The sequence below is a fragment of the Martinezella calliandrae genome, from assembly GCF_030272695.1.
GTDB lineage: Bacteria > Pseudomonadota > Alphaproteobacteria > Rhizobiales > Rhizobiaceae > Rhizobium > Rhizobium calliandrae.
Map to the genome: position 1 here is coordinate 1 of NZ_JARFYN010000059.1, position 40,556 is coordinate 40,556.

Genomic DNA, 40,556 nt, shown 5'->3' on the forward strand with positions numbered 1-40,556 from the left:
CACTGATCCAGACCAACCCGCAACCGACATTGAATTCCCTCCTGTCAAATGCAGGAAGTGAATCATGATTTCAAACGAAACGCAACTGTAGTACTAGGAAAACTCCCGATAGCGAAGCATCTGGTTTAGATAATCAACGTCGGAGAACCGCGGTCAGTTGCGTGCCTTTCCCAAACGGCCTATTCGGAAAGGCCATATCCCACGGATCTCACAGTACGTATAAAATCCGCTCCCCCTGCCTTCTTAAGTGCCGCGCGCAGGCGGCCTATGTGGACATCAACGGTACGAGGTCCGAGATGAACGGCTCGTGGCCACGCGGCCCTCTGCATTTCATCCCTAGAGTACACCCTTTGCGGAGCCTTCATCAGCAGGTGCAGGAGGCGGAACTCTGTTGGAGCGAGATGGACTATTCTGCCGTTTCGCCGTACACGATGTTCGGCTAAATTAAGTTCGAGGTCGAGAAAGGTCAGCAATTCATCATGGCTGAGGGCGCGATCCTGATTTGAGTCGGGCCAGATCGAGCCAATACTTGCGAGTAGAGTCTCAGGCGAGAAGGGTCTGCTGATATAGTGGTTCGCTCCAGATTCAAGAATTTCATTCCCACTTGTTTCGTCACCGTCAGCCGCAAGCGCGATAATCGACATTGACTGCATCCGGAGGTTCCGGCGCAGACTTGTGCAGAGAACTTTCGCCTCCACACCGGGTAGCCGTGTTTCGAGAATCAATAGGTATGGCGTCTGAATTAGCAGCCGTTTCGTCAGCGCTTCTCCAGTACTTACTCCGGCCACGGCAAGGCCCCTGTTCTTGATGGCGAACTCCAAGAACCACCGAAAGCTCACGTCTGCCGCAGCAATTAATATCGTAGGACTTGGTAGCCGAGCATATCCTTTCTGCATAGTTTCGAACCTCTCGAAGGCGGTTTCGGCGCGCACCGTCGCTACCTTAGGTGGCATATTCTGGGCTTCCTCAATTCAGTGCTGAGCGTCGATCGGAGCTTCCTGACCGTGACATCCATCTTGATAAAGACTCTGCTCAATTTCGGATCATAGAATCTGTGCACGCACCGTGCCAGATGGGGGATAGTCTCTGACCTGATGTCGTTGAATTCGTGAACAAGCTCCTCGACGACGACCACATCTATTGCGAGACCGCCGAACTCTTCAACCAGCGAAAATACCTACTAAGCGAGACCGGAAGCGACGACGCGCCCCTGCGGTTGCCTATCTGGTGCAGCAATGCAACTGAGCTCACACTATGACCGGCGGGAGTGTGGAATGCTGACAAAACAGAAAGTGGATGCGCAAGCAAATCGTCGCCAGTTGGCTCAAACATGGCCTATCGCCCGCTAGGTCTACAACAGACACTATCACTGCCCGAACTCCTCAAGTCCGACTTGCCGCAAGAGCAGTGCAGCCGATGAAACCGACCATAGATTGGGCAGCCGAACGTCGAAGGGACGCGACTCAATATCGTGGTTCAGGCGGTTTATAGATACACTTATGAAGGGGCGCCGCAAAGACAGTGTTACAATACATACAGGTTTGGCGGTTGAATTGCCTCTGGATTTGGTACGGTTGCGGCCGGGGTTAGAGCGGGAACACACGATGCAAACCGCCCAGATCTGACCTCGCCACAGCGATCGGCTAGCGGCACGTGTTTGACCTGAGGCCCAAGTTTCCTCCTAGATTTCGGAGCGTCTTGAGGTTTGATCTGGCCTCATGCGGCCTCTTTTTCGATAGCCATTTTCGTGGCGAATTCAGTGGTGTGATATTGCCCCAGCGATGAGTGCGGGCGGTGTCTGTTGTAATCCTCTTTCCATGTGGTGATCTCGGCCCTGGCGTGTGCCAACGACGAGACTCATCGCGGAAACTCCCGTTGAAGCTTTCCACGAAGCCGTTCTGCATCGGCTGCCAAGTGCAATGTAGTGCATTCGACTCGTGTCTGGTGGCACCAACCGAGGTCGCTATCGAGATCAGCTCCGTGCCTTTGCCGGAGACAATCGTTCGGGGGCGTCCTCGCTGTGCCATGACGTCTTGAGTGTCGGCGACCAGTGCTAGGGAATCCCGCGGGAAGTCGTCGACAGTGGCCGTCCTTTGGCCGTTCTCCTGTTCCTTCAGCATCCCGATGATCTGTTCGTCCGTGAAGTTCAGGGGCTCAGGTCGGTGTCAAGGTTAGCAAACGAGGCGATCGCCTCCGCTCAGTTCCGATCGAAGAGAGGCTTGGGCAGGACATCGTCCTATGCGCGAAAAGTGTTCCGTTCTATCTTGTGGTGGGTTTTTGGCGGGCAATCGCCTCCATGCAGTGCTTCGAGGCGCGACACAATCTCAGCGTCGGCATACGTTTGCCTTTGATTGTGGCGCACGAAATCCAGCCATGTCGCGACGTAATAGCTCTCGGTCCATATTTGGGGCTCTTCCAAGTCGCGGAAAAGCACCCATTGGTTAGCACCATCTCGAAGTCGAGCTCTTCGCCGCAACGCCATCACGCCGAGGAACTCAGCAATATCTTCTTGACTAATGCAATAATCTACCGTCACCGAGATTGGTCCGCTTCGCGGTCGTAGGTCAAGTCGCAGCAGCGGCTCAGTGAAGTTATTGGTCGGGTCAAGATTGAGCGTCTCAAAGTCCGGTTGACGAAGGAAGACGCCGGTCAGCCCAGCGACAGCTAGCATCAGACTTCCAACTAGCAGGGCATAGGTAACACCCTCCCTGTCGGCTAGCTCGCCCCAGAACCAGCTGCCCGCCGCCATCCCACCAGATGTGACCGTTTGGTAGACTGAAATGGTTCTTCCGACGACCCACCGCGGCGTCGAAAGCTGAACCGCTACATTGAACAGAGATAATGCTTGTATCCAGGCTACACCAGCAAATATGAGAAGCGCACAACTCAGCCAAACGTATTCGCTCCATGCCAGAAAAAAGCAGATGATGGCCAGCATAAAAAAGGCGCCGCGAACAACCCACTCATTGCTGAGAAATTCGCGAACGTGTCCTATGAGAAGCGCCCCGCAAATTGCTCCAAGACCGAAGAAACCAAGCATGATGCCGTAGGTTGTCGCAGTACTCCCAATCTGACCTTGGGCAATGAGAGGCAGCAGAGCAAGAATTACAATGGCGGTAAGACCAAATACGAGGCTGCGATACATCACCTTGAGAAGGTTCGGCGACAAGAGCACGTAGCGAAAGCCCGCTGATATAGCCGTGATAAGATGTTCCCGCGGGAGCGATATTTGCGTTGCTTCCGTCTTCCATCGCCAGAGCGCGATGATCAGGGCGCAATAGCAGAACACATTGAAGAGAAAAGCAAAGGCCGCACCGGCTGTTGCAACGATGATTCCGCCAATGGCCGGTCCGATGCTACGCATGAGATTGTAGCTCATGCCGTTGAGTGCGACCGCGCTCTGCAGATGCTCACGGGGGACAATGTCTCCCATCGATGAGTGCCATGACGCGTCGTGCAGCGCCCAACCGCTGCCGATCAGGAAGGTAAGGCTCAATAGCATCCAAGGCGTCACTGCCTCCGCATAGGCGAGAAATGCCAAGCCGCCGGACACGCAGAGCATCAGCAACTGTGCTGCCAACATGGTGTGCCGACGATCAAAATTGTCCGCAAGTGATCCTGCTATGATTGAAAATATCATGACCGGTAAAGTGGTCGATGCTTGGACGAGCGCCACCATTTTATCTGACTCGGTAATGCTCGTCATCAACCACGCAGCACCTACCCCCTCAACGAGGCTGCCAAGGTTCGAAACAAGGGAACCGATCCATAGGGAACGGAACTCCCTACTCATTAGTAGAGCCGCGATGCTCTCTTCGGCATTTTTGGGAGAATTTGTCACGTGTTTCATAACAATAGCAATTTGGTGCTTTTTCTTGACGTGGTGCGAATTGTGAATGCGAGCCCCGGTGGAATGCAACAATCCGGATTGTCGAGCTTGCTCTTTACGATCGCGGGCGCCTCTTCCGCATATTACCGTGCACAAGCGACCTCTCGGCGCGGGCCGCATGCGATAATTCGCGCAGACCCAATCTTTCGCCAGGATTATATCAGTGGTGTCAGTCTTCACCGGCTTCGAACTTCGAGTGCTCGCTAGGATGCAGGGGCCGGCGCAGCTTTAATCTGTCAAGCATCAGCCGTTGCGAAACGTGTCGCTGTAGCCATTGATTGCCGGCACGCCGCCAAGATGCGCGAAGAGAACCCGCGATCCGTCTGGAAAGAAGCCTTTGCTGACGAGATCTATCATCCCTTGCATTGATTTGCCCTCGTAGACGGGATCAGTCATTATGCCTTCCAGCCGCGCGCAAAGACGGATGGCCTCCTTCGTCTGCTCGGATGGAATCCCATAACGAGGATGCGCGTAGTCCGCGAGCAATACCACATCATCGTGAGCAATTTCCTTGCCGAGTTCGACGAGCTTTGCAGTATGCTGGGCAATGTTGAGCACCTGCGACTTGGCTTGGAGGGGAGTGGCGGAAGCATCAATACCGATCACATTGCGCTGACGCCCATCCTTGGCGAACCCGACGACCATGCCGGCTTGCGTCGAGCCCGTCACCGTGCAAACCACGATATAGTCAAAGGCAAATCCAAGCTGCTTCTCTTGTGCGCGTACTTCCTCGGCAAAGCCCACATAGCCGAGGCCGCCATATTTATGGACGGATGCCCCGGCTGGGATCGCATACGGTCTGCCGCCCCTTTGCTTGACGTCGTCGAGCGCCTGTTCCCAACTGCGGCGGATACCGATATCAAAGCCCTCATCGACCAGTCGCACCTCCGCTCCCAGGATCCGGCTCAAGAGAATATTTCCGACCCGGTCGTATACAGCGTCCTCATATGGTACCCAGCTCTCCTGCACCAGAAGGCATTTCATGCCGATCTTAGCGGCGACCGCGGCGACCATGCGTGTATGGTTGGACTGCACGCCACCAATGGAGACAAGCGTATCGGCATCGGAGGCGATCGCGTCCGGGATGATGTACTCGAGTTTGCGGAGCTTGTTGCCGCCGAACGCCAGACCCGAGTTGCAGTCCTCGCGCTTGGCATAGATCACCACCTTTCCCCCTAGATACTCGCTGAGGCGGTCAAGCTTTTCGATAGGCGTAGGGCCGAAGGTAAGGGGATATCGTTCGAATTTTTTCAGCATTTTTTCTCCAAATGTGGCCTTAAATCCCAAGTCAGCTATGCATGACCCTTACGCTACTGAGGGCACTCTCCCGCGTTCCAAAGATCCCATTGTCCCCTCGCCTTCGTTGGTCATCGAGACGACGCAATCCGCAGGCCAGTGCTCTCCGCTTCAGCGTCAATGCGACCGAACAGCAATGAACTCTTCAGGTTGCGACACGGTGGAAGCGATCGCCGACGGCCATGTCGCGTAGTTGCTCCAATAACGTCATGCTCGATGATCAATGTCTCTTCCAAGGCGCCCGAGGCTCACAACTAATCTATTCCCCGCGCTCAAGGGCAGCAAACCGCACCATCAAGCCAAGCTGGAGGACATCGGAGTAGTTCAGTCTTTCTTTTCGCAATGCCCTGGCCGATAGCGCATTTCCTCGAGATCATCAAAACGCAAGATCCGCTGGCTCCTCTTTGAAGCGCAACTGGCGCGCCAGATCAAAAAAAGCACGCTTGCGAAATAGGCCACCTGAAGAAGGAGCCAAATATCCACCGTCGTGACCAATGCGCTGCGGATGGAATGTGAAACGAAATAAGTGCCCAGAAGGCTGGCGCACATGGCCATGTGCAGGAGGCGACAGAAGGTTGCAAAAGGCACGGCCGTTCTCCGGGTTTATACGCCAGCACATGCAGCGAGCTTGTCAGCCGCAATATGAATCTGACAGTTCTTCGGGCAGACGCGGGCGCAGGCGCCGCAGCCGATACAGCGGCCTGCGTGGTCCACGACCATGATCATACGATTGAGTTCATCGTCGAAGTCGTCGTCCTCGCCGTCGCAGACGCCGAAGATTTCACCCGATTCATCGACGCCATAGAGGTTCATGACCTCGCGCGAGCAGACTTTGAAGCAGCGACCGCAGCCAATGCAAGTTTTGCCATCGATGGCAGTTAGATACTCCGGCACCCAGCTGGAGCCATCGCGCGTGACGAAAGACCCCGTCATCGTGCCTCCTCCAATGCGACAAGCTCTTTCTTTGCGGCGTCCAGCTCGGCGAAGGCGTCGAACGTTTTCTGTGCGATCGTCTTTATCTTAGGCCAGTTGACCGGGAGGTCCTCGGCAAGGTCGTGCAATTCCATTTTCGCAGTTGCTGCACGTGACTGCAGTTGGCGGACCTTCTTAAGCTGCTCCACAATGTCTGACATGATCTCTTTCCTCGAAAACCGATTTCATGACGCCCGCGCCACGTCGGGATGAGCTTCGATGGTGGCGATCGCATCATCGACCAGTTTCGCACCGGCATCAGCCAGTTTACGAAGTGTCTCGAAGCCGAAGCGGTGCACGTCTCGAAGGGTCTTAGCCAAAAGGACCAAACGCCCTGTTGTGAGAACGAGGCGCCCGAAGCCCTCAGGGCTCATCGTCACGATCGACGATGCGAGAAGGCCTGAGCGCTCCTCGATTCCAAGTCCGACGCATGTGTAAAAGATTTGGAGCCTCCATATCACGTCCGGATCCGGATCACCGATGATCGGCATCTCGTGGCGCTGCTCCTTCGTCACGATGAAATCGGCAAGCAGGTCAGTGTTCGATTTTCCTTCCCACGCCCCATGGGTATCCTGCGCCCTCACCAGGCGAATAAGGCATTTCATGAACGGGGTTGCCATAACGTTGCTATCACCATCGGCGACTATGTTTTCGAAAGTGGTGGGCGAGGTCATCGCCGATCTCCTCTAATCTTCGTCGTCGAAGAAAGGTTTGGGGACGCCCATGCCGGCATCCGCCAGCACCTTGCGCAGCCATGGCGGCGGAGCGGTTTTCAACATGGTTTGGGTACGGGTCAGTACCTCCTCGATGGAGGATGGCTGCGGCACCTTGATCGGATGAATTTTTGCCGAGACGACCTTCGCGGCAGACGGGCCGCCGATCGCCAGGCAGAACAGCAGATGACATCCCTTCAAAGCCTCGACCCTCATCGTGATGCGATCGCCGCCGTTGTTCGTGTGCCGACCGCTTTCGTCGGTTACTTCACCAAAATCGACAGCTTCGACGATTTCCCAACCAGCCGGCGTGACATCGTAGACTGCAAAAAGCTTGGCAGACCCGAAATGGGCATTCAGCCTCTTCAGGTCTTGTGTCGCGATCGCGACGCGCAACACTCCCTTCGGGCACTTTGGGACAGGTGCCGGTCCCTCGTCAGTGACGAGTGAAAGACGTCGCACAGCGGTCATTCTTTGCCTCCATGTCTTGCAAGGGATTGAGCGCTTCAGGGCTCGGCTGGCGGCAGTTCGACTGGAAAATGTTGGCGGCCTCGAACAGGAAGTTCCGGGCCCCCTCATAGAGAATGGTTTTCTTATGCTGGCTGCCCAGGCGGTCGAAGATCGGAAAGCCAACCCTCATCAGCGGCATGCCTAGCCGCTCGGCTGCCTGACGGCCATGGGAATGGGTTACAATCAAGTCACCGCCTGCGTGACGCGTCATGGACTCGAGATCGGAAAGATCGCCGACTTGCACCGCGTCTGCCGGCACCTTCTGCAGGATACAGCTGGTGCCGGTGGTCGTCACCGCGGCGACTATTTCAGCGCCCATACCCTTGAAGAATGTCGCAAGTTGAAAGAGATGATCTGGCTCTGCGGCTATCGCGATCCGCTTGCCGCCGAAATGAAAATGGCCGTCGAGTAGCGCGTCCTGCAACTGCGCGCGGCGCCGGCGCACAGCGGCCGGTATAGGATTGCCGGCGATCATCGCCAACATGGTCATGAAACGATCGATCGCCTTCATGCCGACAAGCTGCTCGAAGAGAACATAAGGCACGCCGGTCTTGGCCTGCAGCGCAGCGGCGGGCCCGCGCATATGCTCGCCGATCGCGACCGCCTGGAAGCAGGTGCCGAGTTCCCGGATTTCCTCGACCTTCGTGCCGCCATAGGTGGTCGGCACCCAACGGTCGTCGGGAACCGTGCCGTCGAGCGAGCGAGAGATGTCCGGCAGGATCACCGGTTTGAGACCGAAGCTTTCGACCGTTTCGCGCAGATGCTCAATATCGGCGACCGTCAAGTGCCAACCGGGAAGGATCGCAATCTTCTTCAAATCGCGGGACCGCCCGCCTGGGGTCGTGATGCCTTCGATCATGGAGGTGACGGCCTTGGCCCAGCCTTCCTCAATTGCACCATCGAAATCCGGTGTGCTCGCTAGCACGACCTCGGTACCTGCTAGCTCTTCGGCACGCTCCGACTTGATATTGGCAAGATCGCCCTCGAAATTCTCGCCGCGGGTTTCCACCAGCGCCGTCGTGCAGATCCCGATCAGCTTCGGCTTTGCCCGTGTTTTAAGATTAAGGAGCGCCTCCTCAAGATTGCCGGCGCCGCCGAGGATCGTCGCCACTGCGTCCATCGCCGTTGTCTGCAGCGGAATGGCCTCCTTGAAATGGCGCACGAAGAGCACGAGCGCGAAGCTGGTGCAGCCTTGGCTGCCGTGGAACAACGGTATGGCGCCTTCGACGCCAAGATAGGCCAAAGCGGCACCCAGCGGCTGCGACGACTTCAGCGGGTTGACCGCCGCCGACTTGGTCTGCGGGAGAGTGCATGCCATCAGCTTTCCTCACCAGTTGCGGAAGCCACTGGCGAGAGTGGCGACGGCGTTCTTGAAGGGCAGAAAGTTTCGGTCTCGCCCTGCCCGCTTGGCACTCGAGCCTCCGGTACAGGTGGGCATTCCCAGGGTGCCGGCTCTCGCACCTCACTCCAGATCGGATTGTGAATGGCAAGATCGATCTGGCGAACGAGCTCGACCATACCGTCATAGCCGGCATAGGGGTGGTGGCGTTCCTGGTTGATATCGAGCCAAGGCGTTTTGGCCTTCAGCGCGATGAATTGCGTGCGCCCGCCCGACAACATGATGTCGGCCTTGCCTTCTGCGAGAAAGTCGTAGAGCTCGCTCGGTCGCATCGATTCGAAGATATGGTTGTCGTCCTTCAGAATCTGTTTGATGCGTTCCTTGTCTTCGGCCGTCGACTTCTTGGTCGAGGTGCCGACAATTTCGACGCCGATCTCCATCAGCGCATGGGCGACCGACCAGGCCTTCACACCCCCGGTATTGAGGAGCACGCGCTTGCCTTGAAGCCGCGGACGGTATGCCGCGAGCTTTTTCCATGCAATCGCCTCCTGCTCTGCGATGAGTGCCTCGGTGCGCGCAAGAATTTCCGGATCGGCACCCTTCCTGACGATCAGCTCAGCGATCTGCCGCAGCGATTGCGACGTGTCGGTGATGCCGTAGAAGGAACCTTCGAAGAACGGAATATCCCAGAGTTCCTCCATCTTGCGGGCAAGATTTATGAGGGCGGTCGAGCACACCATCATCGCTGCCCGGGCACGATGCGCCGAGGCAATGTCACGATAACGCGCGTCACCGGGGATGCAGGCGCGCACGCGAATGCCGAGCCGGTCGAGAAGCGGCTTTACCAGCCAGAACTCGCCGGAGAGGTTGAATTCGCCGAGAATATTGATGTCGTAGGGACCGGCATCGTCGGGCTCCACGGTGCCGATGACATGATCGAGCAGCGTCTCGCCGGCGAGTTTGTTTCCAAGGTTCTTGGAGCCGGAAAAGCCGGGCGCGTTGACCGGCACTACCGGCAGCCCGAATTTTTCCGCAGCACGCTTGCAGACGGCTTCGATGTCGTCACCGATCAGCGCCGTAACGCACGTCGAATAGACGAAGATCGCCGGGGGCGCGTATGTTTCCTTGATCTCGCGTATCGCTTTAAAGAGCTTCCGCTCGCCGTGACCCATCACCACGTCGAGTTCCGTCAAATCGGTGGTGAAGCTCGTGCGCCAAAGCGTCGGGCCGGACGAAGCAGTACCGCGGTTGTCCCAGGAATTGCCTTCGCAGGCGAGCGTACCATGAATGAGATGCGCGACGTCGGTGATCGGCTGCAGCACGATCTTGGCCCCATCGAAAGCGCAGCCGCCAGCCGCCGCCCCGGGAGTGAGCGGCTTCGAGCAGCCCTTCTTGCGCACGCTGTCATCTTTGCCGCGGTTCATCTCGCAGGCGGGCTCGTCGAAGACTTCCTGGATCCTGGCATCGAGCGAGCGGCTTGCGCCGGTTTGAGACGCCGAACGCAAGACGTCGGGGGTGCCAAGCGGGTCTTTGCTGTTAGCGTGTGAGGTCATAGGAATAATCCGTGACACCTATTTTGCTCGTCTCGCGGTCAAGCTTGTCGAAGATCGTGTCGAGGATCGTCGTCAAGACACGCAGCCCCCCCTGGTAGCCCATCAGCGGGAAACGATGGTGATGGTGCCGGTCGAAAATCGGAAACGTCAGGCGGATCAGCGGCGTGCCGGTGTCACGCTCCAGATATTTGCCGTAGGAGTTGCCGATCAGCAGGTCTACCGGTTCGGTGAAGAGCAGCGAGCGCAGCGCCCAGAGGTCCTTGCCCGCCCAGACCTTGGCATCCTTTCCGAAAGGCGAGGATGCAAGCAATGCCTTCATCTCGCCTTCCCAGGCCGATGTGCCGTTAGTGGCGAGGCAGTGAATCGGCTCGCCGCCGGTCTCCATGACGAACCGAGCTACCGCATAGACGAAATCGGGATCGCCATAGATCGCGTATTTCTTACCATGCAGCCAGGCTTGGCTGTCCGCCATGGCGTCGACAAGCCGACCGCGCTCCAGGCCGATTGTTGTAGGGATTTCCTTGCCGGAAATCTCCGAGATTTTCATCAGCAACTCGTCGGTCGCTTTGACGCCCAGCGGATAATGGAAGGAGGCCGTCGTCTGCCCGAGCTCATTGCAATATTCCAGCGTCTTGCGGGTATTGTAGTGCTGCAGCGACAGCGTTGCTTCGGCATCGAGCGCGTCCTTGACGTCTTCGATGGTCGTGCCGCCGTCATACATGCGGTACATGCCGTCCGACGGGGTATCGAACTGATCGGAGGCGTCCTGAATGAGCGCATATGACACGTCCATGAGGTCGAGCAGGCGCTTAAGCTCGCGGTTGTTGCCGACACAGAAGCCGTCGAATCCTGGAACGATGTTGATGGTTCCATTGAATTCCTTTCGCTCCCTGCCCTTCCAGAAATGCTCCAGAATGCCCTTGACCATCCCGTCATAACCATCGACGTGGCTGCCGACGAAGGCGGGGGTGTGGGCGAACGGAACATCTAGGTCCGCGGGGACCGAGCCTTCGCTCTTGGCATTTTCGATGAAGCCGTGCAAATCGTCGCCGATGACCTCCGCCATGCAGGTGGTCGAGACGGCAATCATCGTCGGATCGTAGAGCGCGTAGGTATTGGCAAGACCGTCGACCATGTTCTTCAGTCCGCCGAATACCGCCGCGTCTTCGGTCATCGAGGACGACACGGCCGACGCAGGCTCCTTGAAATGTCGCGATAGGTGCGACCGGTAATAGGCAACGCAGCCCTGGCTGCCATGGACGAAGGACATGGTCCGCTCGAAGCCCGCGGCCGCGAATACGGCGCCGAGCGGCTGGCAGGCTTTGGCGGGGTTTACCACTAGCGCTTCGCGGGCCAGATTTTTTTCCCTGTATTCCCAGGTCTTGGTGAACTCGCTTTGATCGGCAACGATCTCGTCCGGGTGCGGGCATTCGAAATTTAGCTTCTTTTCGGCGAGCATCTGCCTGTATTCCGGCTCGCGGAACAGGGGCGCGTGGTCGAGAATTTTTTCGGCCGACTGCGGCATGGTAATCACCTTTCTTTTCATTGCGCCGCACCGGTGGCGGCAAAGGGACGTCATATTTCAGGTGTGCGGATCAAGTCCGACAGGAGAGCCTGGCCCGCCCCTGCTCCAAGACAGGCCAGGCCCTCATTCGGCCGCAACCGCCTCAGCCGGCGCGGCCTTTTTTTTCCAGGGGGCATCGTAGAGATCCCAGACTGGATTATTGATGGCGAGATCCATGTCCTTGGCGAAGATCGCAAAACCGTCGTAGCCATGATACGGGCCGGAATAATCCCACGAATGCATCTGCCGGAACGGGATGCCCATCTTCTGCACCGGGTACTTTTCTTTGATACCGGAGCCAACGAGATCGGGACGAATTCCCTCGATGAACTTTTCCAGTTCGTAACCGCTCACGTCGTCATAGATGAGCGTGCCTTTTTTTACGTAGTGGCCGGTGCGCTGATAGTCGTCGTTGTGGCCGAACTCGTAGCCTGTGCCGACGATCTTCATGCCGAGATCCTCGTAGGCCGTGACCACGTGACGAGGGCGCAAACCGCCGATGTAGAGCATCACCGTCTTGCCTTCGAGGCGGGGTCGGTATTTGGCGATGACGGCATCGACCAATGGCTGGTACTTGGCGATGACTCTTTCGGTTTTTTCCTCGATTTCCGCCCCGAAATGCTTGGCAATCTTGCGCAGGGAGGCGTCGATCTGCGAGGGACCAAAGAAATTATATTCCATCCACGGGATGCTGTATTTTTCCTCCATGTGCCGGCAGATGTAGTTCATCGACCGATAGCAGTGGATGAGGTTGAGCTTGGCCTTGGGCGCACGCTCCACTTCGGTAAGCGTGGCATCTCCCGACCAGTTGCCGACCACGCGCAACCCCATCTCCTCCAGGAGGATGCGCGTGGCCCAGGCGTCGCCGCCGATATTGTAATCGCCGACAACATTGATGTCGTAGGGACCCGCCTCGAACTCGACATCCGTCTTCTCAAAAACCCAGTCGCGGATGGAATCATTGGCGATATGATGGCCAAGGGATTGCGATACGCCGCGGAAGCCCTCGCAGCGCACCGGCACGATCGTCTTTTCGTATTCGCTCGCCTTCTTGCGCGACACCGCCTCGATGTCGTCGCCAATCAGACCGATCGGGCATTCGGACTGGACGGTGACGCCTTTGTTCAGCGGAAATAATTCCTGGATCTCATCAATGATCTTTTCCAGCCGCTTGTCGCCGCCAAAAACGATGTCTTTTTCCTGAAAGTCGGAGGTGAACTGCATCGTTACGAAGGTGTCGATCCCCGTCGTGCCGACATAATAATTGCGACGCTGCGACCAGGAATATTGGCCGCAACCAACCGGCCCATGTGAGATATGGACCATATCCTTGATCGGACCCCACACCACACCTTTGGATCCGGCATAGGCGCAGCCGCGGATCGTCATGACGCCCGGAATGGATTTGATGTTCGATTTGACGCTGCATTCGGAAAGGACGTTGTCCTCCTCGTCGGCCCCGTCTCTCCCCGTTGCAACACTGAGGTGCTTGTTGCGGCGCTTGGCCGCTTTGTCCGGATACTGCGACAGCACGTCCGCGATGAGCTTTTCGTGTAAAGCGCCGTCATTCTCGTAGTCGAGGCTCATTGGGCCTGCCCTCTTTTAAGGTTCGGTTGATGCCGCGCGCAAAGGCGCGTTCTCGGGGAAGGACGCGCCGGGTCGGGGCGCCGGCGCGTCCTGTCGAAAGCGGCAGTTAGTGGGCGACCGCCACCTTCGATTCCTTGGCCTGAAGTTCGGCAAGCATCTGCTCGTCGGTCTTCATGATGCCGAAGTCGAGCAGCATGTCCTCGAGCTCTTCCATGGTGATCGGGGTCGGGACGGTCCCTTGACCCGAATTGGCATGTATCTTCTCAGCCAGCGTGCGATATTCTCCGGCCTGTTTGGACTCCGGCGCATACTGGATGACTGTCATTTTCCTGAGTTCGGCGTGCTGGACGATGTTGTCGCGCGGCACGAAGTGAATGAGCTTGGAATTGAGCCTGGAAGCCAGCGCCTCGGCGAGGTCGATTTCGCGGTCTGTCTGGCGCTCGTTGCAGATCAGACCGCCGAGCCGCACGCCGCCTGCATGGGCATATTTCAAGATGCCCTTGGCGATGTTGTTTGCCGCATAGAGCGCCATCATCTCGCCGGACATGACGATGTAGATTTCCTGGGCCTTGTTCTCGCGGATCGGCATGGCGAAGCCGCCGCACACCACGTCGCCGAGCACGTCATAGGAGACATAGTCGACATTGTCGTAGGCGCCGTTTTCTTCGAGGAAGTTGATGGAGGTGATGACGCCGCGACCGGCGCAACCAACGCCCGGCTCCGGGCCGCCGGACTCCACGCACTTGATGCCTTTATATCCGATTTTGAGCACGTCCTCGAGTTCGAGGTCTTCCACCGAACCTTCCTCTGCCGCCAGATGCAGGACGGTGTCCTGCGCCTTCGAGTTCAGGATCAGGCGGGTGGAGTCGGCTTTGGGATCGCAGCCGACGATGAGGATCTGCTGCCCGAGATCGACGAGGGCTGCGAGCGTATTTTGGGAGGTCGTGGATTTACCGATGCCCCCCTTGCCGTAGAATGCGATTTGACGCAAAGCTGACATGTTGCCTTCCTTCTTTCGTTCCATCCATCGCGGAATTCGGTTGGCAGCTCGGGCCGCCCGCAGGCAAGCGTTTCAAAACTCGTGCCAATGTGGCGGTCGACTGGAAGGAAAACCCTCTTGATTGTTTTTCAGCTATTTAGGCTGAAGCAAACAAAAGGCCGGAGTGGACAAGCCTGTGTCGCGGGTCCGACAAATCGGACGCAGGGTGTCGGAGGCCTTACCTGAAGCCGAGAAAGGCTGACGATCGGGGGCCGCAGATTTGCAGCGACCAGCAGCAGGATCAGCGAGCTTCGCGTTCCTCAGTAAAGACGAGGCGTAGCGTGCGAGCTCCATTCGTATCAGGTGGACCGGCAAAACGCGGACATCTGCATGAGCACGGCAATCGTCTTGCCGGCCGTCGAGTGTAGGCTGAGACACCGGAACTATTCGCCGGCTTTGCGCACGTCGCAGCCGCGTGAAACGAGCAGTGTTTTCACCCGGCGGAGACTTTGAAACGACCGGGCTTAGTTCTCGGAGCGCTTTGATGTTCCGTGGCGCGCGGCGAAACCATGCGAGCTCCCTCCTGCATTAACGTCTCCCGCATCCAGAGGCTTGCCGGATCGGTATTGTGAAGTGCCGGCCATTGGACGGCCTCTGTCAATGCGGGGATCGGCAGCGGGAGCTCGACGATCCGCAGGGGCGTCGTTTTTGCACAATATTGCGCGAGCCGCAGGGGCATGGTTCCTATGCGGTTGGTACCCGACAAAATGGGTGGGATCATGCTGAAGGACTGTACGACGACCTCAACACGTCTCTTGAAACCGTGCTCGTGCAAATATCACTCGTCGATGGCCGGCTTGCGCGTATTTCCAAACTTGACCGCAACATGGCCCATCGACATGTATTGCTCGAATGTAAATGGCTCGGACAGCTGTTTGTTCGTCCCGCAGGTTACGACGAATATGTCGTCGAACAGTGCGGCATGCGGATGTTTCGACATGAACACTTCCGGCTTAATCAGAAAGTCGACATCGCCGCGCCGGAGGAGCTCCTCGAATTCGTCGGAAACTGACAGAAATTCGAAGCTGACGCTGGGAGCCTCCCGCGCCAGGCGCTCAACGACCATTTCAAAAAACACAAGCGTGACGTAGTCGGAGAGGATGATCTTGAAGCAACGATCAGATTGAGTGGGATCAAACGGCTCCCAGGAAATAATGGAAGCTGGATATAGAGCAAAGCCTCGCGCACTGGCGAGGCGAGCCTTTCCGCACGCGGCGTTGGGACAAGTTCACGGCCAGCCATCGTAAAGAGCTCGTCGCGGAAATATGTCCGCAGCCGGGCGACGGCCGCGCTCATTGCCGGCTGGCTGAGATTGATGCTGCGTGCGGCTGCCGTGAGGTTACGCTCGGTCATGAGGGCGTCAAGCACGACGAGGAGATTTAGATCAAGGCCTTTAAAACGCATGTTTTCCTTCATCCATAGCGTGGACGCATGCCATCCATGCCATCGATCATCATGCCCATTGAAAGAATATAAATCGGCCGAAATCAAGTAGATCGAGTGCACATTTGCGTGGGGGTTCGGCCGAAACGATCGGATGCCGGTCTGAGGGATTGCATCAGGTCTGCCTCGTTGGGCGTTTCAAGAGGTCGCTTGTCAAGGCACGGCTCCGGGCATTGCGAGGTGCGGCTAAAATTTCGAACCAAGCCAGAACCTTGACATTAAAGGTCTCCGGCCCCTCGCGATTGCCGGAAAACATTCGCTTCATTACTCCAAGAATGCCGGCGCGATCGTGGCAAACCGGCGCGGGAGAACATACCAACTGCCGCTTCAGCAAAACGGTTCGCCAAAGGGGTTGATCACCGAGAGCGCGTTTAGGGAAAATCCAGGACCCGCTCAATCCACCAGTCCTAAACGCCTTAGCCATCTGATATCCGGCCGGAGTCTTCAACAAGAAAATGCCATGCAAAAATGCCGGTGTGCGCCGGCATCAAGCGTAGGTCGCAGTCCGCGGTAACCTTCCAATCGTGGAACTATGTCTTGGTTTATCCACGTCGTGAATGCGCCCCATCTAAACAATCCATTTGCCAAGCCTGTGGGGCATTGGAGTAACAAAAGCAAGCCGCCAACCGATAGGCGACTCAAAACAACTCAGTCACAAGGTCGGTCCAAATGCCTGCCACTTTGATCGCATTCTCGCATTTGGCACGAGTAACACGAGGAGAAATATTGTTGAGACATGGAATCAAAGTCGGTACCGCGGACTTTCGTTCATTGGTCTAGGTATCAAATCTAGTTTCGATGAGAGGAGCAACGACACATTCCCTTGAACGAATCCTACCCTGGAAGAGAACAACAAAGGCGGCGTGCGAGAGCGTGCCGCGTTTGAATATTCCGTCGCCCGGTCGACCGCAAAAATGTTCCGCTGATCTCGCGGGTTTTTCGAAGCATCGAACAGGAACACTTAAGCTTTGCCGAGAATAACGCATCGCGTGGAGGTTCTTACCGGCACGGGGGAAATTCTATCATCCATGAAAGGCCATCGAATGCTCAGTTCCGCAAACTCCAATCCGAAGGACCTCGAAACGATCGCGCGCAACGGCGGCGTTTTTCGCCGCATCGCGTCCCGAATTCCAACCTATCTGACGGATATGCGAGAGAATCCGGCCTGGCTCCCAATGTTCCTGCTGGCACGCACGATGCCGGTGCGCAAGGCGCATTGGCTGACCGCACGACCAGTGCCGCGGCCGGAAAGTCGCAAGCCCTCGATGTTTGGCGATCTCAAGGCAAAAACGATCGCAGCCGAACTGAGACAAACGGGCATATTTGCCGGCTTGACCCTACCAACCGCAATTCACGAGGAAATTGCACGTTTTGGACATGAGACGCCCTGCTTCGGCAATTTCGACCGCAGGCTTGATTTTCTGGCCGGTGACCATACCGAAACCGAGCAATGGCTCGGTCGCACGATACTGAGCGGCCACCATTACGAACGGGTTTTACGATGTGACGCCGTCGTTGCCGTTCAGCAAGATCCGCTGCTTCTGGACGTCGCAAGGCATTATCTCGGCGGCAATGCAAGATTGATCACCACGCGGACGTGGTGGAGCTTTCCAACAAAAAAAGCCTCGGACGCGGATCTGAGCCGCGCTTCCTTCAAGTTTCACTTCGATCTTGATGATTGGCGAATGCTGAAGTTTTTCTTTTATCTTTCCGACGTCGATGCCGATTCCGGCCCGCATGTCTACGTGCGCGGCAGCCACAACCGTCGGCGTTTGAAGCATCAATTGACGCTGCTCGTCGGCCATCCTGCGCATGAGGTGCTGGATTTCTATGGCGAAGAAAATGCCATCACTTTGACCGGCAAGGCGGGTTCTGGCTTCGTCGAGGATCCTTTCGGCTTTCATATGGGCACCTTGGCAAAACAGAGGCCGCGGCTGATGATGGAGGTCGGATTTGGCGTCTCAAAACCATCAAAGCGCCGCTTCCATGGAGAACCGGTGCTTCGCTAGACAGGCAGCCGTTCAGGCGCCGATCCAGTTCTGACCGATCGCAATGTCGGACAGCTTAACTGGAATGCACTGCGACCGTCATATCTGGCGGTCGAGGCCTTGCAATCCCCGTTCCTGCGACCGTCCATGCGTTACGCAACTTCACCGCCAGCCAATCACCGAAGACGTCCCAGCTAGCATCTCGAGGAAGATCGATCTGCGTCTTCGGACCGCTCCTGTCGCCGATCCAGCCGATTGCATCGAAAAAGGCGCGTCGCTCGGTGAACCAAACGCGTTCGCTCGCCGCGGTGCGATCCAGATGGCCGAATACGAGCATGGAATCGAAACTCGTCTCGAAGATAACCGGCGCGGTGAGCGGATCTGCACCACGCCTCCATAATCGCACGGTGCGCGCATAGCCGGAGCGCGTGGCCATGCCGTCGCCAAGAGCACTGGAAAGCAAAAGAGTGTCGTGATCGAGCCAGGCGATGTGGCCTTTGGCCTCCGGCAGATTGAAGCCGTCTGGGATGAGGCTTCGTGCGGTTAGATCGTACTCGCGATGCACGACCGCATCGCCGCCACCGAGCGACAGGCGAAGGACGGCTCTTTCACGTCTCCGGGTTCGACCGAGGCGCCGCCCCAAATCCAGTCCTTTCCTTCGGTCTTGGCGAGGGCATCCACGTCGAGAACGATCTCCCACTCCGGCTTTGCCGTTAAGTAGGCGGCAAGCGTTGTTCTGCGCCACAAACCTCTCGGATTTTCGGCATCTCGCCAGAAATTGTAGAGGTATTTGTCGCGGCGCATGACCCAGGCAATCTTGTCAGGGCGATCGAAAATCCCCGTGAGCGTATCGCGGTCTCCTTCGAACCCCGGCCCGCCAAAGCGTGCCAGCGTTCGCGCCGATTGCTCGGTGACCCAATTCAAGGCCCTCTCGCCATCGATGTCTTCCAGCCAGAGATAAGGGTCGTCATCGGGGGCATTCAGCGTCGGGCGAGGATCGATAACAGTCATGTGCGAACAACTCCTAATCGAGAAGAATTTCGTGGTGCGAGGAAGCGGTAAACTTGTGATGGCGGGCACCCGTCAGACGATCTGTCCGGGGATGGTCTTGTCTCCGTTTGCTTTTGCGTTGCTGAGCCTCCCGCGTTGAGAACGTGGTGGCAAACAAGCGGCTGTTTTTGGCCCACCGAATGAATTTCGCCCTGCCAGAAATCGGTATCACTCGATGGCCGCCAGGCGATGATCCCGGTGATCCATGCATTCGCCCGATCGCCCTTAGCCTGGGGTCGCGGAAAGCCCGCACGGAACTTGCGCCTCTCCCCTCCTCCAAGGAGAAGGCTTGGCTGACGGCAGCGGAGAAAGGCGCGGCCTGCAAATTGACCTGTGAAGGGCTGATTGCCGCCGTCGAATCTTGTCCAGCGAACGCGAAACTGCGGCAAGCACATGTTCATCGAAATCCAACCAGAGGCCCATTAGCGGCCGTCGACCGGCGCCAAGCGATTGTAGAACGGTCGCCTGCTTGAGCAATCGAGCGTTCCGATGCCAGGCGCTATCTGCCTTCCCGGCCGAATGCGTATCCGCGCCAGACTTGGCATGATGGCTTTCCTCTGCGTCCTGTTGCATCGATGTCGTCACAGATCGGCCATTCCTACCACCTCCCGACAGAGGAACTTCAAAAGCCGTGCCAGCTCGGCAAAGAGCGTGGATGACCTGATAATCAAAGGCTTAGGCGTGGCTGCGCCAGCTCGCCGAACAAGTCCGTGTCGCGGACGGAACAAACCCGACGTCCGCGTCCCTCGATCAAACAACAACCATCACGAAGTCTTGCGGCTTCAGGCGAGAGCGCACCGGCATCATCAGGGTCTGGTAATCCCATCGACCAACCAGGAAGTGGTAAGACCGTGGAGCAGCTATCACGGCCGCGGGAGGCCCCGTGTGCTGGTTGGCATGCTGTTTGCTGGTTGAGCCTGAGGCAGCGAATGCGGCAAATCCTGGTCGGCTGCTGATGGCGCATTGGATTTTATAAAAAGAGCCGACGTGAGGAGCAGCCGCGGATGACATGTATTGTCGGTTTAGTCAGCGACGCATCTGTTCATATCGGAGGCGATAGCGCTGGCGTGGCCGGCTATTCGCTTACCGTCCGAGCCGATCGCAAGGTGTTCCGCAAGCAGGACTTTCTCTTCGGATTCACCTCTTCGTTTAGAATGGGCCAGCTATTGGCACATTCCTTCAAGCCACCCAAAAGACACCCCGAAACGGATGTGTACGCCTTTATGGTGACGGAGTTCGTCAATGCGCTCCGCCAATGCCTGAAAGATGGTGGCTACGCACGGCGGCAGAACGATGCCGAGCTCGGCGGCACCTTCCTCGTCGGCTATGCCGGAAGGCTTTTCAGGATCGATGACGATTATCAGGTTGGCGAGGCGATCGATGGCTTTGACGCCTGCGGATGCGGTCAGCAAATTGCACTGGGCGCGCTCTTTGCATCGTCAAGCTCTCCGCCCCGCGATAGGTTGGAAATGGCTCTCAACGCGGCTGAGCGTTTTTCCGCCGGGGTGCGCGGCCCGTTTCACTTCGAGACTCTGGGTCTGGCTGACTGAAGGAGGTCGACACCGCGGTCTAAGTTGCGACAATTTATCGTGGCGAATTCGCCAAAGTCTAGCTTGCGGTCTCCCGAGGCCAGAACCGGGCATCGTCAACGAGGCCCGCTCGCGGTGGTGCGGGGTCGATTTCAGTCATGGTCCGAACAACTCATCATCAGAAATTACAGCCTAATCTCAGGAAGTGCCTATTCCGTCATCCCGGGCGCGTGACCGAGCGATTTGTTGACAGCCGGAATGATCGTGTCTCCCCAGAGCTCAATTTGCCGCAGCATCGTCTGATGATCGAAATCGCCCAATTGGCAGTGCATTGCGATCTGGGACGGCTTCAGCACACTGATCTCTTCCAGCAGGCGATCGATCACCCGATTTACACTGCCGACCGGCAGATTGTCGCGCATAGTCTGAAACGACAGGTCCTGTTGCGTTGGGGTTTCCTGCAGCAGATAGCCGTCCTGGCTCTGCTGGCGGCGCTGATGAAGCGCTTCGGATAGCCGACGCTGGAAACGGGCGTTATCGAGATAGCTGTTGATCTCCGTCTCGTTGTCGCTGGCATAGCAACAACGCAACAGCGATATCTTGGCGTCCGCAACGTCCTTATTTTTTGATAGTGCTGCTTTCTCGATGTTGTCACGCAGCGTGCTCAAAGCGTCCAAGCCGTCGTGGAATGCCGTCACGAAGAGATTGTGTCCCTCGCGATAAGCCCGGCCCATGCTGTATCCGGAGGCGGTAGCGATCCAGATCGGAGGGGTCGGCTTCTGGACGGTCCGCACCGAAATCGCCGTCGAAGGTATTTTTATATATTGACCGTCGTGCTCGAAGATTTTTTGCTTAAGGCCCTTAAGAAGGACGTCCAGGTATTCCGAACAAACAGCGGGCGCCGCATCGATATCGACACCGAAGCGCTCGAACTCGAATTGCTGATATCCGGAGCCGACGCCAAGCTCCAGGCGACCACTCGAAACGATATCGGCGAAGCCGATCTCGGAAAGCAGACGCTGCGGTTGATAGAGCGGCAACACGCAGACACCGGTGCCGAGGCGGATGGAGTTCGTCCGGCCGGCGCAATGCGCCACCATCATCAAGGGCGATGGAACCAGGCTATAGTTGTTGAAGTGGTGCTCGGCAAACCACGCGGTGTTGAAGCCAGCCTGCTCCGAAAGGACTGCCTGTTCGATTGAGTTGCGGATGACACTCTCGGACGATTGATGATAGCCACGCTGGGAGGCAAGGATGAATGTCGCAAATTCCATAACGTTTCCTCATTGAGGTTGGGCCCGTCAGGGGATGGCCGGCGGGCGCGCGAATTGTCCTTGGCCTTGATGCCGATTCCCTTTTTTCGGTATTCGGGGTTTCGAGGGAAATTTGCTTGCCATTCGCCAGTCGCGGGCGCTCCTTAAAACTGTCGTCTTCGATGACCCTCCGCACAATCTCTGGCGCACGGTGGATCTTCATTTTTCGATCTCCTCGAATGTTCCTGATCGTGAGAGAATCCCATATCGTCAAAACGAGGTTCAACTGCTGCCCACGTAGAGCGTCGAACCGTTGACATATGAAGCATCTGGCGAAGCCAGGAAGAATGCTGCGTTAGCCACGCCTTCGGACTGTGCCACCATCTCGCCGATCGGGTCGCGGCGGCTGATCGCGTCCTGTGCAACATCAGGTGTGTGAATAAAGCCAAGTGCGATCGTGGCTGTCCGAATGCCAACCGGTCCGAGTTCGGCAGCCATGCAGCGGGTCAGCATTTCTAACCCCGCTTTTGATGCACCATACGCATGGCGTTGGGCAATCGTCAGGGAGCGGTCGATTGACCCGATATTCAGGATCACCCCGCCGGGCCGCATCATCTTGATTGCCTCACGCGCGCAGGCGAAGGCACCGGTGAGATTGACATCAATGATGCGTGCGATCTCGGCAGGCGTTTGCTCAACTCCCGAAGAGCAACTATCGGGCCAAGCTGCGCCGTTGACGAGGACCTCCAGCCGCCCGAACCGCTCGCGCAAATCGTCGAAGAGCGCAACCACCTCCGCTTCGATGGTGACGTCCACGGATTTGCCCATGTGCTCGCCACCGAGAGCTGTTGCGAACTGCGCCGCGGCGGCCCCGTTTTTGTCGACAATGACGATGGTATCGCCGTTTGCTCTAAAGCGGCGAATGATGGCTGCACCTATGCTGGTTGCTCCCCCTGTGACGAGGACGATCCGCCTGTCGCTCCGTTCTGGCGGACGCAAGAGTTCGGCTCGTGGTGTGCCGCTTACGCGTGGGTGCGCGCGGCCGGGCTGGTTGAAGGACATCCAACCCCCATCAATTGTCAGCACCGTGCCGTTAATAGAATGCGCGTCCGCACTGGCGAGAAACAGCACGACTCGTGCAATTTCCTCCGGACGCGCCATGCGCCCCATCGGCACGCGGCTGCGAACCGCCGCTAAGTTCGTCTGGCCCGCGCATTCCAATTGTGCGACCATCGGCGTGCGTACATATCCCGGCGCCACTGCCGTCACGCGGATGCCAAGAGAGGCCAACTCGCAGGCGAGCGATTTCGTAATCGAGATAAGGCCCGCTTTCGAAGCTGCGTAGGCGTTGCGTTTCGGATTGCCAAGCATGCCCGCCATGGAGGCAACATTGATGATAGATGCACCTGGCCGCATCCGCCGCGCGGCTTCGCGACCCATGACGAAAGGCCCGATGAGATTTACCGCCAATGCACGTCGGAAGGCGTCGATGCCGGTGTCGGCAGTCGCAGCCATACTGGGTCCTATCCCCGCATTGTTGACGAGAACGTCGATCTGGTCGAACTGCGCGTCGATCCTCTCATAAAGGGCAAGGATGTCTTCTTCTTGCGAGACATCGAATTCAAGTCCAATATGCACTGGGTCAAGAGCTCGAACCAGTTCAAGCACGCCGCTGCCCGGGAGATCCGCGGCAACGACAATGTCTCCTGCAGCGACATGGGCATCGACCAAGGCGCGGCCGATCCCGCCTGCGGCGCCTGTAATGATGACGACGCGTCCTTGCCGTTTCATGAGAATTCTCCTGAGCTTTTACCGGTCCATGTGTGCCGGGCAATCACCCACGACATGGCAATAGACAGAATGGTCATGTGATTTCCGCTCCGTCGCCGATCAAGATCTGAAACCCCTCATCACGAGGCATTTGCGCCATATGGATCACACCTTCACGTCTCTGAACGACGTTTCCCGAGCGCATAGATCGGATCGGTCGGATAGGATGCTCCGATAGGCTGCCGGAGACCGAAGCGCTCCACCTCGGAGGTCGCCGGCGCGGTCTGCTCCTCGACCCAATCGTAGACAACGGTCCGCTCGGCAATGCGCCACTCCCCGTCCCTTTTCTGAAACAGGTCGCAATAGCGGCCGCACAAGAGGACCTGACGTACCGTCCTCGCGCCGTCCGGTCCGCGTTGCAGCGCAGTGAAGTAGCTCTCGACGGCAGCCCTAGCCGGATCGATGAACTCGATCAGAACGTTGGTGATCTGGTGGAAATTGCGCGGTTCGGTCTTGAAGACACCCAGCGCGAACTCTATGAAACCCTCAGCGGAGCCGGAATAGGCCCCGTGATTATCATGCGCATCGGGCCAGTAGGCGCTGCGCAGCGCCGGCTCATCTGCCCGATCTATCCCGCGGCAGTATCGGTAAAGACAGTCTCGGATCGCCTCGCGATCGAGTAATTCGGTAATTTGTTCGTGGCGCATCGCTTTGTCGCAAATTCTAAGATTGGTAGAGGCGTTTTCGTGCGTTGAGTGACGCGGCAACGATTGCAGGATGTTCGCGGCCGATGGACGATCGAAGACGCGCCGCGTCTTGAACCTCAATCGACGCGAGGTGGTCCGATAACACGTTTCCCGACTATCAGGCTCTCGTCCGGCTGGAAGTCCGGTGGCGGCGATCGGCCGACGTTGAACATTATTCGGGTGGCGGCCCGACAGACCGATCGGTCTTCTGGTTTCCATTGATTTCCTTCTTCGACAAAATGCAAATCTGACGATTTGATACGGCGCCTACTTCCTCCCGTCCGACGGTCATCCAATAAACGATCGCCGGCCGGCAGCTTTCGCCGCCACAACGCTGAACAGCATCAAAAACCGTGCCAACTCGACCAGCGTAGCCGAAGAGACGGTTTCCGCGTGTGATTTCAAGCCATTAAGGGAATGCAAACGAGATTGACTTAACAAAGCCTCTGTCGCCTACCCGACAAATTGGACAATGCTTGCGCGTTTAATCTGCGTGACGCGCTTTTATCGGCTTCTGCGACCTTTCGCTGTCGGCGGCTTTACTCATGGAGAAACACGGAGAAAATCCTTGCGAACTCGTCCTGCACGGTTGGCACGGTTTTTGAAGCCGTTCAATCGCGACGCAAAGTATGCTGCCGACACATATTCCTGTGTTAACGAAGCGCAGGGATGTTGGAGGTCTACAACTAAATGGAAAGGCATGGTCGCTTGAGCTTCCTAGCAAATATGAAAGGTCGTCGCCAGGTCGAGATTTCTCCAGCAGCGTTCAGTGGAGATCTGCGTGGAACATGATGGAAGAGCGACTTTTTGAGCGTGACGAAGCTTCTCGGCATAATGATCAACGTGACCGAGCTTGTTCCGCAAAGTGACGTGGAAATGAAGCAATCGAACGCTGCCTCTTTCCAGAAAATCTCAGATGCACGTCAGAAACTGACTTCGGAAATCCCCGCGGATGTCGATATGGCTTAAGCAGCGGGAGGGGAGCTTCAGAACATGTTCGCCGAAAGTTTTCCCTCACGCGGCTTTTCGATGGTTGTCGAGTTCGGCGGAAGCCTCATGCATGATCTGTCGGTGTGTAGGGCGGCTGTTGCGGAGCTCGAGCGCTTGGTCCAGCGTGGCGATCGAATTTTGGTGGTCCCTGGCAGAGGCTCTCAGGACAAAGCCATTGAGGCTGCTGACACAGCATATGCTCCGGCGCCGTTTACGGCCCCTCGCGCGCGCGCTCTCGCCCGAGATCAGACGGGATATTTGCTGGCGCATCGAGCCTTCTCCGCTAATCTTGTTCCGTCCGCGACGTTGGGCGAATGCCGGCGCCTGGCAAAGGTTGGCAAAATTCCAGTTCTGCTTCCGTCACGCATGCTCTTCACGACGGATCCGGTTGATTGGAGTTGGGACATTACGTCCGATGCTGTTGCCGCATGGATTGCTTGGGTAACGAACGCTCCTCTATTGGCAATGCTGACCGATGTGGACGGTATCTATCGCGACGCGGCAACTCATGATCCCGAAGCGCTCATAAAAGAGATTGATGCCCATGATCTAGCTGAGCTTGGTCATACGTCAATCGATGCTTGTGCGGCCCATTTCATGTCGTTGCGAGGCGCCTCGGGGATCATTATCAACGCTGCGCATCCAAACCGGCTCCGTGATTGGACCGACGGAAAGCATGTGAGAGCGACCCACATCACCACATTTCGCTACTAAGACAGGCCGCATCACGGTCGGCTTTAGTTAACGACATTGCCGACTTCAAATAGCATTACCCTAATCATGGCACCTTCCCGTTGCGGAGCGTTCTTTCATAATATGGTCGTCAATCACAACAACGGCGGCTCCGGTATATAAGTTGGATTTGGCTTGGCAACGAGCCGCGTCGCGCAATCGGGCTCAGACCGTGGATGCCGCAATAACCGCCGGAGAAAAAAATGTCACCCTGACGACAGTTCCGTATTGACCCTCCTCACACAAGCAAAAGTCATACGTCGCCTCTTAGTATCAAACTAGCCTCGGTCGCCATCCGGCCGCTCCCAAGCCGATCCTTCAACATCGCCATCGTCATCCAGCACCTGCACCGGGAGGTAGACGTTTGTCTCCAAACATTCCTTGATGATATAGCGGATCACGTCGTTGCGGGTTTTGCCGAGTTCGTCGGCAATGCTGTCGATCGCCTCCTCAACTTGTTCATCAATGGGAACCGAGCCGGCATTTCGGAGCATCAGCGCAGCTCGTCGCAATATGATCGGCAGATCGGCGAGGGACATGTCGCCAATGCAATCAGCGGCGTCTTCAAGTACGGCGCCGTGGTCGCGTGTCGTCATTCGAATTCTCCTCTCCGATGTGCTATCACGCCTCGAACGAAGTCGGAACATATCCGCTGCGGAGATTGTTCCCGGGCGTTACCTTCGAAGGAAGCTTTTGCGGCCGTCGGTGACAGAATTGGCCGCCGCGTGGTTCCACGCCATGTGATCCTGTGCGGCACGAGCACTGGCGAGGAATCGGTGCTCTATATCCGCTGGCCCCAATCCGAGTAAGGCGACCTCAACCAATTATGCCTTGCATGATTTCTTGCGAGCGCTGACAGATCCATTATTGCAGATTGCCCTTCTGCTGCGAGCAAACTTCCTGGCTGGCTTATGATATCGGAGCTGGCAGCGAGAAACGTCGGAAACGGCAAAACAACGGTCATCACTAAAGCCGGAGCCATGCGCCCCATTCTTTCCTCCCAGAACTCGCTGCACCATTTGAACCTTCTGCGCTCGCCCGCGATCTGACCTGCTCCAGCTGCCTCCAAGTTGCGGATTTCACCAATTCTTCGCGCCTAATTTGCCAACAGGGCCGACAAACGTAACGCCAACAAACATCATTGTACGGCGCCGAAGTGCGCACCGGACCCTGAATTTGCATCGTGCCGCGCCTTTTGTACCGGCTGAAGCTTGCGCAGATCGAGCGTTGATCAAATCGAGATCGCGGTACATTCTCACCATAGATAAGCGAATTGCTAGGAGCTTCTTGCGGCAAGGGTAGTGCTCGTTAGCCATCGTGCATTGATGTCTTGCACAACATCCGAAAGAAAACCTTGCTCTAAGTCGAGGTGGCTCATTAGCGCCGATTTCACCACGCTGGTTGCGTTGCCGAGTTGCGCCATTGCGTCGGCCAGCCCATCAAGACTTCTCCTGAAAGAAATTGAACGTTGTGATGTAGTTATTGCTACACGCAAAGGGTGGGTGCAAAAAGAGAACTTCTCTATGATGTGACAAATCTCGCAATTGGACGACTTCTGCGCGATCTCGGTGAAGATGGCCTCCGCTCGAAACGCGAGTTTTGCTGGGGACTCTTCATCACAGCGTGCGGTTTGGTAGCGAGCTTGCGGTCGTCCGCGTAACAGTGCAAACGCTAGGATTTCGCGCGCCACGACATATGAGTCCATTAGAGCGTGCTCGATGAGCGGCCTCGTGAAGTAGCCTCTTTTTGGAAGGGCTATGATTTTTTCTTCAGCAGCAAGTCGAATAAGTGCTTCGCGAATGGGAGTTCGGCCGATGTTAAGTTTGAACGCCAGATCCTGGTCACTGAGATGCTGCCCTGGGGCGAGGGCGTAGCTGTATAGCGATTGAAGTACAGCATCGTAGGCTGTTTCGGCCTTTGCGCGCGTCACTGGGTCAGAAAGATTTTTTTTTGGTATGTCTACCCCGCGACATTCGGCGGCCTTTTCACAAAACCACATGTCAGTCCTCTCCTTTGTCGAGGCTCCATTGGATCAGCTCCTTCAGGAGCCAGACTGTTCGTTGGCTAGCCCACATATCAGGCGATGACGATCAGTACCTATCGCATGGCTCGATCGGCATACGTTGCATAAGTTGCGCCGTGCGGCCCAAAGCAATCCCCTCGATTGAGAGTCACCATGATATATTTGTCGACATACGATCTAGTATATCTTTTTATTTCCTACTGTTGTGCGTTGTTATTTCATGGAACGTTGGCTCATTACTCTATATATATCAAATATAAATTCATCTATCCATTGCTTTTCTCCAGCGAAGCATTCAACCTTAGTTTTGGCTTTATGAAGGAGGAGTGACAATGAACCAGACAGTTTTCATAGGCAGACCGTTGGGTCCGCTCGATAACCCGACGAAGATGCTCCGTGATCTCGTTTGCTCCGGGAAACTGTCTTTCCTCATGGAAGCTCATGACGGACTTTCTGCGGCCATCGTCAAGCAGGCTGGCTTTAAGGGACTATGGGCATCCGGACTTTCGATCTCTTCGGCACTGGGCTATCGCGATGCAAACGAGGCAAGTTGGACCGAAGTTGTCGACGCGGTAGAGCGGATGGTCGATGCGAGCGGACTACCGATCCTGGTTGACGGCGAGTCTGGGTTCGGCAATTTCAACAACGCCCGTCTATTGGCGACAAAGCTTTTGCAGCACGGCGCCGCCGGCGTCTGCCTTGAAGACAAGGCTTTCCCGAAGAGGAACAGTTTCGTGGGAAACCGTCACCCGCTCGTAGATATCGATGAGTTTTCCGGCCGCTTGAGGGCAGTCAAAGACACCACCGGGAACGACCTTGTGCTCGTCGCTCGCATCGAAGCGCTAATCGCCGGCTACGGTCTGGACGAAGCCTTACGCCGTGCAGACGCCTATGCCGATGCCGGCGCCGACGCGATCCTGATCCATTCACGTAAGACAGATGCGGACGAGATTATGGCTTTCGCGAAAGAGTGGCAGAAGCTTCCGATCGTGATTGTGCCGACGAAATACTACCGCACGCCGGTCTCGGCTTATCGAGATGCCGGCATCTCGACGGTGATCTGGGCCAATCATGCGATGCGGGCTGCAGTCGCCGGGATGCGAGCGGTGTGCGCTCGCATCGCAGCCGAAGAAAGCGTTGCCGGAGTCGAGCCGGAAGTCGCCACGCTTGAGGACGTCTTTGGTCTCTTGCGATATGACGAATTGGCATCGGCTGAAGATCGCTATTTGCCGAAGCATCTGTAGCCGCGCGCGCCTCATCGGGGCCGGCGCAATTTTAGATCGTCAAAATCTTGGGGGCGCGCGTATGCTTGCGCAACGGACAAGCTTGTTCAAATCGTCGGGAACGGCAGTGGCTCGCGCAGCGGCCAAGGCGGCCGCGGACGCGGGAAAAGAGATCATCAATCTGACTGGCGGCGAGATGATGTGGTGAACGCTCTGCTGATGGAAATGGGCGTGGCTGCGGGGACGGACTTTGGTGACTCGGCTGGGCTTCGCGTCTCCTACGGGGCACCTGCCGATAAGCTGAAAACCGGCCGCGCCCGGCTCGTTAAGGGTCTGAACGCCTGGCAATGACAAGGTCATGGTGACGACGCCAACAAAAAGGAACTACGACGATGAAAAATGCTCCCAAGAAGGCAGTCATACTTGCCGCAGGTTGTGGATCTCGTCTGCGACCTTTGACCGACCTGAGGCCGAAACCGCTCATTGAGGTAAATGGAACGCCCATCATTCACAATGCGCTGCGCAACCTCGAAGCCGTGGGCGTAGAGGAAGTCACCATCGTGGTTGGCTACCGCAAGGATGCAATCCAGTGCTCCTGCGGCAATCGCTTCGGCAATCTCGAAATTAATTATGTGGAGTCTGGGGTCTTCGACAAGACGGGCACTGCGTATTCCCTCTGGTTGGCACGAGATACGCTGCTGACCGGGGACATCTACCTCCTGGAGGGGGATGTCTTTTTCGAGTTGAATGCCCTGCGCTACCTCGAAACGGGAGATGCGGAAAATGTTGCGGCAGTCGCACCTTTCGACTGGTCGATGGAAGGCTCCGCTGTTGTCCTGACAGAAAACGGCTACATCGCCGACGTGCGGATGAAGCAGACGGCCGCCAACCTGGCCGACGCCTCGCCACGGCTGTTCAAGACGATGAACCTGATCCGTTTTTCTGCCAACGATCTGCGCGACACGATCGTGCCACATCTCGACGATCTCATCGGCGGTGGCGCCGTAAAATCCTATACTGAAGAGCTGCTGTCCGATCTGATAAAGAAGAAGGACCTGCAGATCGCCGCGGCGAGATGTGATGACGTCAGGTGGTATGAGATCGACACTGAGGACGATCTGCGCGTTACGGAGGCAATGTTCCTGACCCTCCGAGAAATCGCGTGATAACGGCTAGGTCGAGGAGAAGGGCAATGCTTCGCTACCCCGTTTCGCCCTGCGTGTCAGCAAGCCGTCACGACGAATCGAGCTTACTCGAGTTGAGCCGATGGCGCGGCCGTAAAGGATGTCGCGCGTTCGCGCAATGCGGTGGCGCCGATGCCTGAGTTTGCGCCGCAGTTACCTAGATAAGGAGGCAAAATATGTGCGGCATCTGTGGTTGGATTGATTTCGAGCGTGACCTAGGAAGTCCGAAAGCGCGAAGGGAGCTTGTCGATATGACGGCCACCATGGCCAATCGTGGTCCGGACGACGAGGGGACCTGGATCGATGGGCCCGCGGCACTGGGACATCGCCGCTTGGCAATCATCGATATTCAGGGCGGTCACCAGCCGATGGCGATCGAGGAAGACGGCCGACCCACCTTGGTGCTCGTCTACAGTGGCGAGATTTACAACTACCGCGAGCTGCGCGAACGGCTCACTGCCCTCAGCCATCGGTTCGACACGAGCAGCGACACAGAAGTGCTGTTGCACGCCCACCGCGAGTGGGGTCGAGACGACCCCTGCACCGCGGTAAGCGAACTAAACGGAATGTTCGCCTACGCACTCTGGGACACCGCGAATCGCGAGCTGCTTCTCGTACGCGATCGGCTCGGCATTAAGCCACTTTACTACTATCCCACCCAGAATGGGGTTTTGTTCGGCTCGGAGCCAAAGGCGATCCTCGCCAATGGTCTCGCGGAACGCGTCATGGACATCGACGGGCTTCGGAGCACACTGTCTTTCGTCGCCGACCCGCATAACACCGTGTACCGCGGTATGCATCAGGTGCGGCCAGGCCAGATTGTCCGCGTGAACCGCGACGGCATCCAACAGATGACCTATTGGCAGCTCACGGACAGTGGTCACATCGACGACGTGCCTACCACCGTCCGGCGCGTCCGGGAGTTGCTTGAGGACACGATTCAGCGGCAACTGATCGCCGACGTGCCGCTAGGCACATTGTTGTCGGGCGGGCTTGACTCCTCGGCTTTGACCGCATTAGCCGCGCGCTTTAACGGCGAACGGATTCGATCCTTCGCCCTCGACTTCGTCGGCTACACCGAGAACTTTACCGCCTACCCGAGGCACGCCACACCTGACGGTCCGTACGTGCAGGAAGTGGCAAGTTTCCTTACCACGGACCACATGAACATCACTTTGTCAGCGCACGAGCTCATGGAGCCTGACGTGCGGGCAAGCACTCTCCACGCGCGCGATCTGCCGTTCACTTTGGGCGATAAAGACAGCTCGCTCTATCTGCTGTTCCGGGCGATCCGGCAACATGCGACGTTGGTCCTCTCAGGAGAGTCGGCCGACGAGGTTTTCGGCGGCTACTCGTACTTCCACGATCCCGCGCACGTTCAGGCCGATACGTTTCCTTGGTTGGACGTCGATACTGGCTGGCAGTACCTAGATCCCCGCCTGCTCAAAAAACTGGACCTTCCCGGTTACCTCGACGATCAGTACCGCAGGGCACTTGCCGAAGTACCCGCCCTGACCGGGCCGGCGGCGGCCGATCCCCACGAGCGTCGCATGAGAGAGGTCTGCTTCCTCTTTCTCACCCGCTTCCTGCCGAGACTGCTCGACCGCAAGGACCGGATGAGCATGGCGTTGGGTGTGGAGGTCCGGGTCCCCTACTGCGACCACCGCCTCGTTGAATACGTGTTCGGTTGCCCATGGTCGCACAAGACTTTCGACAATCGAGAGAAGAGCCTACTACGGGCCGCGACCTTGGACCTGCTACCACAGTCGGTGGTCAAGCGCGTCAAGAGCGGGTATCCGGCAATCCAGGATCCGATCTACGACGGAATGCTGCGCGACCGGTTCAGCGAGCTCCTGAATAACCGGGATGCGGCAGTGGCACCGCTGCTCTCCGCCGATGGTTCCCGCAAGTTGCTCAACGCGACCGACAACATTAGGTGGGTCGAGCATATCCTTACCCTTGACGATTTCCTGACCGACTATAAGGTAAGCCTCACATTATGAGGCGGCGGAAAATGCATTTGCCATGGCTGCGAAGGCGACAGCTACCCTAGACCAGGAAGTTTGCGACTTCTCGCCCATTGCCACAATCCGACAGGGTTTGTCGCGCAAATTTGCAATTTTGGGGAACCGCCTTGTAAAGTGACGACAAACAAGTATTTCCCGTCACACATAAAATCCGTAGAAAGTGGAGGTTGTTGCAGATGCCCGCGGGACAAGATTTCACGATCCGTTCGACCTTAGCATGTCGAGAGAGCAATCCTTGCCATCTTATTTCTAAGTCAGCGGCTTCACGTTCGGGTAAGGGTACTTTGAGGTGAAGCCCAGCATTTCTTCCATGTCGGCTGCCATGCGCAAAAGTTTACGCTCGTCGTGTTTGCGACCGATAAGCTGAACGCCGACGGGCAAACCATCGCTTGATAATCCGGTCGGTATGGCCACGCCCGGATGTCCCGTAACGTTGGCGGGTATGCGCGTTGCCGCAGCAGCCAACCGCTGCATTGCGTTCGGATCGTCTATCCGGCAAGGTGGGAGTGTACTCACGGTTGTCAATAGGGCGTCATGTTGTTCAAGTGCCTCGTCAACCTGTTGCCTCAATCGGCGGCGAACATTTTGAGCACGCAGGTATTCTTCCGCTGAAATGAACGCGCCGCTCATTAGAAACTCTGCCGCATTCACACCGTAAAGGTCGAGCTTTTCTGAAAGCCAAGGCTTATGGATGGTGAACGCTTCAGAGATCATCGTCACTCTCCCCGCGGAGTCAAAACTGCGTAACGGCGGCAGGTTGACATCATTGATGTTCCAACCCGCTGAGTTTGCAGCATCGACGCATTTTTCTATCGCATTAGAAACCGATACGTCGCACGTTAGGTCCGTTTCGTGGAAATGGCGCACTACACCAAGGCTGAACTTTTCAAGAAAGCGAAGCTTTTCATTTGTCGCTTCTGTATTGGTCATGGCGGCAAACGCTTCGAAGACATCCGCAACAGATCTCGCCATCGGCCCGACAGTGTCCATCGATGGCGCAAGCGGGAATACGCCACTCATGTCGATACTTCCATGTGTGGGCTTTAGACCGACAACTCCGTTCATCATCGAAGGACTGCGAATTGAGCCGCCCGTGTCGGTTCCGATGGTGAGTGGAACGAGGCCAGCAGAAAGAGCCGCGCCGGAACCGCTCGATGATGAGCCAGCCATATAATTCAGATTCCACGGGTTTCTGGCGGCGGGCCAGGGAAGATCGAACTCCGGACTGCCTCCTACCGCAAATTCGTACAAGGTGAGTTTGCCGAGACAAACGCCGCCGGAGGCGTCCAGCCTTTCGATCACGGCAGCGTTGGTAGAAGCTGGTACCGCGGGCATAATCCGTGACTGTGCCGTGGTCGGGTATCCCCTTACATCGATGATATCCTTGACGGCATAGGGAATGCCAAACAGTCGGCCGATTGACGAATGCCCGTTAGAACGCTTACGTTGGTCTCGAAGATGCCTTGCTCGTTCTCGAGCACGGTCGGCGTCACAGGCTACGAACGAATGGATCGACTGGTCCAGCCCCCCGATCCGAGCAAGAAGATAATCCACATAGTTCAAGGGGCATAAGTCGCCGATTGCGATCGCATCTCGGGCAACAATCAGCGGCATGAATGCCAACTCGTCTTGGCGCGCGCTCATTACTTTCCCCAAATGAGTTCGTGGATAGTAGAGGGCCGCGAGTCCAGCCGCTCTGCATGCATGCGACCGACCCGGTACGCCTCCCGCCAACGATCGGGGCTTGTCTCCCACGCGGCATGCAAACCGAGACGAGCTAGACAAGCCGCTATCTCTGCGTCGTTGTTCACCAGGTCCGTTTCTGACTGTCGCGGTCTATCCATTTCTTTGTCCCTGCTTTTCGTTGGAGTTGGAGCTTATTACGGCTTTTCGCGAACTGAGATGATCAACGGTCCAGAGTGGCCTGTTGCCCTTCCCTCAACTTCACGTGCAGTTAGACGCATGTTCACCCTTCGGCCATACCGCTCTCGACGTAAGTAGTGCTTCCCACCTGCACTCGCCTTAGGACCTGTCGGAAACGGCCGAAACCGGCTTCGACCGTTTCGCGCCGAATCTCCGCGTCGGCTTTCGCCGGATCCTGAAACAGCTCATGGAGCGCACGGCCGTTCATCTCACTCGGCCGGTCGATCTCAAGAAGGTGCAGGATGGTGGGCGCGAAATCGCAGATGCCCGAGGGAACCGTCGACGCAGCACCCGAAGCAGGGAATGCTGACCCAGCCACGATGCCGACAGCCGCTAGTTCCTTTGGGTGCAAACCGCCATGGACGCCAAGGCCCGAGCGGCGATCATTATCATAGAAGGTGCCGCCAGCAAGACCGAACGGATCGATGCTATCATCGGCCCGGAAGGAGAAAGACACGTCCGGTGCGCGCACGTGATCGGCAAAAACCAAATGCTGAGCAAAACTACCGGGCGCAATACCTTGCACTTCGTCTTTCGCGCGCGTGAAGATCGGTCCGCACCATGGTTGGCTGGTGATCGCTCTCACGAGTCTGGATATCTGCTCATCCGAGGGGTCGGCTAGATAGAGCGCGCCGACCTGCCCTGGCACGACGACGACATCGACACCTGGCGCTGGCACAGTGCCAGGGTGAAAACCGGCATCTTGTAGACAGTCAATTACCGAAACACGTGTGTGGCCGGTAATGTGCCCGTGATCAGAGGCCGCGACGAGCTGCACACCACCAGCGCGACCCTCCGCTTCCCACCAGTCGAGCACCCGGCCGAATTGACGGTCGCAATGAGCAATGATGCGCAGCGTCTCCTCCGCTCCGGTGCCGTGGAAATGTGAAGTTACGTCGGGCTCGCCATAGGAGAGGATCGTTACATCTGGACGGTGGTTCGGCCAGACAACGTCAAGGAATGTCGAGGTGATCCAGTCTTGACCGGCCTTATCAGGCTCGAGCTTTGGTAGCTCGGGGGGCAAAAGACCGACACGCGTCTCGACCTCTGCCAACACTTCCTCCGGCGTGCAGGCTTCACGGAAATGGCCGGACAGCCGGACGTGCCCGAAGTCCTCGGCCTTGTGATGGAAGAAGCGGGTGGTGCCCGGCGTGTTGGTTGCCAGCACGGCGAGGCTCTTGCCTGACACCGCGAGGATCTCCCCGAGGGTCGGCGCGGACATCAGTCGCCCACCGCTTTCAAGGTCGAGCTCGCGCAGCAGAACAGCGTCCGCCGTGTCGATGTAGCGCGGTGGCGAAACCGAGCGGTCGATATACTTGTTGCCGACCATGCCATGGCGGCTCGTGGTCGCGCCAGTTACGAGGCTTGGAAAGGCCGAGCGGGTTTCGCTAGGGTAGATCGTCCGATGCTTTGACAACGTGACGCCGAGGGACTGCAAACGGAAGAGGTTCGGTGTCAACTCCTGAGAAACGAGGTCGGGGCGGAGGCCGTCAAAGCTGACGATAATGAAACGTGGCGAAAGCATCTGGGTTTCTCAATTTTGATAATGGTTTCTGGAGGTTTGGCGCCTCGCAGCCGATGACGCTTCTGTAGTGAAGCAAGACAAACAGCTGCAGGAGATAGTGCCACCGGATCGTGAGAGGCCCCGGTCAGCAAGGTATTCCGGGACGTTGCTCGAGAGCCTAGCGACGAAATACTGACACAACCGCGCTCGGCGAAAGCCAGACGCCGTTTCCGGAGCTTGCAGCACGCTCTCCGCCCTGCACGGCGGGGTCGATGGTCGTCACATCCAGACCGCAGCGGGTGAAATCGAACGCCGTTGCAGGACGGTGGAAAATGCAGTCCGAAGCAGTGCCCCGGCATCATCGGCGACCACCGATTTCGAGTTCAATTGGATCAAAGTCAGGGCTGGCTTTCACAAGGGATTTCCGAATTTGTGAATGTCCCGAAAAAAGCATCAAGGCGCTGCACCTCGTCACGAAGCTCGACCAAATGAGCCATCGTGGCTCTCGCACCCTCGGCTCCGACAAAGAAGTAGTGCCCGCCTGGCAAATGTCTGGTCAGCCGCCGCGGCGAAGCAACAACGCGGTCCCGCAGCCGCACCCAGTCATGGGCGGAGAGACGCAACGGCGCCAACTTGGGCAGTACGTTGTTCAAAAGGCCCTTGACCGTGATGCTTCCCCATACCACCTCATCCGAGAACGTGTGTATGTAGTCTCGTGCGTCCACCGGAATGATCGACGCGCATATTGGATAATCATCGCCCGAAAAGACGCGTGCCACACGAAGCAAATCGGAAGGATCTTGCAGCTGCTCGCCATCAAAGAAGGGGTCGAGCTCTGGCCCCCACAGTCTCGGTGGGGCGTTCGTGCGATAAAGATCCCGGAAAAGTTCCGGCTCGATGATGGTTCGCCCTTCTGCTTGCGCGATCGCGCCAAGCTCTTCCAGCCAGCGCTCGTCTCTTGTGGACCCGTCCCGGGTTCCAAGCGAAAGATTCCAGAGCCCATTCGCCAGAAGGCTTTCGGGTGGCTTCTCCCCGCCGTCGAGGCGCGGAAAAGGTGGAGTTGCGCTGAGCGAGACGAAACTCTCGAGCGCGAGGTTGCGACGACGCAACGCATGGGACAGCGCAAAAACCAGCTTGCCGCCCATGCTCCAGCCACAGGCGATAACTGGACGCCAGCGAGCTTCGCCGATTGCCTCCGCAACAAGCTCCGCGAGCGCGGATGCCCAATCCTGTAGCTTGAGATCTGGTTTCGGTGCTAGAAACACTGGGTGATCCCCAGGGTAGCTCGCGGTAACGAGACCCCACCCCTGCTCCTCGAGCCAATAGTCAAGAAAGTCGCTTCTACGGCCTTGTGGATGACCATAGATAATTCGAGCGAGAACCCCACCGCCAGGCACGAACACCACGAGTGGCTTCATTGGATCGCCGTGGCGAGTATAAGAGAGGACTGGTATACCCAGGCAATCGTGTCGACGCTCCTTGGGAAACGGTTGTTGCAGTTCAGATTGGGAAACCATCGCGTCGTCCATTGCTGTTTTCAATTTCCATTGAAGCGGTCGTGGGGTAGATCGAACCGTCAGCTGCGATGCGGAGCCACTCGCCAGGCTCGAGGAGCAGAATCTCGGGTACGGTCTCCCCATTGGTCCTGGCGTCGTCCACGCAACGCATGAACGCTCGCACCAGGTCATCGTCCAGGCTTGTGTAATGACAAGGCAATACGGTGTTCAGCCCTAACCATTGAGCCGCGATAACTCCTTCGCGAGGAGAAAGGTCTGTCGTGAGTTTTTTGCCCGGAGCGTTGGAAGGTATGCCCGCAGGGTTCGCGATCCCAAGGGATCCGATCGTGGGGCGGTACAATTCAGCCTGCAACTTCATGTCATGGAACAGGGAGGTGTCGCCCGGATGGTACCACCGGATGTTTTCATTCAGGTCGAGGAGAAACGCCAAGGGAATGCCGGAGACAAAGGTGCCGTCAGGCAAAGTGGTAAAAGAGCAATGACGGCATTCGAGAGTTTGCACTTCGAAGCCGGCAACCTCTAATCGCATGCCCCAGGCCGTCACGCGGATCTGCGACGACGGAACGCCATGGGCTTCAAGATAGGCTCGTACCTCGCCCCCGCAAATTACGGAGGCTCCAGAGTTCAGCGCAATTCGGGCCGTGTCGCCAAGGTGATCCTTGGCAGCATGGGTCACGATGATGAGATCGACCCGATCAAAATTATCCGGGCCGACAGGGCACGTCGGATTGCCAGTCAAAAATGGATCGAGCAACACCCGACGGCCGTCTCGCGCGATCATTTCGTAGGCCGCGACACCGAGAAAACGTACTTGCAAGAAAGGACTTTGCGTCATTTCAATCACCTCGGCAGCAGCGCTTGAACATCCTGTCGCATCTTCGGCAGAGCTTCGGCCGGGGGCAGACGCAGTGTCGCGACATCCTGTAGAACTGACTTGATCGTCTCGGTAATCCGAAGGGAATTGTCGCCGGGGAAGGAGTACCATGTACCGGCCTTGGCAGAAGCGGCAACCGAGACCAGCCTCGGGTCGTCAGGTTTCGCTTCTTTGAGGGGGTCAGCGGCGCCCAATCGGTTGCCCGGCAAGTAACCCGTTGCTTCGAATACTTGCGCCTGCACCTGCGGGCTGGCCATGAACTTCATGAACGTCCAGGCCGCCTTTTGCTGTTCCGCGTCCTTGCTGAGCAGCATCATACAATTGCCGCCGGCAGGCATGTGGCCGTTTTCGGAGATCGGAAACGGCGCAGTTCGCACCTGGAAGTTGGCTTGCTTCATCAAGCTCTTCAAGAACCCGCTCGATGACACGAGTATGCCGATGGAGCCAGCAGAAAAGCCTTGGGAAGCTTGCGTGCGCGGCATGTCGACCTGTCCGGCCTTGCCGAACATCTCGATGACGTCAAGGGCCTTTTTGCCCTCGGCTCCGTCGAACTCGATCTTCCGGTCATCCGCCGACATGATCTGCCCTCCCTGGGCATTTATCAAAGCCATGAAGGTCCAGTTGCCGGATGCACTATGGTCGAAGTACCCGCCGATCCGGTTGTTGCCGGTGGCGGTGATCTTCCCGGCCAGTTCGGTTATTCCTTCCCAGGTGCCCGGAAAATGATCCGGGTCTTCGCCCGCAGCTTTCACAAGGTCCGGGTTATAGTAGACGATAGGGACGGATATGATGAAAGGCAGACCGTACTGCTTACCATCGTGTCGGCAAAGGTCATTGGAGGCCGCCTCGTAGTTTTCGCGGACCCAATTGGCATCCCCCGCGAGAATGGATTCAAGCGGGACCGGCAGGCCGCGCTGAACTGTCAACAGCGATCGGTTGTAGCCCTGGAAGATGACGTCCGGCGTTTCGCCGACGATACTATCCTGGAGAAGGCGTTTTGTGAGATCGTCGTAATCCGTGGCCGGTGTCTGTAAGATCACATTGATGTCTGGATGAGCCTTCTTGAACGGCTCGACGATTTCTTCTGGGAACGAACCTTTGACGTAAAGAACGTTGAGGGTTTCAGCTTGAGCGGAGCTGGCGGCCAGCGCCAGTAACGGCATCACGAGGCGGAGAGATCGAAACAGCATGGTGGCAGCTCCAAAGAGTTAGCGAACGGTTTCACGAGACATTGTGGGAGTAGCGGTACTTTTGATGAACTCACCGGCATCGGTGATCGCCGCAACCGCGCGGGGGACCATCCGGGTCCGTCCACCGAAACCGTGGACCAAACCATAGTATCGGCGGACCAGGGCCTGCCCGCCTTCTGCGGTAACGCGTTCCGCAAGCGCCAGCTGTTCGTCCCTGAGGGCATCCAGTTCAGCAACACCGAGCCACATTGGCGGAAGGCCGGCGAGAGACGCTGCCCTGAGCGGAGAGATATAGGGGTCGTAGGGTTGAGCGCCGTTGGCCACGTAGTGCGCGGCGTAGCCAAGAAGCCGCTGCGTCGAATTGCCGTAGCGGCCATCCCCGAAGGCTCTGTGGCTAGGCGTGTCGAAGTCCGTGCACTGAAACCAGCCGTAAAATAGTGCAAGCCCGCTCGGCCCAGGCAAACCGTCGTCACGGCATTTGAGGGCGGCGGCAAGAGAGAGATTAGCCCCGGCCGAGCCGCCTCCTAGAAAGACGCGTTCAGCGTCGAGGTTCCAGGTCGCCGCGGACTTTCGGCACCACTGCATCGCTGCCAGCACGTCAGAAAGCGCGGCTGGGTATGGGTTCTCCGGGGCTAATCGATACTCCAGCGACAGGACAGCGAAGCCTGACTTTTCTGCCAGATGACGACAGGTGCCAGCATCGGAAGCGATAGATCCCCTGCACCAGCCGCCGCCATGAAGGTAGATCAGCACAGGAGTGTTCTGCCGCGTTGGGCGATACAGGCGTGCAGCAACCGTGCCACCGGAAGAGGGAATCTCGACATCATCGACATAGGCGATGTCGGGCGATCCCTCGCTCCAGAATCCGGCGAGCTGCGCTTGCTGCCGGCGATTGTCTTCGAGTGTAAGGGTGCTCCCGCCGGCATGGCGCTGCAATTCCTCCTGTTTCGCCATGGCCGCCGCCATGTCGGCGTCGAGCGCGGAATCATTCGCGTCTGGCACAAAATCAAAGTCCGGAAGGTTTTTCAGATCTCGTTGATGGTGGTTTAGCTTCTGGTAGTTCATGCGGTCCAATCCTTCCCAAGTACGAAGACGCAGTCGCCGAGGCCCGTCCGTGCAGGGATCCGC

Annotated in this window: 33 protein-coding genes and 2 pseudogenes; 7 read left to right on the top strand and 28 right to left on the bottom strand. The window is 57.3% G+C overall.

All coding sequences use genetic code 11. The features are described from left to right. Window positions 1-179: 179 nt before the first annotated feature. The 15 genes and pseudogenes from PY650_RS29960 to PY650_RS30030 all read right to left on the bottom strand — a co-directional run bounded on the left by PY650_RS29960 (window position 180) and on the right by PY650_RS30030 (window position 15,866). A complete protein-coding gene (locus PY650_RS29960) occupies window positions 180-953 on the bottom strand; it encodes a winged helix-turn-helix domain-containing protein (protein ID WP_285883430.1) in 774 nt (257 codons plus the stop codon). Window positions 954-1,773: 820 nt separating this feature from the next. Continuing rightward, window positions 1,774-2,087 (bottom strand): annotated as a pseudogene (locus PY650_RS37525) (integrase core domain-containing protein); the annotation flags it as partial. Between the two features lie 149 nt (window positions 2,088-2,236). Further along, entirely contained in the window at window positions 2,237-3,793 is a 1,557-nt protein-coding gene (locus PY650_RS29970) for an MFS transporter (protein ID WP_285883477.1), read from the bottom strand. Between the two features lie 339 nt (window positions 3,794-4,132). Further along, window positions 4,133-5,146 (bottom strand): 1-aminocyclopropane-1-carboxylate deaminase, encoded by a 1,014-nt coding sequence (locus tag PY650_RS29975; protein ID WP_285883432.1) that lies wholly within the window; start codon window positions 5,144-5,146, stop codon window positions 4,133-4,135. A 363-nt stretch (window positions 5,147-5,509) separates the two neighbouring features. Beyond that, window positions 5,510-5,740: an exopolysaccharide production repressor protein gene (locus PY650_RS29980; protein WP_349644528.1), complete on the bottom strand. Its 231-nt coding sequence runs from the start codon at window positions 5,738-5,740 to the stop codon at window positions 5,510-5,512. 48 nt (window positions 5,741-5,788) lie between these two features. Continuing rightward, entirely contained in the window at window positions 5,789-6,118 is a 330-nt protein-coding gene (fdxB, locus tag PY650_RS29985; RefSeq protein WP_285883434.1) for a ferredoxin III, nif-specific, read from the bottom strand. Next, entirely contained in the window at window positions 6,115-6,318 is a 204-nt protein-coding gene (locus PY650_RS29990; protein WP_285883436.1) for a CCE_0567 family metalloprotein, read from the bottom strand. Before PY650_RS29990 ends, fdxB begins: the two co-directional genes overlap by 4 nt. Window positions 6,319-6,342: 24 nt before the next feature. After that, window positions 6,343-6,831 (bottom strand): NifX-associated nitrogen fixation protein, encoded by a 489-nt coding sequence (locus tag PY650_RS29995; RefSeq protein ID WP_285883438.1) that lies wholly within the window; start codon window positions 6,829-6,831, stop codon window positions 6,343-6,345. A 12-nt stretch (window positions 6,832-6,843) separates the two neighbouring features. Beyond that, complete coding sequence (gene nifX / locus PY650_RS30000) at window positions 6,844-7,341, bottom strand: nitrogen fixation protein NifX (RefSeq protein ID WP_285883440.1); 498 nt, start codon at window positions 7,339-7,341, stop codon at window positions 6,844-6,846. Continuing rightward, window positions 7,307-8,698, bottom strand: a complete 1,392-nt coding sequence (gene nifN / locus PY650_RS30005) for a nitrogenase iron-molybdenum cofactor biosynthesis protein NifN (RefSeq protein WP_285883442.1) — start codon at window positions 8,696-8,698, stop codon at window positions 7,307-7,309. The genes nifX and nifN overlap by 35 nt, the downstream gene beginning before the upstream one ends. Beyond that, complete coding sequence (nifE, locus tag PY650_RS30010; RefSeq protein WP_432761599.1) at window positions 8,698-10,143, bottom strand: nitrogenase iron-molybdenum cofactor biosynthesis protein NifE; 1,446 nt, start codon at window positions 10,141-10,143, stop codon at window positions 8,698-8,700. Before nifE ends, nifN begins: the two co-directional genes overlap by 1 nt. A 112-nt stretch (window positions 10,144-10,255) precedes the next feature. Continuing rightward, window positions 10,256-11,797: a nitrogenase molybdenum-iron protein subunit beta gene (gene nifK / locus PY650_RS30015; protein ID WP_285883479.1), complete on the bottom strand. Its 1,542-nt coding sequence runs from the start codon at window positions 11,795-11,797 to the stop codon at window positions 10,256-10,258. Window positions 11,798-11,920: 123 nt separating this feature from the next. Continuing rightward, a complete protein-coding gene (nifD, locus tag PY650_RS30020; protein ID WP_285883446.1) occupies window positions 11,921-13,423 on the bottom strand; it encodes a nitrogenase molybdenum-iron protein alpha chain in 1,503 nt (500 codons plus the stop codon). 106 nt (window positions 13,424-13,529) lie between these two features. Then, window positions 13,530-14,423 (bottom strand): nitrogenase iron protein, encoded by an 894-nt coding sequence (nifH, locus tag PY650_RS30025; RefSeq protein WP_285883448.1) that lies wholly within the window; start codon window positions 14,421-14,423, stop codon window positions 13,530-13,532. Between the two features lie 472 nt (window positions 14,424-14,895). Beyond that, a pseudogene (locus tag PY650_RS30030) lies at window positions 14,896-15,866 on the bottom strand (LysR family transcriptional regulator). A 1,082-nt stretch (window positions 15,867-16,948) separates the two neighbouring features. Between PY650_RS30030 and PY650_RS30035 the strand changes: the two are divergent. Next, window positions 16,949-17,914: a phytanoyl-CoA dioxygenase family protein gene (locus PY650_RS30035; protein ID WP_285883450.1), complete on the top strand. Its 966-nt coding sequence runs from the start codon at window positions 16,949-16,951 to the stop codon at window positions 17,912-17,914. Window positions 17,915-17,969: 55 nt separating this feature from the next. Here PY650_RS30035 and PY650_RS30040 read toward each other — a convergent pair whose 3' ends face one another. Then, complete coding sequence (locus PY650_RS30040) at window positions 17,970-18,458, bottom strand: hypothetical protein (RefSeq protein WP_285883452.1); 489 nt, start codon at window positions 18,456-18,458, stop codon at window positions 17,970-17,972. Continuing rightward, complete coding sequence (locus PY650_RS30045) at window positions 18,437-18,904, bottom strand: hypothetical protein (protein WP_285883454.1); 468 nt, start codon at window positions 18,902-18,904, stop codon at window positions 18,437-18,439. The genes PY650_RS30040 and PY650_RS30045 overlap by 22 nt, the downstream gene beginning before the upstream one ends. Before the next feature lie 1,145 nt (window positions 18,905-20,049). Between PY650_RS30045 and PY650_RS30050 the strand changes: the two genes are divergently transcribed. After that, the gene (locus tag PY650_RS30050) at window positions 20,050-20,493 is read left to right on the top strand and encodes a hypothetical protein (protein WP_285883456.1); all 444 of its coding nucleotides are present in this window, start codon (window positions 20,050-20,052) and stop codon (window positions 20,491-20,493) included. Window positions 20,494-20,681: 188 nt separating this feature from the next. Here the strand turns inward: PY650_RS30050 and PY650_RS30055 are convergent, their stop codons facing one another. The 3 genes from PY650_RS30055 to PY650_RS30065 all read right to left on the bottom strand — a co-directional run bounded on the left by PY650_RS30055 (window position 20,682) and on the right by PY650_RS30065 (window position 24,202). Continuing rightward, entirely contained in the window at window positions 20,682-21,746 is a 1,065-nt protein-coding gene (locus tag PY650_RS30055; RefSeq protein WP_285883458.1) for an LLM class flavin-dependent oxidoreductase, read from the bottom strand. 261 nt (window positions 21,747-22,007) lie between these two features. Then, complete coding sequence (locus PY650_RS30060) at window positions 22,008-23,516, bottom strand: SDR family oxidoreductase (RefSeq protein ID WP_285883460.1); 1,509 nt, start codon at window positions 23,514-23,516, stop codon at window positions 22,008-22,010. Between the two features lie 152 nt (window positions 23,517-23,668). Then, on the bottom strand, window positions 23,669-24,202 hold the full coding sequence (locus PY650_RS30065) for a nuclear transport factor 2 family protein (protein WP_285883462.1): 534 nt from the start codon (window positions 24,200-24,202) through the stop codon (window positions 23,669-23,671). A gap of 1,068 nt (window positions 24,203-25,270) precedes the next feature. Between PY650_RS30065 and PY650_RS30070 the strand changes: the two genes are divergently transcribed. Continuing rightward, window positions 25,271-25,945 carry an amino acid kinase family protein gene (locus PY650_RS30070; RefSeq protein WP_285883463.1) on the top strand — a complete coding sequence of 225 codons (675 nt, stop codon included), beginning with the start codon at window positions 25,271-25,273 and terminating at the stop codon, window positions 25,943-25,945. Between the two features lie 296 nt (window positions 25,946-26,241). Here the strand turns inward: PY650_RS30070 and PY650_RS30075 are convergent, their stop codons facing one another. Then, the gene (locus tag PY650_RS30075) at window positions 26,242-26,559 is read right to left on the bottom strand and encodes a CopG family transcriptional regulator (RefSeq protein WP_285883464.1); all 318 of its coding nucleotides are present in this window, start codon (window positions 26,557-26,559) and stop codon (window positions 26,242-26,244) included. A 680-nt stretch (window positions 26,560-27,239) separates the two neighbouring features. Next, a complete protein-coding gene (locus tag PY650_RS30080; RefSeq protein ID WP_285883465.1) occupies window positions 27,240-27,962 on the bottom strand; it encodes a GntR family transcriptional regulator in 723 nt (240 codons plus the stop codon). Between the two features lie 356 nt (window positions 27,963-28,318). Here PY650_RS30080 and aepX point away from each other — a divergent pair, with 356 nt between their 5' ends. The 4 genes from aepX (at window position 28,319) to asnB (ending at window position 32,396) form a co-directional block, all read left to right on the top strand. Beyond that, window positions 28,319-29,230: a phosphoenolpyruvate mutase gene (gene aepX / locus PY650_RS30085; protein WP_285883466.1), complete on the top strand. Its 912-nt coding sequence runs from the start codon at window positions 28,319-28,321 to the stop codon at window positions 29,228-29,230. Between the two features lie 183 nt (window positions 29,231-29,413). Beyond that, window positions 29,414-29,560 (top strand): hypothetical protein, encoded by a 147-nt coding sequence (locus tag PY650_RS30090; RefSeq protein ID WP_285883467.1) that lies wholly within the window; start codon window positions 29,414-29,416, stop codon window positions 29,558-29,560. Between the two features lie 41 nt (window positions 29,561-29,601). Then, complete coding sequence (locus tag PY650_RS30095; RefSeq protein WP_285883469.1) at window positions 29,602-30,375, top strand: phosphocholine cytidylyltransferase family protein; 774 nt, start codon at window positions 29,602-29,604, stop codon at window positions 30,373-30,375. 194 nt (window positions 30,376-30,569) lie between these two features. Then, window positions 30,570-32,396 carry an asparagine synthase (glutamine-hydrolyzing) gene (asnB, locus tag PY650_RS30100; RefSeq protein WP_285883470.1) on the top strand — a complete coding sequence of 609 codons (1,827 nt, stop codon included), beginning with the start codon at window positions 30,570-30,572 and terminating at the stop codon, window positions 32,394-32,396. 273 nt (window positions 32,397-32,669) lie between these two features. Here the strand turns inward: asnB and PY650_RS30105 are convergent, their stop codons facing one another. From PY650_RS30105 to PY650_RS30130, 6 genes are all read right to left on the bottom strand, one after another. Further along, a complete protein-coding gene (locus PY650_RS30105; RefSeq protein ID WP_285883471.1) occupies window positions 32,670-34,064 on the bottom strand; it encodes an amidase in 1,395 nt (464 codons plus the stop codon). Window positions 34,065-34,386: 322 nt separating this feature from the next. Next, a complete protein-coding gene (locus PY650_RS30110) occupies window positions 34,387-35,868 on the bottom strand; it encodes an alkaline phosphatase family protein (protein ID WP_285883472.1) in 1,482 nt (493 codons plus the stop codon). 377 nt (window positions 35,869-36,245) lie between these two features. Then, window positions 36,246-37,376, bottom strand: a complete 1,131-nt coding sequence (locus PY650_RS30115) for an alpha/beta hydrolase family protein (protein ID WP_285883473.1) — start codon at window positions 37,374-37,376, stop codon at window positions 36,246-36,248. Then, window positions 37,348-38,199, bottom strand: a complete 852-nt coding sequence (locus tag PY650_RS30120) for an MBL fold metallo-hydrolase (RefSeq protein ID WP_285883474.1) — start codon at window positions 38,197-38,199, stop codon at window positions 37,348-37,350. Before PY650_RS30120 ends, PY650_RS30115 begins: the two co-directional genes overlap by 29 nt. Window positions 38,200-38,204: 5 nt before the next feature. Then, window positions 38,205-39,428: an ABC transporter substrate-binding protein gene (locus tag PY650_RS30125; protein ID WP_285883475.1), complete on the bottom strand. Its 1,224-nt coding sequence runs from the start codon at window positions 39,426-39,428 to the stop codon at window positions 38,205-38,207. A gap of 18 nt (window positions 39,429-39,446) precedes the next feature. Next, on the bottom strand, window positions 39,447-40,556 hold a 1,110-nt coding region (locus tag PY650_RS30130), incomplete at its 5' end, for an alpha/beta hydrolase (protein WP_285883476.1).

Coding starts and splice junctions, on each gene's coding strand:
- PY650_RS29960 (WP_285883430.1), bottom strand. CDS start 953: ATGCCACCTAAGGTAGCGACGGTGCGCGCCGAAACCGCCTTCGAGAGG.
- PY650_RS29970 (WP_285883477.1), bottom strand. CDS start 3,793: ATGAGTAGGGAGTTCCGTTCCCTATGGATCGGTTCCCTTGTTTCGAAC.
- PY650_RS29975 (WP_285883432.1), bottom strand. CDS start 5,146: ATGCTGAAAAAATTCGAACGATATCCCCTTACCTTCGGCCCTACGCCT.
- PY650_RS29980 (WP_349644528.1), bottom strand. CDS start 5,740: ATGGCCATGTGCGCCAGCCTTCTGGGCACTTATTTCGTTTCACATTCC.
- fdxB (WP_285883434.1), bottom strand. CDS start 6,118: ATGACGGGGTCTTTCGTCACGCGCGATGGCTCCAGCTGGGTGCCGGAG.
- PY650_RS29990 (WP_285883436.1), bottom strand. CDS start 6,318: ATGTCAGACATTGTGGAGCAGCTTAAGAAGGTCCGCCAACTGCAGTCA.
- PY650_RS29995 (WP_285883438.1), bottom strand. CDS start 6,831: ATGACCTCGCCCACCACTTTCGAAAACATAGTCGCCGATGGTGATAGC.
- nifX (WP_285883440.1), bottom strand. CDS start 7,341: ATGACCGCTGTGCGACGTCTTTCACTCGTCACTGACGAGGGACCGGCA.
- nifN (WP_285883442.1), bottom strand. CDS start 8,698: ATGGCATGCACTCTCCCGCAGACCAAGTCGGCGGCGGTCAACCCGCTG.
- nifE (WP_432761599.1), bottom strand. CDS start 10,143: ATGAACCGCGGCAAAGATGACAGCGTGCGCAAGAAGGGCTGCTCGAAG.
- nifK (WP_285883479.1), bottom strand. CDS start 11,797: ATGCCGCAGTCGGCCGAAAAAATTCTCGACCACGCGCCCCTGTTCCGC.
- nifD (WP_285883446.1), bottom strand. CDS start 13,423: ATGAGCCTCGACTACGAGAATGACGGCGCTTTACACGAAAAGCTCATC.
- nifH (WP_285883448.1), bottom strand. CDS start 14,423: ATGTCAGCTTTGCGTCAAATCGCATTCTACGGCAAGGGGGGCATCGGT.
- PY650_RS30035 (WP_285883450.1), top strand. CDS start 16,949: ATGCTCAGTTCCGCAAACTCCAATCCGAAGGACCTCGAAACGATCGCG.
- PY650_RS30045 (WP_285883454.1), bottom strand. CDS start 18,904: ATGACTGTTATCGATCCTCGCCCGACGCTGAATGCCCCCGATGACGAC.
- PY650_RS30055 (WP_285883458.1), bottom strand. CDS start 21,746: ATGGAATTTGCGACATTCATCCTTGCCTCCCAGCGTGGCTATCATCAA.
- PY650_RS30060 (WP_285883460.1), bottom strand. CDS start 23,516: ATGAAACGGCAAGGACGCGTCGTCATCATTACAGGCGCCGCAGGCGGG.
- PY650_RS30065 (WP_285883462.1), bottom strand. CDS start 24,202: ATGCGCCACGAACAAATTACCGAATTACTCGATCGCGAGGCGATCCGA.
- PY650_RS30070 (WP_285883463.1), top strand. CDS start 25,271: ATGGTTGTCGAGTTCGGCGGAAGCCTCATGCATGATCTGTCGGTGTGT.
- PY650_RS30075 (WP_285883464.1), bottom strand. CDS start 26,559: ATGACGACACGCGACCACGGCGCCGTACTTGAAGACGCCGCTGATTGC.
- PY650_RS30080 (WP_285883465.1), bottom strand. CDS start 27,962: ATGTGGTTTTGTGAAAAGGCCGCCGAATGTCGCGGGGTAGACATACCA.
- aepX (WP_285883466.1), top strand. CDS start 28,319: ATGAACCAGACAGTTTTCATAGGCAGACCGTTGGGTCCGCTCGATAAC.
- PY650_RS30095 (WP_285883469.1), top strand. CDS start 29,602: ATGAAAAATGCTCCCAAGAAGGCAGTCATACTTGCCGCAGGTTGTGGA.
- asnB (WP_285883470.1), top strand. CDS start 30,570: ATGTGCGGCATCTGTGGTTGGATTGATTTCGAGCGTGACCTAGGAAGT.
- PY650_RS30105 (WP_285883471.1), bottom strand. CDS start 34,064: ATGAGCGCGCGCCAAGACGAGTTGGCATTCATGCCGCTGATTGTTGCC.
- PY650_RS30110 (WP_285883472.1), bottom strand. CDS start 35,868: ATGCTTTCGCCACGTTTCATTATCGTCAGCTTTGACGGCCTCCGCCCC.
- PY650_RS30115 (WP_285883473.1), bottom strand. CDS start 37,376: ATGGACGACGCGATGGTTTCCCAATCTGAACTGCAACAACCGTTTCCC.
- PY650_RS30120 (WP_285883474.1), bottom strand. CDS start 38,199: ATGACGCAAAGTCCTTTCTTGCAAGTACGTTTTCTCGGTGTCGCGGCC.
- PY650_RS30125 (WP_285883475.1), bottom strand. CDS start 39,428: ATGCTGTTTCGATCTCTCCGCCTCGTGATGCCGTTACTGGCGCTGGCC.